This window comes from Cyclobacterium salsum (assembly GCF_010119245.1).
GTDB lineage: Bacteria > Bacteroidota > Bacteroidia > Cytophagales > Cyclobacteriaceae > Cyclobacterium > Cyclobacterium salsum.
In genome coordinates this window covers 1-57,671 of the sequence record NZ_WNKG01000010.1, presented here as the reverse complement: position 1 = coordinate 57,671, position 57,671 = coordinate 1, and the positions used below count along the sequence as shown (strand labels likewise).

52 protein-coding genes (1 of these 52 running past the window's edge) are annotated in these 57,671 nt (G+C 45.9%); 12 read left to right on the top strand and 40 right to left on the bottom strand.

Annotated elements, in window-relative coordinates:
- The 13 genes from GJS45_RS17770 to GJS45_RS17710 all read right to left on the bottom strand — a co-directional run.
- Positions 1-1,730 carry the 5' portion of a hypothetical protein gene (locus GJS45_RS17770; RefSeq protein WP_162343220.1) on the bottom strand. The gene continues 22 nt to the left of window position 1, outside the view, so the window shows 1,730 of its 1,752 coding nt (coding positions 1-1,730); the start codon lies at positions 1,728-1,730; its stop codon lies off the left edge, out of view.
- Positions 1,699-2,628, bottom strand: coding sequence for a hypothetical protein (locus GJS45_RS17765; protein WP_162343219.1), 930 nt, complete (start codon positions 2,626-2,628; stop codon positions 1,699-1,701). Before GJS45_RS17765 ends, GJS45_RS17770 begins: the two co-directional genes overlap by 32 nt.
- A 44-nt stretch (positions 2,629-2,672) precedes the next feature.
- Positions 2,673-2,909, bottom strand: coding sequence for a hypothetical protein (locus GJS45_RS17760; RefSeq protein ID WP_162343218.1), 237 nt, complete (start codon positions 2,907-2,909; stop codon positions 2,673-2,675).
- A 254-nt stretch (positions 2,910-3,163) separates the two neighbouring features.
- Positions 3,164-3,751, bottom strand: coding sequence for a phospholipase D-like domain-containing protein (locus GJS45_RS17755; RefSeq protein WP_162343217.1), 588 nt, complete (start codon positions 3,749-3,751; stop codon positions 3,164-3,166).
- A complete protein-coding gene (locus GJS45_RS17750) occupies positions 3,748-4,431 on the bottom strand; it encodes a hypothetical protein (RefSeq protein WP_162343216.1) in 684 nt (227 codons plus the stop codon). The genes GJS45_RS17755 and GJS45_RS17750 overlap by 4 nt, the downstream gene beginning before the upstream one ends.
- Positions 4,432-4,486: 55 nt before the next feature.
- Positions 4,487-5,434: a hypothetical protein gene (locus GJS45_RS17745; RefSeq protein WP_162343215.1), complete on the bottom strand. Its 948-nt coding sequence runs from the start codon at positions 5,432-5,434 to the stop codon at positions 4,487-4,489.
- 66 nt (positions 5,435-5,500) lie between these two features.
- Positions 5,501-6,064 (bottom strand): hypothetical protein, encoded by a 564-nt coding sequence (locus GJS45_RS17740; RefSeq protein WP_162343214.1) that lies wholly within the window; start codon positions 6,062-6,064, stop codon positions 5,501-5,503.
- A gap of 15 nt (positions 6,065-6,079) precedes the next feature.
- Positions 6,080-7,651 (bottom strand): hypothetical protein, encoded by a 1,572-nt coding sequence (locus tag GJS45_RS17735; RefSeq protein WP_162343213.1) that lies wholly within the window; start codon positions 7,649-7,651, stop codon positions 6,080-6,082.
- Positions 7,652-7,662: 11 nt separating this feature from the next.
- The gene (locus GJS45_RS17730) at positions 7,663-8,604 is read right to left on the bottom strand and encodes a S49 family peptidase (protein ID WP_162343212.1); all 942 of its coding nucleotides are present in this window, start codon (positions 8,602-8,604) and stop codon (positions 7,663-7,665) included.
- A gap of 104 nt (positions 8,605-8,708) precedes the next feature.
- Positions 8,709-10,667: a right-handed parallel beta-helix repeat-containing protein gene (locus tag GJS45_RS17725; protein ID WP_162343211.1), complete on the bottom strand. Its 1,959-nt coding sequence runs from the start codon at positions 10,665-10,667 to the stop codon at positions 8,709-8,711.
- 1 nt (position 10,668) lies between these two features.
- Entirely contained in the window at positions 10,669-12,522 is a 1,854-nt protein-coding gene (locus GJS45_RS17720) for a sialidase family protein (RefSeq protein ID WP_162343210.1), read from the bottom strand.
- Positions 12,523-12,524: 2 nt separating this feature from the next.
- Entirely contained in the window at positions 12,525-12,959 is a 435-nt protein-coding gene (locus GJS45_RS17715; protein WP_162343209.1) for a hypothetical protein, read from the bottom strand.
- Positions 12,960-13,014: 55 nt separating this feature from the next.
- On the bottom strand, positions 13,015-13,542 hold the full coding sequence (locus tag GJS45_RS17710) for a hypothetical protein (RefSeq protein ID WP_162343208.1): 528 nt from the start codon (positions 13,540-13,542) through the stop codon (positions 13,015-13,017).
- A 608-nt stretch (positions 13,543-14,150) separates the two neighbouring features.
- Between GJS45_RS17710 and GJS45_RS17705 the strand changes: the two genes are divergently transcribed.
- From GJS45_RS17705 to GJS45_RS17695, 3 genes are all read left to right on the top strand, one after another.
- A complete protein-coding gene (locus GJS45_RS17705; RefSeq protein WP_162343207.1) occupies positions 14,151-14,444 on the top strand; it encodes a hypothetical protein in 294 nt (97 codons plus the stop codon).
- 67 nt (positions 14,445-14,511) lie between these two features.
- Positions 14,512-17,730: a type ISP restriction/modification enzyme gene (locus GJS45_RS17700; protein ID WP_162343206.1), complete on the top strand. Its 3,219-nt coding sequence runs from the start codon at positions 14,512-14,514 to the stop codon at positions 17,728-17,730.
- A 33-nt stretch (positions 17,731-17,763) separates the two neighbouring features.
- Positions 17,764-18,330 carry a mobilome CxxCx(11)CxxC protein gene (locus tag GJS45_RS17695; RefSeq protein WP_162343205.1) on the top strand — a complete coding sequence of 189 codons (567 nt, stop codon included), beginning with the start codon at positions 17,764-17,766 and terminating at the stop codon, positions 18,328-18,330.
- Positions 18,331-18,686: 356 nt separating this feature from the next.
- Here GJS45_RS17695 and GJS45_RS17690 read toward each other — a convergent pair whose 3' ends face one another.
- From GJS45_RS17690 to GJS45_RS17630, 13 genes are all read right to left on the bottom strand, one after another.
- Positions 18,687-19,142 carry a hypothetical protein gene (locus GJS45_RS17690; protein WP_162343204.1) on the bottom strand — a complete coding sequence of 152 codons (456 nt, stop codon included), beginning with the start codon at positions 19,140-19,142 and terminating at the stop codon, positions 18,687-18,689.
- Positions 19,139-19,501 (bottom strand): hypothetical protein, encoded by a 363-nt coding sequence (locus GJS45_RS17685; RefSeq protein ID WP_162343203.1) that lies wholly within the window; start codon positions 19,499-19,501, stop codon positions 19,139-19,141. The genes GJS45_RS17690 and GJS45_RS17685 overlap by 4 nt, the downstream gene beginning before the upstream one ends.
- 32 nt (positions 19,502-19,533) lie before the next feature.
- Positions 19,534-19,755, bottom strand: coding sequence for a hypothetical protein (locus GJS45_RS17680; protein WP_162343202.1), 222 nt, complete (start codon positions 19,753-19,755; stop codon positions 19,534-19,536).
- 100 nt (positions 19,756-19,855) lie between these two features.
- A complete protein-coding gene (locus GJS45_RS17675; RefSeq protein WP_162343201.1) occupies positions 19,856-20,083 on the bottom strand; it encodes a hypothetical protein in 228 nt (75 codons plus the stop codon).
- A gap of 214 nt (positions 20,084-20,297) precedes the next feature.
- Positions 20,298-20,594: a hypothetical protein gene (locus GJS45_RS17670; protein ID WP_162343200.1), complete on the bottom strand. Its 297-nt coding sequence runs from the start codon at positions 20,592-20,594 to the stop codon at positions 20,298-20,300.
- Positions 20,587-20,805, bottom strand: a complete 219-nt coding sequence (locus GJS45_RS17665) for a hypothetical protein (RefSeq protein WP_162343199.1) — start codon at positions 20,803-20,805, stop codon at positions 20,587-20,589. The genes GJS45_RS17670 and GJS45_RS17665 overlap by 8 nt, the downstream gene beginning before the upstream one ends.
- Complete coding sequence (locus GJS45_RS17660) at positions 20,802-21,029, bottom strand: hypothetical protein (RefSeq protein ID WP_162343198.1); 228 nt, start codon at positions 21,027-21,029, stop codon at positions 20,802-20,804. Before GJS45_RS17660 ends, GJS45_RS17665 begins: the two co-directional genes overlap by 4 nt.
- Position 21,030: 1 nt before the next feature.
- The gene (locus GJS45_RS17655) at positions 21,031-23,913 is read right to left on the bottom strand and encodes a hypothetical protein (protein ID WP_162343197.1); all 2,883 of its coding nucleotides are present in this window, start codon (positions 23,911-23,913) and stop codon (positions 21,031-21,033) included.
- On the bottom strand, positions 23,913-24,257 hold the full coding sequence (locus GJS45_RS17650; RefSeq protein ID WP_162343196.1) for a hypothetical protein: 345 nt from the start codon (positions 24,255-24,257) through the stop codon (positions 23,913-23,915). The genes GJS45_RS17655 and GJS45_RS17650 overlap by 1 nt, the downstream gene beginning before the upstream one ends.
- An 8-nt stretch (positions 24,258-24,265) precedes the next feature.
- Positions 24,266-24,496 carry a PCRF domain-containing protein gene (locus tag GJS45_RS17645; RefSeq protein ID WP_162343195.1) on the bottom strand — a complete coding sequence of 77 codons (231 nt, stop codon included), beginning with the start codon at positions 24,494-24,496 and terminating at the stop codon, positions 24,266-24,268.
- Positions 24,474-24,710: a hypothetical protein gene (locus GJS45_RS17640; RefSeq protein WP_162343194.1), complete on the bottom strand. Its 237-nt coding sequence runs from the start codon at positions 24,708-24,710 to the stop codon at positions 24,474-24,476. Before GJS45_RS17640 ends, GJS45_RS17645 begins: the two co-directional genes overlap by 23 nt.
- A gap of 85 nt (positions 24,711-24,795) precedes the next feature.
- Positions 24,796-25,389 carry a response regulator transcription factor gene (locus GJS45_RS17635; RefSeq protein ID WP_162343193.1) on the bottom strand — a complete coding sequence of 198 codons (594 nt, stop codon included), beginning with the start codon at positions 25,387-25,389 and terminating at the stop codon, positions 24,796-24,798.
- A complete protein-coding gene (locus GJS45_RS17630) occupies positions 25,379-25,633 on the bottom strand; it encodes a hypothetical protein (protein WP_162343192.1) in 255 nt (84 codons plus the stop codon). The genes GJS45_RS17635 and GJS45_RS17630 overlap by 11 nt, the downstream gene beginning before the upstream one ends.
- 107 nt (positions 25,634-25,740) lie before the next feature.
- Between GJS45_RS17630 and GJS45_RS17625 the strand changes: the two genes are divergently transcribed.
- Entirely contained in the window at positions 25,741-26,112 is a 372-nt protein-coding gene (locus GJS45_RS17625; protein WP_162343191.1) for a hypothetical protein, read from the top strand.
- A gap of 240 nt (positions 26,113-26,352) precedes the next feature.
- Here the strand turns inward: GJS45_RS17625 and GJS45_RS17620 are convergent, their stop codons facing one another.
- From GJS45_RS17620 to GJS45_RS17595, 7 genes are all read right to left on the bottom strand, one after another.
- Entirely contained in the window at positions 26,353-30,579 is a 4,227-nt protein-coding gene (locus GJS45_RS17620) for a malectin domain-containing carbohydrate-binding protein (protein ID WP_162343190.1), read from the bottom strand.
- Positions 30,580-30,966: 387 nt separating this feature from the next.
- The gene (locus GJS45_RS17615; RefSeq protein WP_235954845.1) at positions 30,967-31,941 is read right to left on the bottom strand and encodes a hypothetical protein; all 975 of its coding nucleotides are present in this window, start codon (positions 31,939-31,941) and stop codon (positions 30,967-30,969) included.
- A gap of 9 nt (positions 31,942-31,950) precedes the next feature.
- The gene (locus tag GJS45_RS17610) at positions 31,951-32,157 is read right to left on the bottom strand and encodes a hypothetical protein (protein WP_162343189.1); all 207 of its coding nucleotides are present in this window, start codon (positions 32,155-32,157) and stop codon (positions 31,951-31,953) included.
- A 154-nt stretch (positions 32,158-32,311) separates the two neighbouring features.
- Entirely contained in the window at positions 32,312-32,656 is a 345-nt protein-coding gene (locus GJS45_RS23740) for a hypothetical protein (protein WP_202928118.1), read from the bottom strand.
- The gene (locus tag GJS45_RS23735; RefSeq protein WP_202928117.1) at positions 32,640-32,948 is read right to left on the bottom strand and encodes a hypothetical protein; all 309 of its coding nucleotides are present in this window, start codon (positions 32,946-32,948) and stop codon (positions 32,640-32,642) included. Before GJS45_RS23735 ends, GJS45_RS23740 begins: the two co-directional genes overlap by 17 nt.
- Positions 32,949-33,075: 127 nt before the next feature.
- The gene (locus tag GJS45_RS17600) at positions 33,076-34,317 is read right to left on the bottom strand and encodes an APC family permease (protein ID WP_162343188.1); all 1,242 of its coding nucleotides are present in this window, start codon (positions 34,315-34,317) and stop codon (positions 33,076-33,078) included.
- Between the two features lie 529 nt (positions 34,318-34,846).
- A complete protein-coding gene (locus GJS45_RS17595; RefSeq protein WP_235954843.1) occupies positions 34,847-35,686 on the bottom strand; it encodes a DUF5602 domain-containing protein in 840 nt (279 codons plus the stop codon).
- Positions 35,687-36,135: 449 nt separating this feature from the next.
- On the opposite strand from GJS45_RS17595, the gene GJS45_RS17590 reads away from it, so the two are divergent.
- From GJS45_RS17590 to GJS45_RS17580, 3 genes are read left to right on the top strand one after another with little or no spacing between them, the layout of a single operon-like run.
- The gene (locus tag GJS45_RS17590; protein ID WP_162343186.1) at positions 36,136-36,744 is read left to right on the top strand and encodes a c-type cytochrome; all 609 of its coding nucleotides are present in this window, start codon (positions 36,136-36,138) and stop codon (positions 36,742-36,744) included.
- Between the two features lie 21 nt (positions 36,745-36,765).
- Positions 36,766-37,461, top strand: coding sequence for a hypothetical protein (locus GJS45_RS17585; protein ID WP_162343185.1), 696 nt, complete (start codon positions 36,766-36,768; stop codon positions 37,459-37,461).
- A gap of 8 nt (positions 37,462-37,469) precedes the next feature.
- The gene (locus GJS45_RS17580) at positions 37,470-37,907 is read left to right on the top strand and encodes a DUF4345 domain-containing protein (RefSeq protein WP_162343184.1); all 438 of its coding nucleotides are present in this window, start codon (positions 37,470-37,472) and stop codon (positions 37,905-37,907) included.
- A gap of 327 nt (positions 37,908-38,234) precedes the next feature.
- On the opposite strand, the gene GJS45_RS17575 is transcribed toward GJS45_RS17580, so the two are convergent.
- Both GJS45_RS17575 and GJS45_RS17570 read right to left on the bottom strand, forming a co-directional pair.
- On the bottom strand, positions 38,235-39,740 hold the full coding sequence (locus tag GJS45_RS17575; protein WP_162343183.1) for a hypothetical protein: 1,506 nt from the start codon (positions 39,738-39,740) through the stop codon (positions 38,235-38,237).
- A 255-nt stretch (positions 39,741-39,995) separates the two neighbouring features.
- Positions 39,996-40,793, bottom strand: a complete 798-nt coding sequence (locus tag GJS45_RS17570) for a glucose 1-dehydrogenase (protein ID WP_162343182.1) — start codon at positions 40,791-40,793, stop codon at positions 39,996-39,998.
- A gap of 188 nt (positions 40,794-40,981) precedes the next feature.
- Here GJS45_RS17570 and GJS45_RS17565 point away from each other — a divergent pair, with 188 nt between their 5' ends.
- The 3 genes from GJS45_RS17565 (at position 40,982) to GJS45_RS17555 (ending at position 45,644) form a co-directional block, all read left to right on the top strand.
- Entirely contained in the window at positions 40,982-43,936 is a 2,955-nt protein-coding gene (locus tag GJS45_RS17565) for a sensor histidine kinase (protein ID WP_162343181.1), read from the top strand.
- A gap of 72 nt (positions 43,937-44,008) precedes the next feature.
- Positions 44,009-44,641, top strand: coding sequence for a response regulator (locus GJS45_RS17560; protein WP_162343180.1), 633 nt, complete (start codon positions 44,009-44,011; stop codon positions 44,639-44,641).
- Between the two features lie 421 nt (positions 44,642-45,062).
- A complete protein-coding gene (locus GJS45_RS17555) occupies positions 45,063-45,644 on the top strand; it encodes an RNA polymerase sigma factor (protein WP_162343179.1) in 582 nt (193 codons plus the stop codon).
- A 373-nt stretch (positions 45,645-46,017) separates the two neighbouring features.
- On the opposite strand, the gene GJS45_RS17550 is transcribed toward GJS45_RS17555, so the two are convergent.
- Positions 46,018-48,342, bottom strand: a complete 2,325-nt coding sequence (locus GJS45_RS17550) for a PKD domain-containing protein (protein WP_162343178.1) — start codon at positions 48,340-48,342, stop codon at positions 46,018-46,020.
- Between the two features lie 348 nt (positions 48,343-48,690).
- Here GJS45_RS17550 and GJS45_RS17545 point away from each other — a divergent pair, with 348 nt between their 5' ends.
- Positions 48,691-50,316, top strand: coding sequence for an arabinan endo-1,5-alpha-L-arabinosidase (locus GJS45_RS17545; protein WP_162343177.1), 1,626 nt, complete (start codon positions 48,691-48,693; stop codon positions 50,314-50,316).
- A 408-nt stretch (positions 50,317-50,724) separates the two neighbouring features.
- Positions 50,725-51,627, top strand: coding sequence for a sugar phosphate isomerase/epimerase family protein (locus GJS45_RS17540; protein ID WP_162343176.1), 903 nt, complete (start codon positions 50,725-50,727; stop codon positions 51,625-51,627).
- Positions 51,628-51,644: 17 nt separating this feature from the next.
- On the opposite strand, the gene GJS45_RS17535 is transcribed toward GJS45_RS17540, so the two are convergent.
- From GJS45_RS17535 to GJS45_RS17520, 4 genes are all read right to left on the bottom strand, one after another.
- Complete coding sequence (locus GJS45_RS17535) at positions 51,645-52,091, bottom strand: hypothetical protein (RefSeq protein ID WP_162343175.1); 447 nt, start codon at positions 52,089-52,091, stop codon at positions 51,645-51,647.
- A 772-nt stretch (positions 52,092-52,863) separates the two neighbouring features.
- Complete coding sequence (locus GJS45_RS17530; protein ID WP_162343174.1) at positions 52,864-54,579, bottom strand: right-handed parallel beta-helix repeat-containing protein; 1,716 nt, start codon at positions 54,577-54,579, stop codon at positions 52,864-52,866.
- Positions 54,580-54,834: 255 nt separating this feature from the next.
- A complete protein-coding gene (locus GJS45_RS17525) occupies positions 54,835-56,757 on the bottom strand; it encodes a helix-turn-helix domain-containing protein (RefSeq protein ID WP_162343173.1) in 1,923 nt (640 codons plus the stop codon).
- 360 nt (positions 56,758-57,117) lie between these two features.
- Positions 57,118-57,363 carry a GIY-YIG nuclease family protein gene (locus GJS45_RS17520; RefSeq protein WP_162343172.1) on the bottom strand — a complete coding sequence of 82 codons (246 nt, stop codon included), beginning with the start codon at positions 57,361-57,363 and terminating at the stop codon, positions 57,118-57,120.
- Positions 57,364-57,671: the final 308 nt, after the last annotated feature.

Sequence of the window (57,671 nt, the reverse complement as noted above, 5' to 3'; positions counted from 1 at the left end):
CCCACTTCCGGCTTCCTTGCTCCCCGTACATGCCGCCGCCAGGTCTTGCGCATCATCAGGTATTTGAAGCTGTCGGATGGATTGGTACTTTCCAGGGGCAGCCGGTGGATGGGGAGCTTTTCGGGGGTTTTGTCTTTGGCTACTATGTTACGGCCCCGATCCGTACGCTTTTTGGTTTTGGCCAGCTGCAGGGAGCAGCGCAGTGGTTTGCAGTGAAAATAATCGATCAGCACTCGTGGCAGCTTCCGGTTGTGCTCCTGGAAGAGCTCCTGCATAAAATTGTACTCCTCATTTTGACCAATATTCCCCTGGCCTTCGCTCATCAGGATCACTTTCCAGCCGGTGCGGTTTCCCTCTCCATCCACTTCCAGGGCTTTCTTTAGTTGGGTGGCCAGATCTTGACCGGCCTTTTTGTAGTTATTTGCCGCCCGATCGTAATACAGATGAATTGTCTTTTCCCGATGAGGCTTGTAGAAAGCCAGGAATTTATCGGCCAGTTCCCGGATCCATTCAGGAGACAGGGTGTAAATGAATTTGCTTACCCGGTAGTGCTTGCCGATTTCCTGCGCCAGGGTCATGGAATGCATGTTGCCAAAGTCCAAACCCATATCGATGGCTTTGCTCCGCTCATGGTATTTCAGGATCCGGCAGTCTTCTTCATCCTGCAGCCCAAAGCGCATTTCCCAGTCCGGGCTGGTGCCGTCCTGGTAAAAGTGCCGCTCCCCCAGGTTCGCATAGAAGAGCTCACCCGTCTCCGGGGACGGCTTTAGGCTGAGTACGGTGGTTTTGGCATCGATAAAGTCATCATTGAAAGCATCCTCAAACCATTCGGATGTCAGGATATCGACATTGACGTAGGAACTGGCGATGTAGAACATACTGTGGGCATCCTTCGCCAGGCGGGTAGCGGTCCAGCGTTCCACCCAGCGCTGCCAGGTGCGCTTCTTGCTGATAATTTCCTCCGTATTCCCTTCCTCACAGGCGGCATAGTATTCTCCGAGGGCTTCATTTGCCACAAAGGCCGTCCGCAATACCCGAAGCAGGGCGGCGGTGTTCATCCGGTTTCCGCGCTCGAGAACCCAATCATATTCGCCCACCTGGTCCACATTGGGCATATCGGTGGTGAAGGTATGGCCCCGGTAAAATACCGAATGCCCATACTTCACCCGCATGCCACGGATGGCCTTTTGCAGGTTAAGAATCCGCTCTTTGCGAAAGTACTTTACCTCATCGCCAAACACATGCACATAGTTACCACCCGCCAGGGAAGCGGGCCGGTCCAGGCTGCCAAAGGTGATGTTAAAGCCGGTGAAGAAAACGATGGTATGGCGATAGGAACCCACCTCATTATAGGGCTTCCAGAAATGTTCTTTTAGCTCCGGAGGCAGGTCGGGCCTTTCTTTCTGGGGGATCTCCGGGGGCCGCTTGCCGATCACGTAGTGAACGCCCTCGACCATGCCCTTAGCGGTCAATCCTTCCTTTACGGTCCGAAGCACGTTTTTCTGCAGGTTACTGTAGGTATCGGCCACCCAGGCCACCGGTGCACCTGGCAGGTCATAGACCATTTCCAGGAGGCGTTCCACCTGGATATCGGTAGTCTTTGCCGATCCACGGCCAGCCACCATATACAGCGACTTGGGAAGGATCATCATGCAGAGCTGGGAGAGCCAGTTGGCAAAGACTCGATCCAGTCCCGGGCTATTCTCCTTTGGCTTCTTTCTCCAGCTCATTGAATCGGTCTTCGAGTTTGATGTTTTCCAGGCTGGCTTCCTGCTTCAGTCGGGCCTTTTCCCGCTCAGGTATTTCCAAGGCCTCGATCTGATTGGCCAGCTCCTGCCGGTTGATAGTGGGCAGTCCCACGCTGGCAGGATCCAGGGAGTAGTAGCGCAGGGGCTTGAGGTAGATTTCCTTGTCCAGCTTTTCCGGATCGGGCTTGTCCAGTTCCCGCATCCGCGCGGCCTTATCAATCAGGTTGCCGTACACTTCCCAATCCTTACTTGATTCCGCATTGTCCCGGACGATGAGCGCCGCTTCGTCCAGCTGGTCAGCGTATAGATTGCGCAGGGCTTTCTTCTCTATATTCCGATCGGTGTAAAACAAGGTTACCGCCTCATCGTACATTTCCGATGCCCGCCGGTACTGCAGATTCCAGGGATCACGGGTGAAAAACTTGACAGTGTTTCGCCGGCCATACTTCCGGCTCATGGAGTTGATCAGGGTCAGGGCATCTAGGTAGATGGCTTCCTCTGTGCTCAGCTCATTGATGCTGCCGCCCTCAATATAGTCTTCCAGCTTTCTCAGTAACTTTTTGTCAATGGCACCGCCAAAGATATCCAATTTCGAAAGCTCCCAACTTCTGGATCTCCGGATTTTCCCCAACTGCTGGGAGGCAGTCACGTTGCCCTTTTCGGCATCTCCCAGCAGGGACATCTGTTCTTTGGCCACAGACATGAGCTGGCCCCGCTTGATATGATAATGGACATTGCTTTCTACGTCCAGGGCAGCCTGGACAAAAAAGAACTTGTCCACGTCAAAATAGACCGCCATTTCCTCCGGGCTATAGCCCAGAGCGGCCAGGCTTTCCAGTTCGGTAATTCGCTCTTCGTCCAGTGGAAACGTTAGGTTCATACCCAAAAATAAATGTCCTTCCCTGGCTTGGGAAGGACATCGGTTCAATAGGTTTGTTTTTGCATCAGCTCCGAACATTTCCGAAGCACTTCCATCAGAAGCAGAATCTGCTCAACTTCCTCCCGGCTAATGTGATCCTGAAGGAGGGGAAGCAGGTTTCGAAGTGCACATATTTTACCAAGAATGAGAAAGTATGGTGTAAAAGTATTCTCAAATTGGTAAAACAGTTCCAGTTGTTCGCCTAAGAGCAACAACCTTTTCTCTCTACATGTTTCTGTCATGATAAAAATAAGATGCAAGGCACCGAAACCTCAGCCCGCAGCAAAAATACAGGTAATCGGCTGCCTTTGGTTAAGTTTTATTCGTGACTACAGGCTGTTAATTAATCGAGCCAAAATTGAGTAATTAATTAGTTACAAACAACATTTTTAAGTATTTAATTTACTTTTTTTTGTATTTAACGTTATTAATAATTTTACACCTAATAAATTAACTTTTACCCTAATCTCATTTTTTCAAAGGAGAATTCTATCCATCAAATTTCCAGGGACATAAGGCAGTGATTTCTAAATTCAAAAAGCTGCTTATCATTGACGAAAACATATTGTTCGTGCATGGCATTTTCCGAAAAATTTCCGCTTCCCTCGATCACAAAATAATTTCCCTGGCTCCGGATCAGGGTCACCTTACTGTGATTCCAGCAATAGCAAACCTCGAAGTTGCGCTCTTTACGCTGTAGTTCTATCAGGTCAAAAACTTTTGGCATCCGGTGTTTGACTGATTCGGAAATGGACATGCGGATTTTTCGAATGCTCCCCTTATCGTACCAGCGAAGCAAACTGGAAAGAATCCGCTCGTTGATGGAATAGGTACTGAAGGTTAACTCCTCGATTTCCCCACAGTTTTTGATAATGTAAGTAATGAAGGTAAAGGCATTGAAGCTTTTCAGGGTATAGAGAAAAAAAGCCTCACCTGGTTCAGGAAGCTTCCCCATCAGATTTTTAAGTGAGGCAATTTTGGCGAGGTGCTTGCTTTCAAATTTTGCCCGGTGGATCTCCGCTTTATCCTCCTTGCCTGCTGACTCCCGTACAGGGGCTATTTCCTTCAGGTCAAACAGTTTCATTTCATCTCATCAATTAGCCGCTTTACTTCCTTCAGCTTCCGCCTTTTGATCCGGAGCCGCCGTTCTCTTTCCGCCTGCAGGTGGGGCTTTTTGTTTTTGCGCAACTCGTCCTCAATCCGCCAGATGTTGTGTTCCAGTCGTTCCTCCATTTTTATCAGGTCAATGGGGCCCAGTTTTCGCAGCTTCTCAAGCTCCTTCATTTCCCGGAATACCGGATGCTTTCCCAGCACATGGCCATGATCCCGGTAGTGAACAAATTCGGCGATGATGGCCCGGTTTTCTTTGTAGTTTTCCATCAGCATCTTTACAGTCGACCACTGTTCTTCCTTACTGCTGCAGTCAAAGAGCTGCTCATGCCCGCGCACATAGTTCCAGTAGGCGGTGATCTTATCGGCTGCCAACACCTTCAGCTCCGGAGGGCAGGATGGATCGGAGAGAAAGGGCCAGTTTTCCCGGAAGCTTCCCTTCTTTTGTCCGGCCCGGATCCGGCGCACCTCGGCCAGGCTGACCTTTGCCCTGGCGGCCAGCTCCCGGATCAGAATGGGATAGGCTATCTGGTGATTGTACCGAGCCAGGCGAACAAAGGGGTGATCCTCCCCGCTATCCTGTGCAAAAAGCCGGAGCCCCTCATCCAGAGGAGCCCCGGCCTTTAGCCAGGTGTATACCTTGACTTTATCCATAGGTAAATTGATTTGCGTGAAATGCTATTTAAATGGCGTTTTATGCAAATTAGATTTACTTCTCAAACCGGCACTTACCCGGAAAGAGGGATTTAAGTTTTGGCTCCAGGGCTTTCCATCCGGAATCATTGTTATTGATCCACTTGCGGCTGGCCAGGACCTTGTCCAGGATACGGATATCCGGATTGGACCGGTAGACAGAGGCAATAATGGAGCCCCTTCCGTCATTCTGCGTAATGATGGGCCGGTGATCCCTGAAAAACATATTGGCATATAAGGTATAGACCAAATGACCTTCCTTATCGCAGCCAAACTGTTCGATGATCTTTGCCAATCCCTGCTTTTCTACGATGACCGGCGTATGAGTAGCATAGTCATATGGTGCGGCGATTCCCTGCTTTTTCAGGGCTTCCAGCGTTCGTTTGGCATTTTCCTGATAGACTCCGTTCGCTTTACCCCGGTTGGCCAGCAGGCCGTGGCTTTTCAGAGTCATGATATCGGCAAGCTCTAACGGGCAGAGGGTAAAGATATCGTCATTGGTCCAGACAAACACATTCGGAACCAGGTCCGAAGCGATGGCTGCCATCATCTTATGCGCCACATCCACCTGGGGATTTTTGCTTTGGGGCTTGTGGAGGATATGTTCCAGGCCCTTCCCTGCCCAGGCGGGTTTATCCCCTACGATAACGATTCGAGTATCGGGAATACTCTTTTCCCAGGCTCGTACGGCATAACGCAATTCGTCTCCTTTGGCTTTAGCTGCCAGGTAGGGGATCACGATGCAGATGGGATCGGAGTTGTCCGAAACTTCCTCCTTTTCGGCTAGCTTGTCAGCGGTCCCCTTTTCTTTATCATCCGTAGCGGGTTTTTCCGGTTTCTCCGCTATATCGGCATCTTCCGCAGTTTCGGCAGCGGCCTTGTTGTTGCCTGACTTTTTTTTAGTGGAAGTTTCGATTTTCTGGACATCCTTCCCGGATTCCTGGGTTTTGGTTTCTTTTTTCATGATGGTATAATTAAAAAGCCCTCCGTCCGGAGATCCGGGCCGGAGGGCGGTTGAACATGGATTCGATTAGATACCTGATCCGGCAGATCCGCTGCCGATCACAGGCGGATCATAGACAGGGGGATCGTCGTCCCTGTAGTGGATCATCTTGTTAAAGGATCGCTGCCCGGAGACCATCGTGAGCGTGCTCATGATTCCCTCCTGGTTGTCCTGTGCTTCCACACTCATGAAGAGCGGATTACAGGGCGTTCCCTGCAGTCGGGTTCCCAGTGCGTCCCCACACTCTTTGGTGATGATCAGGAAGCCTTCATTCAGGTGCTCCTGCAGCCAGGCGGCGAAGTGCTCATCGTCACCTGGTCGCTGGCCTTCGAAGTTGCTGAGCCATCCTGCCATCTCTTCGCTGGCTTCTCCTTCGGAGGAGTCAAAGCGATTGATGGATTTGGGATTCATATACACCGCCATGGCTTTTTTCCCATCTTTAAGGACGATGGGAGAAGTAGACTTCACCCCATCTTTCGTCGGCATGCTTTCCACATCCTCAGAGAGAATGAAAATAACATTGGGCTCTTTAGGCTTGGGAGCACCTGCCCCCAGCCTAATTTTCGGTATGGATACTTTTACGTATGTCATGATTTACCTCCTTTTTTAGATACCGCCGCCGGCGCTACCGCTTCCAAAATCGGTCACTGACTTAGTGGCATCAGTGCCCTTAAACTGCTGGTAAGTGTCATGTGCACCATATACACTGGTGATCAGCGCATGCGGATCATAGTTGGCAGGGCAAAACGCAAATACAGCTTCCCCGTAATCAAAACCTGCACCTAACCAGTATTCACCAAAAAGTCTGGCTTCATAGTCCTGCTTCTGCACGTCGTTGATCACATTTGGGGCGGCATTGATGTGGCGCAGCTTCACCATATTGGCCTTTGGCGTAGCAAATAGAATCGGAGATCCATACATACCGTCCATCTCGGTAAGGACGTGCCGGCTGTAGTCAATTCGATTACTGCCAAACTCGTGGTTTTCCGTACCGGATCCGGTACCCCACTTGTTTTTGTAAGCCTCTCGGTACCTCATGCGCAGCTCGTAGGAGCAGCCCACATTCATGGGCATGGTGCGGAATACCGGTGCCATCCACTTGAAGAAATTGGCGAAAAAGTCCAATACCTCCTGATCCGTCGCAGTTTTGTAATCAAAACCCTCTCCGTCAAAAAAGCGGATATTGGCCGGATTGCCTCCGGTCCGATTGGTGGCAATGATGGTCTCCAGACCGTCCATGGATTTCTCCGGAGCCTGTCCGGCATCACCAGCATTCACATTAGACCAGTCCAGCTCCTCAAACTTTCCTTTCCAGATCATCCTCAGCTCGATATCCTGCATCAGCTGGGGATACATCAGTTTTTGCCAGATGTAGTAGAAGATCGGCATCTGATCGATGGCCAGGTTTTCCCGGTACATGTCAAAGATGTAGCTGGTCAGCACCTCCGAAGGCACGATGGGGAAGTTGATCTTGTGCCTTCTGTTCTGGATTTTCAGGGGCCTGAACTGGCTTTTGCCGCTTGGGGTCCACTTATTCACGTACTGCTGTGACACAGAGGTGATCAGTGCCTGAATGGCCCTTCTTTCGGTTACTGCCGGGGCTTCTGTAAAATAACTCGCAGAACTGAACCCCTGAAAGATGGTGTCCAGTATGGCAAAGTTATTTGGCCCCTGGCTCAGGTAGGTGCCGAATTCCTGCATTAGATCTGCGACATCGATGGTAGAACCTTCTGCCAGATAGCCGTTTTTCATGAATGCGGTCAAAGCCTTGTAATGAGGCTTGGAAGCATCCACTTTCAGAATCGTTTTTACACCCTCCCTTCGGGGCATACCTACCGCCTCAGGTTTTGGTTCAGGCTCGGGAGAGGAACTCAACTGGGCGATACTCGCCTGCAGCGTTTCCTTATCCTTTTTCGCCTGGTCCAGTTGTGCCTGTAGCTGTGTCAATTGCTCCTGGTTTTGCGAGGCATTGTGGGAAGTGATGGCGTCGATCAGCGGCTGCGGATCGGCACTGGCTTCCTTCATGGCCTCCTTGAACTTGTCAACGAACGGTTGACCGAGCACATCGGCTAGCTTTTCCCCTTCCTCTTCGGTGAGGGTAAGCTGGCCGGACTCGTCCTTGGAGAACTCCTTGAGTCCGAGAAGGCCGAGTACAATGGCTTGCATTTTTTTGAACATCGGATAAACGTTTATATGAATTGTTTTGCGTGAGACTTAGCTATAGCGATTTCCACCGCCGTACTGCCGGTGCCTACCCGGTCGATCAGGCCCATGGTCTGAGCTTCTTCGGCAAAGTAGGTTTTCCCGTTTAGGATACCCTTTGCCTGGCTATTGAGCTTACCGGCTCTATTGGCCTTCACTGCCTGCTGAAAGGTCCGTGCCAGTGGATCCAGTTCTTCCTCCCGGATCAGATCGTATTTCCCTTCCAGGGCAAGTTCAAAAGCCTTGTTTTTCTCGCTGCTTTCGCTGCTGTAGATCGTGTGAAACTTGATGCCCTTCTCTTCATGGTATCCTTTCACATCCACGAAGCTCATCATCACCCCGATGGATCCAATCTCTGCACTGATGCCGTTATCGGCCACGATGTAGTCCGCTTCCGAAGCCACCCAGTAGGCAGCCGAGCAGGCCATGTCTACCGAAGCCACCACAGGCTTACCGGCTGCTTTGGCCATGCGGATCACATCCACCAGGGGAGCCACGGCATCCACTGCCCCGCCTCCGGAGTCAGTGTCCAGTACGATGGCAGAAATATTCTTGTGCGCGACAGCATCCATCATAAAGGAGGCGATCTCCGTAGTTCCGTATTCGCACATAGTCCCGTATTTGAGCATGTTGCCCTTCACGGGGATGATGGCCACCGAACCTTCCGGAGCACCGTCATAGGGGGAGCCGGTATCGGCTTCGGCTTCGTCCTCTTCTTCGTCAAAAAGCAGGGAACTGCGGACCAGCCCGGAGGCAGATACAGACTGCAGCTTAAGCGATCTGCGCTGCCGGGTATGGCGATCCGTACGATTGATGATATCTGCCGCCTGGAATCCCAGCCCCAGGGCGATATCCGGACGTAGGAAGAACTTCCCCTTCAGGATCTGAGAAACAAGAAGAAACTGCCAGTTACCTGCGAGACGTGTCATAGTAGGTTGTTCTTTGATACAAGTTTACCATGTGCCCCGCAAGGGGAAAAGGACAGCATTTTCGAAAAACGTCGTATTACAATGGAGATTTTTTCAAGGAAAAATTAGGGTGTTTCCACAAAACGAATCCCCCTTACATAGCCAATCGGATAGCCCGGCCCCGGGAAATCACTCACCCGGAAAAGAAGTATAGAACTGTTTGGATTCAGGATGACTTCCCCTGTACTGTACTCGACCTGGTCCCAGTCTTCATAGATTCCATCGAGGGAGAAGCTTTTGGGCTGATCCGTGTCATTGGCAAAGTATACCGACCCTTCCGGATCATAGGGATCTGTAGTACTGGCAGCATCAAAACCATAGGTACTTCGCCAATCTGCCAGGTTAAAGTCCGTGTCGTAATTATTGGTTAGGTGTACATTAAATGGATTGGCATCCACTGCATCCAGCTGATTGTTATCAATCGCTCCGTATAAAAACGGATCATCTCCGGAAAAGTCCCCGAGCGTACGGGCAGCGATTAGTTTCTGTCCGGTAAGGGCTTTGAAAATATTGTCCTGCACGCTAATGTTTCGCACACGCAAGGTATTACCAACCCCTTGCACATTGTCGTCTGAGATATACAGGATCTTTCCGCCATCTATGCCAATATTGTTATGATAGCTGACATTTTGGTTGTTATGGATGTAGTAGCAGTACCCGCACTTTTCCGCATAGTTGAATCTAACGGTCACGTTTTGACAATTGTCATCCGTGTAAAATCCGCAGGTATCATATTGTGGCGTTCCGCCAATGCCATCAATGTTACCTATGCAGTCGAATGCAATGTTATACTCGCAAATGATATTGGTATAGGGGCTGGAAAAATTCCCGAAGCTATAAAAAGCCGCCGCATCCGAAACGGTCAATCCGCACTTTTCCGCATAGTTGTGCCCCACGTAGCAGTTATTACCCCGATAGTACACCCCACAGTTACCTACTTGAAAAAAGAAATTCCCATCGATCAAGGCATTGTGCTCGGTATTGTTGATATGAATACCATTTTGCTGATTGGAACCTCCCTGGCCCATGCCCGGAATGGCAGCAATTCGGAAAAAATTGCTTCCGATCACCGTCAGCCCTTCGCTGGCATCGCGGTTGTTGATCCCGTTATTGTTTACATCATACATATAGCTATCCACCCAGCTGGCATTTTCAGCCACGTAGGTTTGCAGTCCGTTCATGCCGGCCAGACGGGATACGCAGCTGGTAAAGTTCACATTGTGCGAATACTCCAAGTAGATATTATGTCCCCAACCACCTTCGAAGATCAGGTTATGGAAGGCATGGTAATCCGAGCCATCCACATGCAGGGCATGCTCATCGAAACTGATGGCTGTATCCAGGGCATTGGGATCTGAAGTACTATAGAAGTATACCGTATCGGTAGCTGCATCATAGCACCAGTCGCCCTGCTCCGCAAGGCAATTGATGTGATTCTGGACAAAATATCCGTTTCCTGCCTTATAGCTGACATCTGATCCGGTCACGGTCAGGGTACTGGATGTTTGCCCGGTTATAGGTGAGCGGTCGATGGTCCACTTGCGTTTCTTGCTTACCAATTCGCCCCCAACAAAATTTGGAGCTCCCGAAAGGTTGGTATTGTCGGTAATGGAGGTGTTTCCCGATGCTGAATCAATGGTATAGTACTCCGCTACCGGCCGTTTTGGCCAGCGGCCAATGGGCTGATTGGCTCCGGATGTGGCCAGGATATTCACCTGATCCAGGGATGCATTCTGATACGCCCAGATATTACCCCCCTGGTCCGACCAGCTGCCGGAAGGATCCACAAATGCCGAAATGATGGGATCCGTACCTATGCCGTAGGCATCCCAGGTATACGGGCTTCCGGCCGTACCATCTTTCCCATCTACATGAAGCGAGGGGTACTTGTAGCCCTTGGCTAGAAAGATGGTATCCCCCGGACTGGCCTCCATTATAGCTTTCCCGGTAGTAGCAAATGGACCGGCCTCCGTGCCTGGGTTGGTGTCGCTGCCTGCAGATGGATTTACGTACCAGTTGGCCATATCAGATATTGATTAGGACCCTTTCCCCATTTTCACCGGTACCGATGATCAGAAAGGGAATGTTATTGATAATGCCCCCGGTGATCAGGGTGATCTCGTTGGTCACCGGAGAACTGATTTCCTGCCAGGTCCCAGGAGCTCCGGTCCGGGAGCGAAAGAGACGGCCATCAGTAGCACCCACATACAGGTAATCCCCTACCGAAGCAATGGCCTTGACCGGTACATCATCAAAACCATTGGAAATGCCATCAAAATTGGCTCCCCGGTCCTGGCTGCGCAGCAGGCGGTTATGGGAACCGGAGGCATTGGAGGTGACAAACATGTCTCCCTTGTGCGCACAGCCAAAAGCAGTAAAATGTCCGGAATCATTGGTGAGAGTAGATGGCTGAAAGGTGGCTCCGCCATCGGTACTGTATTGTACCTTGTTGGTTCCCAGAGGAGCCAGTAATGCAAAGCCATCACCGGCGCAAATCACCACCATGTATTCGTTTTCATCAGGAACGGTGCTGACAGAGAAGGTAAGCCCATCGTCATCGCTGTACACTGCAAGCGGATGGCCTGATGTAGTTGTTCGGCAACAAATAACCCAATTTCCTTTTTTATCTGTGGCAATATCGTAGGGCAAAGAGTTGGCAGGAAGTGTAATGTTGTCCCAGGTCTTCCCCTGATCTGTACTGCGCTTGCACATGTAGGTACCGGCACCGGCATTCCTTCCGGCAATGATGATGGTACCATTCGCCTGGGCAATGGCGTAATTGTCATACCAGCCGGTGGTGAAATCGGTAAAATGGATTAGGTCCCTGGAAACAAAACCTTTGTCTCCGGAACCACCCCCCGATCCAATAATAATTACCGCATCCTCAGCGGCAATCCCCTTTCTCGGAGTAAAGTCATTGTCATACCTGGCTTCCCGGAAAGTAAGTTGATTCCAAAGTCCCATGGGGGCAGTTTCCAAGTAAGCCTTTATATCCCCGCTGCTAATCAGTTTTTTTGATCCCTCAGTGGGTTCCTCATCCGTTTTGACGTATAAAGCCCCTGTTTGTGGATCGATCCCTAACTGATCTCCATTGAAGGGCGAGCCCTTTATTGCCGTATTGGGTAGCTTGTCCGCTTCCTCGGTGATAGAGCTTAGCTTGGTGACGATATCAGCCGGGGTATCGGGAGAGCCTTGAAGGCTATCGATGAACTCTTGTTCGGTTCCCGAATTTCCTTCATTCAGCCATACCTCGTAGGCTGAGAGGCCGTCATCGCCAGCATCGCCCTGATCACCTTTGTCTCCTTTTATATCCAGGAGAAAGTCTGCTTCTGAGCCGGCATTCCCAGCATTGAGCCATACCTGGTATGCGGACAGCCCGTCATCCCCAGCATCGCCCTGGTCTCCTTTATCTCCTTTTAGGTCCAGAAGGAAGTCTGCCTCTGAGCCAGTATTTCCAGCATTGAGCCATACCTGATATGCGGACAGACCGTCATCACCAGCATCGCCTTGGTCACCTTTGTCTCCTTTTATGTCCAGGAGAAAGTCTGCCTCTGATCCGGTGTTTCCAGCATTGAGCCAAACCTGATAAGCGGACAGCCCATCATCGCCGGCATCGCCCTGATCACCTTTCAGGCTATTGATGAAATCCTGTTCCGTACCACTATTGCCCAAATCCAGCCAGGCCTGGTAGGCCGATGGTCCCGGATCTCCCTGGTCGCCTTTGTCACCTTTAGGAAGCGGGGAATCCTTATTCCATTTGTTCATGATGATGTCATTGAACATAGAGGCAATCATCTGGGGATCGATGGTGTTTTCCTCGGTCTGGCTGCCAATAACATTGGCTTTGGCTACTAACTGGCTGTCACTTAAGGCTGACATGGCTATGTGTATTGAGGTGTAAACGGTGGTGAAAAGATACCCTTACCTGCCAGGTCCACTATCCGAAAGGGATAGGCCCAGAAGCGATGGGTAAACTGTACATTCTTTTGCGTGAGGCTGTGGTCTTCGGTGAAGCGCACGGGATGATCCACCGAACCGATCAGCAATGGCGGCTGGCCATCATTGAAATCCAGGCGAACGATCACCGGATCCCGCACCAGGCGCCGCTCTCTGATCCAGGAGCGAAAGGAGGAAGTAAAGCTCCGCCCAGCTTTGCTGTAATCCTCGGCGATGGTCAGGCTGGGTGGTTTGCTGATCGGCAGCTCCTGCCAGGCAGCCGTCACCGCCACCCCTCCGGATGGACTGTATATCAAACGGCTGACTTCCGAAATGAAAGCGTAGCGCACACGGCAGATATGATTAATGGAGCGGATCATTCGCAGTTCGTAAATTTTTCCCCCGATTCCCTGATTTCACGAAATATTTTTCGGTTCAATTCACCAAAATATTTTGCATGCCTGATTCGATTTTCTCATGCCGGTAGTAGGCCTTTTTGGTCAGGCTCCGGCAGCGTACCTGGAGCAGGCGTAGGCCTTCCCGGTATTCCCGTTTCTTTAGGGTCTCATTGTCTTGAAGTAAGTTGGTCAGCTTTCGGCTCACTATGAAGGACTCGATGATGTCTTTCTGCATCATGCCCAGCTTACGGCCCTTCAGGTAAAAGCGGTCAAAGTCGATATGGAAGAAAACTTCCAGCAGGTCATTGATCCGAAGCAGGTCTTCCCGGGAAAAATACAGGTGGTAATTCGGCGCATTTTTAAGGCTGTCGGTTTTCGGTAGCAGCAGCTGTAGCGCCTGGGGATCCCGCTCTGGCTTTACTTCGGTATAGCGGACAAAGCTGCAGATGGCTTTGCCCAGGTCAGAATTTCGGTTGATCAGGTAGCGACCTTTTGCATCCAGGGGGAACAGGTGCCGGAAGTATTCCCGGAGCAGGTCTTTGTGAACGGTAAGCTGAATATCCATGCTGTTTTTTTATTCAATTTAATCAATTCGCATAATCATCGCAAGTATATCGCATAGCGAGAAATTTATTTTTCTACTTTCTTTTCAAAAAGCTATGTAACCCAATTCTTTTAATTCCCAAGAATGGTGTAACTCTGTAACTTTGTGTTTTTTTCGTGATAAAAACCTGAAAATCAATACCCTAAAAAGTTACTATACCAGGTCAGGAAACTGTGTCCAGGGTTACAGAATTTTGTAACCCAAAAAGGGGAGGGAAGTGGTTACAAAATTTTTTGTAACCAGGGTTATTTGGCTACGAAAAAATGGAGCGATTCGTAACTAATTTAACCTGCTGATTTTAAGGGGTATTCAAGTTGAATTCCTTTATTAGTTACAGAGTTACAAAAATTTCGTGTAAATTATGATTTGAAAGATGCAGGAACGATCGCATAAAGATCCGGCCCGGAATGGCCAGGACTGAAAGAAAGGAAAGCGGTGTCCCTCCCGGCCTGGATCAGGCGCAGTATTGTGACAATGTCCCCACTGAATAGCGGCAGCATGCCATAAGGCTTTGGGCGGAAGAGATGAGGTTTTTTGGAGTACGATTACAACTAATTGATAAAAATGAAATGGAACTAAATGAATTTATTTCTGAAACCATTAAACAGGTTACCGATGGTTTAATGGAAGGTCATGAATATGTTAAAGAAAAGTCGCCAGATTCAGGAGGTATTGAAACTGGTACCAGTAAAATTAATTTTGACATTGGCGTTCAATCTAATGAAGGGAATGTAAATGATGTTGGTGGTAAAATTACAGTTGCTCAAATATTTCAACTAAGAGGGAAATCCGAGTCGAATAGCTCAATACAAAATGTAAACAGAATTCAATTTGATGTAACTATGCATATCGACCATAAATAGGATAACCAAATAAAATGATTATTTGCTTAAACTTTTTTGAATACTCTTTCAGGAATTAGTAAAATAGATGACGGTAGAAAATTATTTGCAAAACCTCGATAAACGCTACCGCTTAGGCAATGCTACGGAGCATACATTTCGAGGAGATCTACAGCAACTCCTGGAAAGCCTGTCTCCTTCTATAAGCGCAACCAACGAACCCAAACGTCAAAAATGCGGTGCTCCTGACTATATCCTGACCAAAAAGGATATACCGGTGGGCTTTATCGAAGCAAAAGATATCGGAGATAAGGACCTTGACGGAGCCAAGAGAACAGGAAATAGGGAGCAATTTGACCGGTATAAGGCCTCACTGAATAACCTGATCTTCACAGATTACATTAACTTCCACCTTTACCGGGAGGGAGAGTTTACCACCAAAATAACCATTGGGGAAATCACCGAAAAGGGCATCAAACCACTTCCGGAGAACTTTGGGGCCTTTGAAAACCTGATTAAAGACTTTAGCAGTCACGTAGGCCAGACGATCAAGAGCAGCAAGAAACTGGCAGAAATGATGGCCGGAAAGGCCCGGCTACTCTCCGATATAATCGGTAATGCACTCACCTCTGACGAGGAAAATCAGGAAGACAGTACGCTAAAAGACCAGATGAAGGCTTTCAAGCAGATCCTGATCCACGACATTACACCACAGGGATTTGCGGATGTCTATGCCCAGACCATCGCCTATGGCATGTTTGCTGCCCGGCTGCATGACCCAACCCTCGGAACCTTTAGCCGGCAGGAGGCGGCAGAGCTGATCCCAAAATCAAACCCATTTTTGCGCAAGCTCTTTGGCTACATCGCCGGACCGGATATCGACGACCGGATCAAATGGATCGTGGATAGCCTGGCGGATATATTCCTGGCCTGCAACGTGGAAAACATCCTGAAGAACTACGGGAAATCTACAAAGATGGAGGACCCCATTATCCACTTCTATGAAACCTTCCTCAGTGAATACGATCCGAAATTGCGTAAATCCCGCGGGGTATGGTATACCCCGCAGCCGGTGGTGGACTTTATCGTCCGTGCGGTAGATGATATCTTGAAGACGGAATTTGATCTGCCCCAAGGACTAGCCGATACGAGTAAGACCACGATAAAAGTCAATACCCAAACCGAGGACCGCCGGTCAGCCACCGGATACAAACAGGTGGAACAGGAAGTGCACCGGGTGCAGATTCTAGATCCTGCCACCGGTACCGGTACCTTCCTGGCCGAAGTAGTGAAGCATATCCACAAGCAATTTGCCGGGCAGGAAGGCATCTGGAGCAACTACGTTGAGCGGCACCTGATCCCACGCCTGAATGGCTTTGAGCTGCTTATGGCCAGCTATGCCATGGCCCATCTGAAGCTGGATCTTCTGCTTACGGAAACTGGGTACAAACCAACCAGCAACCAACGCCTGCGCGTGTACCTGACCAATAGCTTGGAAGAACATCACCAGGACACTGGGACGCTTTTTGCCAGCTGGCTCAGCGCGGAGGCCAATGATGCCAACCATGTAAAAAGAGATACACCGGTGATGTGTGTGATTGGAAATCCGCCTTACGCTGTTAGCAGCACCAATAAAAATGATTGGATTCAGAATTTGATTGCTGATTTTAAGAAAGGTTTGAAGGAAAAAAAAATCAACTTGGATGATGATTATATCAAGTTCATCCGATATGGTCAACATTTTATTGATAAGAATGGAAGTGGTATTCTTGCCTATATTTCCAATAATAGTTTTATTGATGGAATTACTCATCGTCAAATGCGAAAGCATTTATTACAAAGTTTCGACAAAATTTTTGTATTCAACTTGCATGGTAATTCTAGAATAAATGAAACAACACCGGAAGGGCAAATTGACCAAAACGTTTTTGATATAATGCAAGGTGTCTCAATTAATATATTTATTAAAAATGGTAAAAAAAGTAAAACAAGTCTTGGAAAAATATACCATTCTAATTTATACGGTAAGCGCGAAGAGAAGTATGAATCTCTTTCTAAATTGAACTTTAAAAATAGTCTTTGGCAAGAAATCTCAGTAAAAGAACCATATTACTTTTTCGTTCCAAAGGATTTTAAAGATGTTCGGGTTTATAATGATGGGTTCCAGGTAACGGACTTATTTGAAGTTTATGGTTCCGGTTTTAAAACAGAACGAGATTCGGTTACCATACATTTTGCTAAAAATGAAATCGAAAAAGTAGTTAGCGATTTTAAAATTTTAGAAGAGAATCAAATTCGAAGTAAGTATAGTCTTAAAAAGGATGCCAGGGACTGGGGTATAATGCGAGCAAAGGCTGATTTACTGAAGAACGACAATGATAAATTTTATAAAAAGGTTGTTTATAGGCCATTTGATGAAAGGCACACCTATTTTACTGGGAAATCTAAGGGATTTATAGGCACGCCAGGAATGAAAGTCAACTCACTTTTATTAAATAATAACCTAGCGTTACTTTTTAAAAGGCAATGCAAACAAATATTTTCGTATGTGTTCGTAGTTGATAAACCAAGCGAATCTTGTACGTTTGAAAGTGCTTTTGCTAATAATATTTTATTTCCCCTTTACCTTTACCCTAGTCAAAAAAATCAACAAACTATCGAGCAAATAACGGAACGAATACCAAACCTAGATATTAAAATCGTTGAGAAATTTTCTGAATGCCTGAAAATTAAATTTGTTCCAGAGAGGGAAGTAGATGAAAATTTAAATTATGCTCGTGCTACAGAGGAGATTTCGGAGTGCCCTTCCAGTTTTTCCCCTATTGATATTTTAGATTATATTTATGCGGTACTCCATTCGCCAGCCTACAGGGAGAAATACAAGGAGTTCCTCAAAATAGACTTCCCGCGAGTGCCGTATCCAAAGAACTCGGAAACTTTCTGGCAGCTGGTAAAGCTGGGCGGAAAAATCCGGCAGATCCACCTGCTGGAAAGTCCTACCGTAAATCACTACATCACCCGATACCCAATGGATGGCAGCAATGAGGTGGTCAGGCCGAGGTACGTCTCAAATTCCGATGGCGATACAGGTAAAGTGTATATCAACGAGACGCAGTACTTTGATGGGGTGCCGCTGGTGGCCTGGGAATTCTACATCGGAGGCTATCAACCCGCTCAGAAATGGCTTAAAGATCGGAAGGGCCGAAGCCTGGAATTCGACGACATCCTGCACTATCAAAAAATCATCGTGGCCCTTACGGAAACGGATCGCCTGATGAAAGAGGTGGATGAGTTGGATTTTTTCTAAAAACCTATACTCGTGATTAAGTAATATAAGAAAATGGAAGATAGACAAAAAAAATTACGAACCGACTGTTGGGACAAAGCATTGGATTCATTTGGCTATTCTTACATATATTCCAAGAAGATTGAATCTCTAAATTTTCAGCTTAGATGGACAAAGGTATTAGGAATATTGATTCCAGTACTTTTAGGAGGGATTTTAACCTCCTACTATTCATATGAAATCATACTTGAATTAGCTATATATATAACAACACCTATAGCATTAATACAGCTATTACTTTCAGCCTATTTGACAATAATAGGAGCAGATGAAAAGGTAAATACATATTCAACCAAATCTGCAGAATACTCTTTACTCAATTCTGAATTTGAATATTTGGGAAAGTACCCACCTGAAAATGTGAGTCTTTTTCAAAATAAAATGGATATTTTATTGGAGCGGGAAAGAGGAATTAGCAAAGGGAATTTTGATATAGAAGATAAAGAACTTAGAATGGGCATGCGAGCTGGATTAAGAAATTATAGAAGAGGCTGTGCAGGTTGTGGTGAAACTCCTATTTCCATGACCCCAACGGATTGTGAAATATGTGGTAACTACTAAATTTATAATTAAAATGACAGAAAAGGTAAGTAAAATTTTAAGAGGATTTCTCGGGCTAACAAGTACTGAAAGAGATGAGTTTATTAAGGAATTAGAACGATATCAAAAATCCAGTTATTATGACAAATTGGAATTTGAAAGATATGTTAGGCAAAAATCCAGCCTAGGACCAAAAAATACTATCTGCGATTGCTGCGGACGTTAGTTTTTCCCTCTGTTATAATGAGAATAATTGGCTGTACCAATAATATCACTATACCGATAAATACGCTAATATCATAAGTAAAGGTATTAACGGTTAATAGAGTAATTATCGTTATAGTCGCCGAAATCGTATATCCTTTCATGTAAGTAGATTAATGCCTCACCCCCGTCCAATGCACAATCTGACCGCCAAAGATGGGGAAGAACCAATCAAAGAGCTCCTGCAGGGAATCGAAGCCGTCGTTTAAGGCCAGCTCCTGCATGGCTGCCTTGTCAAGTTCCTTCCAGGATCCGTCTGTGACGGTCTCGGAGGCTTCGGGGCGATCCTTTTCCCAGACAAGGATTCGTTGATCCCTGGCGTAAATCCAAATATCCTGGGTACCGGTGCAGTGCTCGAGCTGGGGGATGCCCTGGTTAAACTGGTGGTAATTTTTTGTCCGGATGCCGGTGGCCATGTGGATTCTCATCCCCTCCTTCCAGCGAAATCCCTTCCGGATGGTATGGATTTTAGGACGGAAGCGATCCTGGTTCCCAGTATAGGGAGCCAGAATCTTTTCTTTGAAATAGGTTGGTTTGCCGTGGATGTGGGTTTTGAATCCTAGAATCATTGGGTTACAAGATTATTTGCGTTTCTTTCCTCTATTTCCTTTCGCAGGGATTCATATTCCTCTATCCATTCAATAGGTATGGGTCGCATTTTATTTGCATATCTCATGATTGCGTCACGGATGTCCTTAAATCTCCTTTCCACCCATATGTATCTGGGTAACAATCCAATATCAGGGCTATTTTCTTGCTGGCTGTTTACATCTTTGATAATCCTTTCGATCCAGGATTTTATTTTAACATTTATAAGGTAAACTTTATTAATATCGGTCTTACCGGTCAGTTCGTACTCCCTGACGATTTGCTGTGTTATTAATGCTATTTCATCCTTTTCCTCTTTGTAATCTTCAAATTTTATCATTTGGAATATATGGTTACAAGGTTACAGGTTTATTAGTCGATTTTCCAGTTGGCAGAAAAGAGACCGAGCCAAAATATATCGGACGGCTTTATCAGGTCTTCTTTCGCATGGATTTTAACAATGGAGAAACCTACATCGTGATGGATATCTCCGAGCTCGTAGCTCCGCTGGCTGCACCTTTCGTCAAATTCACACTGCTTTTGGATCTGCTCAGCGGTTTCCCGGTTTGTGGTGATGGTAAAGTAGTTCTTCATGTTTTCGTTTTTTAGGTTGACTGATTTGGGGTTTTCCCTTCCTTTGGTCGGGGCGGGCTGTTGCGGGCTACACGTTCGTTTCGGTCCTCCTGGCGTCAGACTACCCCTTCGCATCCCTAAGCCAGATTCCCCTACGCCAATCACTGTCTCGGTCCGGTGGGAAATTCTGGCGATCGGGAGCTGGATCTGCTATGGCTGCTTTCATTCGATTTTTAAATCTGGGAGACAGGATGAGCATTTCTACTTCCTTTAGTTCCAGAGGAGAGCAGGCGTTGAGAAACTGCTCAACGCCTACCTCCAGGGTGTACACTTTGTTAATTCTGGGCATGGGTTTATTAAATTTGCGTGAATAATTACTTGATTTTTCGCCGGATCTGATGCCAGAGCCAGCCTTCCCGGATCTCCGGGGATATGTCATCCGGAGGCTCCTCCTTTGCCATCTCCCGGAGAAGCACCAGGATTGCGGACAGAAGAAAGAGCGATGCCAGCAAGCAAAACAGTGACAGGTACAGGTAGAAAAAGAGGGCGTGAACTGGGCCTGATCAGTCATGTCCCCTCCTTTTCCTGATGATGAGCTCGGCCTCGAGCTCTTGGTAATCTACCGGTCCCAAGCCTGGAAAATGAAACCATTCGTAGGCTTTGCCGGGCCTACTGGTCGCATCATCAAACTGGATCAGCAGGCGGTCTCCATCCCGGCCGATCACCTCGCCGGCAGGCACCAGGGCAGTGATCCCGGCAGTGCCGCAGGAGCTGGTGCAGGTACCCAGCAGCATCAGTACGCAGAAGACCGAAAAGAAGCCGCTTACCAGACAGCCGCTGTATGGTCTATCATTAGCCATTGCTCTCCTCCTTTCCATTCAGGTACTGATCCAGGCGGATATCCACCAGGGCTTCCAGCTGCCGGGAGCTGTCCAGGCAGTTTTTTCGCTGGGCCCATAACTTGGGCAGCTTTTTGGCTTTGGCTTCTTTGGTGAGTGCAAAGAAGCGTCGTTGTTCCTCGCGCATGTCTTTGACGGCGATCAGGAAACTGAGGTCTACGGTAATGTTCATGATGTTTCAGCAATGTTTGAGGTTTCTTGAATGAATAGTTTACCTTTTTTGATCATCCGCTGCAGCCAGATTTTATCTGTTTGCTCGGATACCACCCGGGTAATGAGTCCGGAACCTCCCTCCAGGACCTGGAAATAGACCAGGCCCATTTTGCGGGATTTCTTTTCCTTGTCCATGAAGTCCTCCAGGGACGAGGCTGGTTTGAGTTTTAGTAATATTTCCATATCAGAAATTGTCAAATGCATCTGTTTGGTTACCTGGTATCAGCTTGTCATTCCCCGAACTGATGGGGATCTGCTCCGGTGGCTCGGGGGTGGCCACCTGGGTATTGCGTACATAGATCATTTCCACGGAAGTGGGGTGGCCGTCCTCCTGGATCTTGCGGATGATCCGTCCGGAGCTGTTTTTAAATTCCTCCGGATCCAGCTCGTACCCGTAGTACCTGGCCCAGGCGCGCAGGGCTTTGGTGAATTTCTGAGAAGTCCATTTGGTATTGGTGCTGCGGATAAAATCATCCATGGCGTATTTTTTCACCACGTCCTGGTTCATCCTGTCGCTGAAGTAGGTGTCTGCCCACTCGTGGAAGGGTGCGCCCATTTCGCTCAGTAAATTGCGTTTCTCCACGTTTTCCATCGGTGGATCGATCTTGCCGTGATTGAGGTAAAACTGACAGCATTGGATCATGAAGTTGTAGAAGTCGTTCCAGTCCTCGTCCGTATAATCCGGCCCCAGGATGTTTTTGCCAAACTCCTCCCTGGGGTTTCTGCTCTCCCGGAAGTAGCCGTCTTTGTTTTCGTGGTAGTAGTCCGAAAACACGCAGTACAGCACCCGGCGCAGTACGGAGCTGTCTATATTTCGTAATGGGAAATTGGAACTGAAGGCAAACTTGGGAGACTCCTCGTAAGGGATTTCGTAGGATTTATTGTTCTTGGGATTCACGATCATATTGCCTGTGATATCACTGAAGAACACGTCGAATTTCAGGTACTGATTGGCATCGTCTACCAGGATGTAATCGGTGTGAATGGTGACACGGTCATACATATGCGGGTTTTCGGTCATCTTGGGATCCCTGCCCCGCAGGGTGACGGACTTCATAAAGCGACTGACAGCTCCCATGGCGATGGACTTACCGGAACCCCCGTGAGATTCGCCCTCATCACTTATCCGGTGGTCCATGGTCCAGATGGCCCAAGGGCGAGAGGGATCCTTGTACCGGTGCAGCAGGTAGCCCAGGACGTAGATCTTATTGACGAGCTGGTGCATCTGCTCCCGTTTCTCTTCCGGAGAGAGGTTCTCCCCGGCGATATCGAACAAGTGCTTTTTCTTGTAGGCTTTCTGCTCCTCCGGACTCAGCGCATCCAGGTTGTCTTCCAGCTCGGTGCGCCAGTGGGTGCGGCTGGTATTGATCAGGAAGTTCAGGAAGATGTTATCCTTTTTCAGGATATCGATGTGCCAGTGGTCATCCTCGTTTTTGCTGATTTTGAAATGCGGTTCCTGCTCTTTAAACCGGTGCTTGATCACTTCATCTTCCCAGACGTACCGCTTGATCTCACCCAGTTTGTGAACCTTGATTCCGGATTTGGTGACTTCCACCGTTTTGTTTTCGAAAAAGAAAAACTGCCGGTCCCGGTCGAAGTCGGAAAAGTCTACCTCCGTCATGGGCAGGTTGGACATGGAGGCTTCCTTTAGCTGGGTACTGCGAAAAAATACATCCCTCAGGTCTTCGTCCACATACTGTTCTTCCAGGAAGCGATGCACGTGGGTTTTTACTTCATTGACTTCAATCTCCCGGACGATGTTGTCTTTGATCTGGATGTAGATAAAGCCCTGTTTTTCGTTTTTGTTCTGCAGGCGGTAGAAGCCGTTTTTGGTTAGGAAATTATAGAGACGGGTATTCTTCACCTCAAACTTGGATCGCCAGTTTCCGGCCTTGTCTTCGTAGTAGATCTCATCCCAAAAACGATAAGGAAGCGCTGTTTTGACCAGCTGTTTGAAATCGTAATAGGTATGGTACTTTAGGTAATCCCGAACGTCTTTGGAGGGATTTCCCCGCTTGTCCGCACGCTCCCGGAGCTCTGCAGGCAGCATGATATTGTACAGGTCCAGGTGCTCCATGGCCAGGCGGTGCGCTTCCCGGAGACCGGTATGGTCAATGTCCGGCATGTTCATCACCTTATCGGCCAGCTTGGCCAGGCTCTTAAATTGCTTATCGGAGAGTTTGGCCGTCTCGCTATTGGGCCAAACCACCTGGTAGCCGATCATGGCCAGGTTCATGCCATCAGAACCACCGCTACAGTAAAGGATTTCCGGAAGCTTCTTTTTCTTTTTGGAGCGAACCTCTCCGGTCTCCTCGTCGGTGTCTTCCCCTTCCTGCAGTGATTCAAAAGCCATATGGCATTCGGCCAGGCCGTGAAGAAAATCCTTGTCCCGCTTGCCGTAATACATGAAGCGCCGGCCCTTATCCGGACTGAGGGGCTGGTAGATCTTTTTGAAGGATCCTTCATCCCACATAAAAATCGGATAGCGGTCCGTCGCTGCAATGGTGATGACCTTCCGGTTTTTGACAATGGAATAACTGTGCAGGGAATAAAAATGGTACCGCTTGAAGACCTTTTCGATTTTCTCCCAGTTGATGATTTTCTTTCCCTGTTCGTCCTTTTGATAAGGGATGGCCTTATCTGCCAGGACAGTCGTAACGTCCAGCTCGGTAAATCCTTCCCGCACCTCAAAGTACCATTCTCCTTCATTCTCCTCTGCCCTTGCCTCTCTGGTGGTAATCTCCGGCTTCAGGACCTCGGGCGGTTCCTGCCCGTCTATCCCGTATCGGGAGGCCAGAAGCTCCAGGGCTTCTTTGAATTCCACTCCCTCTTCCTCCATGCAAACCAGTATGCCGTTTTTGGGCTTCTGATCCCCGCCAAAGTCGGTCACCACCCAGTTGCCATCAGATAGTTGTTTCAGGGTAGCAGATGCGGTTTTTTCACTGGTCCGCAGTTTGAACTTGGTCCCTTTACGCTGCAGGGCTCTTTCTGCCTGAGGGTAGTAATGCAGGATAATTTTGAGACCGCCATCGGTCCCGTCCAATATTTTTTGCTGTTCGATGTACATCAGAAAAAAGTGAGTTCTTGCTGAAATCCGAGTTTAAGGAGCTGCCGGACGTAATACCTTTCCGGCGGGGGGATGTCATTTACGGAGGTGTAGGGGGTCTGAATGCTTCGCTTTTCCGTGTGGATCTGGTAGCCTATTTCGCGAAGCTTGCGGATAAAGTAATACCGTCGCTGGCGGATTTTCTGTTTTCTACCGGCACGAGACAAACTGGCCTCTGAATAATCCCCATTCCTCTCCGGAGCCATCCCGGACACGGATGTACATGTTTCCCTGGTGGATAATGGGGAGGGCTTTGTCCCGAAGGTGCTTTTCAAAGTGGTCGGATGTGCAAGGGATGTTTTCATGACGAACTTTAGGACTGATTTTCACTTTCTCGTAGGGCATTTTGTAGCACTTTAATTTTGACTTGATATCGGTCTACTGCCTTGATAAGCAGTTCAATTTCCTTTTCCAGTTTTTCCAATTGATCCGGATCGGCTTCCAGGTTTCGCATGCGTATCAGCTGTTGTTGGCTTTGGCGAAGCTCTTGCCTGGCAAATTCCAGCAGTTCCTCGTAGTCTCTAAGTTCTTTTCGTGGGCTCATAATTGAGATCTTTATAGAGTTGGTCATTTGAGATAAGCTCATCCATCACCTGGTAAAGGTTGGTCCGGATGGCTATTTCCCTCCGGATCCAGTTATGGGCATGCAGGTTATTGACTGGCTCGAAGATGCCTTTAAGGCCTTTGGCCCGTTCGGCATAATGTTTCTTTTTGACCCGGGCAATGTTGTGGTCGAGTAATAGTTTGAATGGGTTCATGGCTTTGTGTTTAAATTCCGGAACCGCTACCGGTACGGTTCCGGAATGGTTGTCGCTCAAACGTGGAATGAACTTTCCGGTAATGTCATATCAGGTTCTTTTCGAAAGCGAAGCGAACCAGTTCGGCTTTATTTTTATAGCCTGTTTTTTCTCTTAAATTTTTCATGTACACACCCACGGTAAGGACTGATATGCCCATTTTGTCTGCGATCTCTTTGTCCAGCAGTCCTTCAGGGATTAGCTTTAAAACTTCGATTTCTCTGGGTGTAAGAATCCCGTATCGGGCGGCCAGCAATTCGCACAGTCGACCTTCAAATGGGCAGGAGCCTCTCAGGCTGCAGTCGACGTATTCGGTATCCTGCAGTCGGCCTTCGATCATATCGGGTTGATTGTCCAAAGCCGAATACCGGCACTTGATGTATTGGACAACCATTTCTTCCTCCGTCACGAAATCAGCGTCTACCAGCGCCTGGACTGCAGAAGGATGCTTTTGCATATCTTGAAGAATCGACTCTTTCAGCCAGTTTGGCCATTCTGCAGGGGGGAGCATTTGGGATTGCACAATTGCGAAAACGCTTTCTCCTTTTGCGAAGAATTCGACGTTTTGATCGATGATTCCAGCAGGCAATTTCCCCGAAACACAGGTTTTCATTCTGGATATGAGTTCCTTATTTCTCATTTAAGATGGTTTTTTGTCGCGTTTTTATCTTGTTTATAGAAAGTTGGTATTCTTCAATCACATCAAGAGCTGCTTGATGAACTTCCAGGTTATAGCGGTGCTCTTTTTCTGAGAAGAAGTAGGAAATGGTTCTAGAGGATACTTTAACCCGCTTTTCTATCATGGAGAAGTAGCCATATGGCATCTTCTTTTTCAATTTTTTCAACTCCTTTTTGGATAGCATACTGGATTTTTGGTATTGCATGTTTTCTTAAAGTGCTATAACTATGCGGTAAATATGCGATATAAAATATAGCAATGCAATATTTTTCATCTCAAAATGAGAAAAAAATTATCCCGAACTTTGTTTACATGAAGTTTCACAGGGGAGAGATACTCAGAAAAAAGCTAGACGAGTATGCCAAAGAGCATGCGGTAAGCATATTGGCGATAGCAAAAAAGGCTTCCTATCACCCATCCAGCGCATACAGGCATTTTGAAAAGGATGACCTCAGTTTTAATATTATTCACAAATATGGCCGTGCGATAGGCCACGATTTTTCGAAGGAGTTTCCGGAAATGCTTACGGAGTACGGTTTTTCTCCGGAAGAAAGTGAAATCTACAGCAGCAGCGACCTGGCGAAATGCATCAAAGAAAAGGAGCTGTGGCAGAAAAAGTACATCGAACTGCTGGAAGAACACAACAAGCTTTTGATGGGAAAATTGGAGCAAAGTAAAGGGTGAAATTTCACCTCTAAGAAATTAGACACTGATAATCAATGATTTATTTAAAAAAATGTAGTCCCGCTCCTGGTACAAAATTTGGCAAAATAGAGCTTCTCAGACATGGGAAGCTCTTTTTCTCTCCATCGGCTATTGAATATTCAGACAGTAGCGTATAAAATGAATCGGTATTTACCAAAAATCCCCGTTAGCAGCCGCCTCTTTTTTTGCGGATGCTAGCGGGGATGCTTGAGATTATCCTTAATAAAGAATCACCCTAAGTACCCTGCTTTCTTCCCGTTCGCTTTCCATCCGCAGGTAATACGTTCCGGCACTAAATCGGTAAGCGGACAGGTCAAACTCCAGATGGTACCTGCCTTGTTCCAGGTTCAGCCGATCCAGGTAAGTGGTTACACCCAAGGAATTGACCAGCACAAAGCTCCATACCCCGGATTCTTTCGCTTCAAATTCCAGGTTAAGGTGGTTCCTGGCGGGGTTTGGATACAGGTTGATGGCTTCAATCTCCTCTTCGCTGTTTGGGTGCCCGAATTCTTGTTGTTCTCCCATTTGGGATTCCGTAGCCATTCTGGCCGAAGAAGCCAACGTGCCCTGACGGTACACTACGATGCCCGATAGTTTGGCCCGGTCTTTCACCGTGATCATTTCAAGGCTAAGGAATCCGTCGGTTACCTGAACATCGTGAATCGTACGGACGTAGGCATGATTGGCCCCTCCATAATCTTTGTACAGGTCAATGATTTCGCTTAAGGGTTCATTTTCCAGTTGGTAGCGGAACAGCCTGGCATTTTCCCGGGTCCAGTGGATCTCGGCAAAATGAAGTTCTACGGTATAGTATCCTCTTGCCGGAACCTTGATTTCGAAGGAAAAGTCGCCATTTCTTTCGGACTGGTAAATTGTATCCAGTTCGGTATTTGAAATGGCGGCATTGGTAGAATAGATGCGACCGGTTGGATGGCGCAAATTGCTTTGCCACTGTATGTCTTCTGATTCCAGCCAGAATCCTCCAGCATTGATCCGTCTTACGACTGTCAGCGGATTTACGGTGATTGAAAAATCTGTGTAGCCGGCCAACCCTTGCTGGTCGGTCACTTTGAGTGCGACCTCGTACCGGCCTGCCGAAGGAAAACTTCCGCTGATAGCACCGGTATCCGGATCCAGATTAATGTCATCAGGAAGACCTTCCGCAAAATACTGCAGCGTTTCTCCGGCCACTGGTGAGTACGCATCCACCTGATAGGTCCATTTCTGTCCTTCATTCAGGTTCAGGTCTTCCGGTTGCGTAATTACCGGAGCATTGGCATCAGGCTTCAATAGCGCCAGGCGTAACCCGGAGAGTTTCGCTTCATTCACCCTGGGGATAAATTCCAAATCCAATGCCCCGTCCATGACTTCCAAGGTTCCTCCTTGCAGCATGTACGCATGATTTGGTTCGCCTATAAGTTTAATCAAGTCCAGGTTTTCCAGTTTTGCTTGTCCGTTTTCCATCAGCACATCAAATACCCTTTCTCCTTCTTTTTCCCAAAAGATTTCTGCAAAGTGAAACACCAGAAAATACCTTCCGGCTTTTGGAACAGGGATGCGGTAGCTGAATTCTCCATACCGCTCGGAATGGTGCAATTCGTCCCTGTCACCGCTTATGGGATTGGTATCATCAAAATGGGTTTTCCCGCCCAGGTAATACCGATCAGACAACCACTCTTCTCCCAGGTAGTAAAGCGCATCGCCTCCGGCATTGATCCGGATATCTTCCGGAGTTTCCGTTTGGGTTTCTTTGAATAGGGCAATGCCTGAAATTTTAGCCCGGTCCCTTTGGGTGATCAGTTCCAGGCTCAGGTTGCCGTCTTTCACCTCCAGATTTTCTATACGGACAACGTTGGCCTTTTTCACGCCTATATCCTTAACCAAATCGATATTGGTTCTAAAAAGGTCATTTTCAACCTTGAGGTCAAATAAACGTGCTCCTGATTGTTCCCAATAAATTTCTGCGAAGTGCAGTTCCAATGTATACTGCCCCGTTTTCGGTACCGGTATTTCATAGCTGAAATCACCATTGCGCTCGGTTTGGTACAAGGCATCGTTTTCGGTATTGGAAATGGGAACCTGATTGGAATATTTATTTCCTCCTGAAAAACGGGTGTCGGGCAGCCATACCTCCTTTCCACGATAAAGGTAGGGACCACCGGCATTGATTCGAAATACATTTTCCAGTGCGGGGGGCTGATTCACTATATCCGGAATTTGTGCGATGCGGTAGGCATTTATACCTTCGAAAGAGGTGAACGAACCTCCCGCCAGGAGATTTCCCTTCGAATCAACCGTCATCGTCTGAATTTCACCATTAAAACTATAATCCAATTTGAGGGTAGGATCCACGCTCCCATCCGGCATCAATCGGGCCAATATGCTTGGTGGAAAGTATTTGCCCAGGCTGAGTAAAATTTTTCCATCAGGCTGGAGCAACATTGTACCCATGTCAAAAGTAGAAGGTATTCCTGCCTTAAACCCCGTGTCGAGGGAGCCATCCGCGTGGAGGCGGATCAGACGAGATTCGTTACCTGTTGGACCATCTGAACCGGCCACCAGGATTTTGCCGTCTCCTTGTACGAGAAGATTTTCAGGCCGGATGTCCAGTTCCATGTTGACATTAAAAGAGTTGTCCCGGCTGCCGTCGGGGTTCAGCCTAATCAGCAGGTTTACCGGATTGCCATTGAAGGAAGTAGAATTTCCCGCTGCCAGTATTTTGTTTCCGGGGGCGGCGGCGAGGCAGGATACTGACCGATCGAATCCTGATCCGATTTCGAAAGAAATATCCTTGGAGCCATCGGGGTTTAGACGGATCAAACCAGGAAATGGTTCTCCATTGAAAAGCGTTCCGGCTACAACAATTTTTCCATCCTTTTGTAGCAGCGCGGGTAGGTCGGAACCAGCTTTGAATCCAGTGCCCGGTTGAAAACTCGTGTCTTGGCGGCCATCTGGGAGTAGCCGGACAATTCCTCCGGCAGGGATGTCGTTATAAGCAATAAAGTTTCCGATAAGCAGAATTCGGTTATCGTGCTGCATTAAAATAGATAGCTGCGGGTTGTAAAAAGAATGATCCAGGCCTGTTCCCGCTTCAAAGGTCTCATCCAGGGTACCATCGGAATGAACGCGGGCCAGACCGTTAACGACCTTACCGTTATATCCTGTGAATTTACCTGCGGCTAGTGTTTTTCCATCAGGCTGTAGGGACAGGGTGTGAACTTCCTGGTTAAATTCAGGTGTAGGATTGTAGCTAAGGTCCCGTGATCCGTCACTATTGATCCGGAAAAGGCCGCTAATTTTTCCAATACTTCCGCTTACCAGGAATTTGCCGTTTTGCAGGGCCTCCAAAAAACTACCCGATAAATACACCTCTTCATCGCTTAAATCTTCCTGTGGCGGAAAGGTTTTATCCAGGGTCCCGTCTGGGAGCAGGCGCTGAATGGAGCGATCAAAACCTATCTGGCCTAAACCAACGGTGAACAATTCCCCATCTAGGTTTTTGGCCAGATTGCCTACTAGTTCGAAGCCTAATTCCTCTTCATAAAATTGGAATGACTTGTCAAGGGATCCATCAGGATTTAGGCGCAAAAAGGCAACGGATTCCTTCAGGTTCCTTCGCATATCTCCACGAAGCAGGATTTTGCCATCCTGTTCCATAAAAACGGAAAAAACATGGAAAGTATTAGTATACGTCCCGTAATCGGGATCATTAAATGTATTACCAAAGGGATCCGCTAGTTGAAAGCTGTTATCTGTGGTGCCATCTGGATCCAACCGGACGAAATTATCGCCGGCATTCACCAATATTTTTCCGTCTTCCTGAAGTGCAACTTCTCTTACGATACTTCCAGCTATTCCCTCAGCGTTAAAGGAACTATCTAGGGAGCCATCAGGATTAATCCGAACCAGGGAGGGAAGAGGGACATCCTGGTAGGAGGCGAAATAGCCACCAACCAAGATTTTCCCATCTGATTGAAGCGTTACTGATGTTACCCCCTTATCAAAGCCCCTACCGGTCTGAAAGGAGGGATCCCTGCTGCCATCCGGGTTTAAGCGTATCAACCTATTAGCCTCGCTGTCTTTATAGGCAATAAAACCTCCACCCACCAACAATTTTCCATCCGGCTGGACCTGAATGGAATTTACTGCATAATCACCACTGCTCTGAGTTTGAAAACCCGTACCAATAGAAAAGGATGGGTCTGCTTGGCCATCCGGAAGTAAACGGACCAGTCCATTAGCAGATTTGCCGTTGTAGCTGGTAAATCGGCCTCCAACCAGGTGCTTGCCGTTTTCCTGGATTAGCAAATCAGCCATGGTGCCATCAAATCCAATTCCTGCACCCCTGTCCAGGTAATGGAAGGTAGGGTCAATAGGAATCTCCTGCCCCAGGAGGGGGAATAACGCAACGATTATTCCGATCAGTGTGTGTAAAATTCGTTTCATGGTATGTCGGATTTAGTGGACAAGGGGGGGTATCCCAATATGGTAGGTGCCGACAAAGACCTTTCTACGGATTAAACACTTTTTCCAACCCAATTGAATAAAAAACTCCCGATGCCGGACGATGCCGGTAAAGTGATTGTGGAGATTTCCGGAGAAATCCTGGTACGGTGTAGTATTGGTTTATGTAGCGGGAAGTTTTCGTCGACGCTGGTTAGGTAGGTCTACGCTATTACTATTACACAATAAAGATAAGGGATTTATCGCCAATAAAAAAGATGATATTACGCATGAAAGAATGTGATAAGGTACAGGTAACCAATACCCTAAAAATAAAAGAATAAGGTTGGCGGATGAACCAAAAACACGTGTGCATGATCCCTGGTAAGGCTACCATAGCACGGACTCTTCGTTTTCAAGGAGCTTGATAAAATGGAACAGGCCGTGGAGATGGTCGACATGATCCGGCGCGGTATTTCCGGCAAAAGCCAGGACTTTAAAGTTTCCTTCTACTGATTCGCCGACTTGCTGCATTCCAAGTGGACCTTTTTTCAGTACCGGCCTGCGAGAGACGCCTGTTGATTCCAGAAGGGCATCGGCACACTCCGTAGTGCTAACAAAGGTACCGGGAAAAATGCTGCTATGCGTACATACAAATACTTTGGCTCCCGACACGGCATCCTCCGCCAGCTTCTTAAATACGGCAAGGTCTTTCTCGTCTATCTGCCCTCCCTGTGCAACAGGGGTCTGAGCCGGAATATAACTGGCGTGTAGTCCATCCAGCAAAAGGACGCTGTCAATTAGGTTGTAATTTATGGTTTTCAGGATGGAGCGAATGGCCCCGTACCCGGCGCTGAAGCCGGAAAGGTAGAGCTTCCTAATGGGCTGCTGCAGGTGTTGCCGGACGGCCTGAAGCAGGGAGTCAAAACGCTCGGTATCGGTCAGCGGTCCGCTATAGGCACTTGATCCATTCCCCAGGTTTACCGCCACGGCTACCCAACCTTCGTTTTCAGCCAGCGCATGGGCCACCACGCTTTCGTCCCCGTGAAAATGAATCAACAGGTTTACCGAATCCCGGGAAGTAGCATTTCCCATCAAAAGCAGCGGGTCTTTTTCAAAAATGCCCGGTAGGGAGATTTTCTTCCCTTCAAAGCCCGATCCGTCCACCCGCTCATGCGGGCGGATATGTTCCTCCATGGGAGAGGAATTTTGTGCCATCATGCTGTTTTTCTTGGCGACTTCACAGGAAAGGCAGAGCACAAGCGCAGAAAGCAATAGAAATCTAAACATGGTGTTTTTAGAAAAGTCCCCGGCAAAATAGCTAAAAAAATCCGCCAGTTGTTCAAGATCTGGCGGGTTTTTCATTCCTGGGATTTACTTTATTTTACCCCTATAATCTTTTTGGTATCTCTTTAATAATATCCTGATGATTACTGATACCATGGTGGCCTGTCCGATGCACAAATAAAATCCTACTTGTGAATAATCAAAGGTACCAAAAGGCATGAGTCCCATAAACATTATCGACATCCAAACGATGTCAAAGGGTAGGCTGAATACGATTTTTATAATCGATTTCATAATTTATTTTATTTATCTAAAACGACATCCCAATAGTTGCGCGCTGGTAGTGGTCAACGCATCCAATATAAATCCAATAGCCCCTCCCATTCATTTTCTTCTTTTTATTCTACGCTACAACATTAAATAATATCAAATGATCAATGAAAATACCTCAATCGGGGACCCAGTTGACGACATCGAAATTTTCCAGTGCCATCCCGAGGATAAAAAAGGCATAAAGCAATAACAGCATCCAACTTTCCCATTTTTTGAGATAGAGGCCCGTGCGTAAAAAAGCAAACAGCACGATGGTTGCCAGGGTGAGAAACAGCATCATCGGAACAGCTACCGAAAAATTCACCACAGAAGACCCGGCAATTAAAACGCCTGCAGGAATGGCTACCAGCCGGTCAAAAATATTGCTCCCCAGCACATTTCCAATACTCACATTGCCTTTGTCAAGCTTGGCAACCCGAACACTCACAAGCGCAACTGGTAAACTAGTTGCGGCTGCCACGACCGTTACCCCCCCAAATAAAGTTGGGTGTCTGAAAATAATCCCCAAAAAAAATGGCCGATCGTAATAAGCCCTCTACCCCGGCAACAATTAATTGAAATTTTGCCGGCCATGGCTCCGGAAAGACCGGGAATAAAGAGATATTGAAAATTGCGGAGCCCACGATGGCCGAAACACCGAGGTCAAACTCTCCGTGAATAAGTGTGGAAACTAAGGTCATGGAGAGTTCCGGAAAGCTGGAGCCCACGGCAGTAATGAGGGTGCCCTGTACCAAAGGGGGAGCTGATACCATGTGGATAACGACTGAGCGGATTTTTTCAATAAGCCGCTCGCATTCCACCCTACTGCAGAACCGAGCAGAACTATACCGAGCAGAACTATAATAACATAAAACAGAGGACGCTGCATCCTTCAAAAACTTATATTCCTGAAATCGATGACCAGGCTTGAAAAATTAAAATTCCCAAGCTGAAAATAGCCCCTAAAATAGGAATAGCTATAGGATAGGTTTTGATTCCTTCCGGATGAGGTACTTTTCTTTTGATGGCTATCAGGGCCAGGTTGATCAAAATAAAAACTAGGATCAAAATGTAGTTGGTGGCGATAGCTAAATTTTTAAGGTCAAAGGAAAGGCTGAGCAGCAGGATGAATACCGTAGCGAAAATAGTTGACCAAATAGGTGTATTGGTCGTCGAATTAACTTTACCAAAGAGGCTGGGAGCCATTTTCTTCTCTGCCATGCCGTACATGACGCGGGCGCTCATTACAATTTGCACCAGAACCCCATTAACAATCGCAATTAATCCGATAGCACTGATGATTTTGGGGTAATTTTCGCCTTCTTTGGCCAGGATATCTGCCAAAGGAGCTTCACTTTGATTCAATTCCTGTGGGGTTAATCCCAGGCCCGCGATCACTGCTACGATGATGTAAAGTACTGTTAAAACAACAAGTGAGACCATTATAGCGGTGGGCATGTCTTTTTTAGGATTTTTGGCTTCTTCGGCCACATTCACCATATCCTGGAAGCCGATAAACGTAAAGAATGCCAGAAAGGCCCCCAGCAAGATCTTTTCCCAGTCGGTGGTAGTGGCCGAGGGAATCAATTCCTCCCACCGGGCTGAAAAGGATACGAGGTTATCTCCCGCAATGAAGATCACCAAGAAAAGTCCCGCAATCTCGATAATGGTTATCACCGTAATCAAAAAGGCGGATTCCGAAATTCCTTTAGCCGCCACAGCACCTAACATGATGGTAATAGCTATCATAATGAGCCAATCAGGTAGTTCTATAAATACATGCACATAACCCACATATCCATTCACCACGGTAGCAGTAGAAACCATGGCTGATAATACAATTAACCAACCCATCGCCATGGACAGGAATTTTTTACCGAAGGCTTCATCCACATAATTTACCTCCCCGGCGCTTTTTGGGATACGGGATGCCAATTCCCCATAGGAAAGACCTGTAAACCCCGCCAATATTGCCGCCACTAAAAAGGCAAAGGGGGCTAACATGCCCGCCTCACCGCCAACCTTTCCTAAAAGCACATAAATGCCTAGGCCGAGAATTGTCCCAACGCCATAAAAAATTAGCAGGGGTAAATTGAGCGTCTTTTTGAGTTTTTCTGTCGCTTGAGGTTTAAGTTCTGACATGTTGGGTAGTTTTATGGCTGATCGTGAGTAGTAGAAACACCAAAGGATGGTTTAGCGAGCTTGAACTCCTTCCATTGGTAGTAAAGACGGTACCGGCAGTATTTTGAAAAAAAATCATTAATTGATTGCTGGTAAGCCTTAATTTACAAAACAAAAATTTAAAAAAACACTCAAAATGGAAATACTACGAGTTGTTATGGAGCGATTAAGAGTGAAAAATCATCTACTAAATTCGGCGATTAAGTAGTTCTCAGCACCAAGTTGGTTAAGTTGCCTTCGAGCTGTGTATTGTCAAGAACTTGAAATTTGATTTAAAAAAGGGGATCGAAATCGTATGCTTTTAAGTAAAAATCTTAATACCTATATGTCCACCCTTTTAAATATAATCTTTTTCGTTGATGTCGCCATCAATATTTTCATTTTACTCTTCTGAAATTTACATAGTCACTTAACTAATAGGGCCTGTTTCAACCGAAGAAAAAGTCCCCGGAATTTCTGGGGACTTTTTTATTTCCAATTAATACAAACTTTACTGATCAGCCATTTTAAAATTGAAATCACTGAACATGATCAGATATTCTTTTCTGACCGGATTATATTTCACCTCGTATTCGGAAGGATAAAAACCGTTTACCTGAAAATGGGTAGGAAGTTTCAGATCATTCACAGTGGTTGGTTTGCTTTTGATATAATCCAGGGTAATCATCGGCTCCATGAAGATTACTTTTTCCTTGAAAGACCCGTAGATAAAAGTTCTCGTAAAAGTTTCCCCCCCAAGCTCCGGGCTTGTTGGATCTGCCCAATGCACCCCCATATTTGGTACCCGTCCAGGTAATTGAATGTAAGGTACAGGCATGTATTTGGCCTCAGGTATTTCGGGATCCATGCCATCGAAGGGAGTAATCGTTAGTCTTTCTTCATTGGAAATCATGTAAAAATGAAAATCAAAATGCGGCAGATTATAGATTCCTTCAGGTTCATGGCCCTCTGGTGCCCAATCTATGGTCATAAATTTATAGGGCGTGATTTCGGCTTGTTTAGGAAACTGCAAAATAGTCTCAAATGAACGAGCATGGCTGACCCCGGGATGTGTGCCTTCATCACCAGACGGTAAATTTTCCAAGGCTTTTTCATTTAGTGCAACCCCCATAACAGTGGGGCTTCCTCCCTTATTGATGGCAATAAACGTTTGGGCTTTGCCATTGCCCATGGCTACTGCAGGTCCATAGTAGGTAGTTTCTGCTGTTTTTTTGTTTTTCACAATCAATGGGTCATCCTCTCTTAAAAGTTCGCAGGAACTTGCGACCATCATAATCATCAATGATTTGATTACAGTTAGTAATAAGGTTGTTTTTTCAAATGTTTTCATAGTAGAAATAGTATTTGTGTTTAATAATTTTTTTTAACACCAACAGGATGGAAAACATAAAGGATGGGTTGCATGGATAGAAATTTTTATTGAAAAAACAGGATTACCAGCTACTTTGTCAGAGGCGTGTTATAGAAGCAATATTTGTTGATCAGACCGCCATTCTCTGTGGTGTTTTCAGGTGAGTTTGGAGGAAAACTAGTCCGACTAGTTTTGAAAATTCCTTATAGAGATCACGCCATTTATTCTCAGGTACAATTGTGGACATTCACATGAAATCGAGCATGACGGAGGCGACACACAGAGGGATGATTATCAAGCATGCGAGATTCCATCTGACCGTTGAAAAAAAAAATATAAACAGATGAAATAATTCATACAAATAATTTTGCCAATGCAACCCTTCCTATCTTTTTCCCATCTATTGGAAAAATCAAATCCAAATTCAAATGAAAAATCAAATAATCTCTATTGCCGTAGCAGCATTGGTTGCTGCCCACCTATTTTCCTGTCAATCTAGTGCGGAGAATAAACTTACTTCAACTGAGGATCAATCGAGTGCTCCAGTGGATCTGGAGGCAAAGGTCGCCCTAGGGAAGCACTTAGTGGTCATTGCTGGCTGTCACGATTGCCATACTCCCAAAAAAATGGGTCCCATGGGGCCTGAAATGGACATGGAACGCGCGCTCTCCGGACATCCCGCTCAGCAGCCTATTCCAGATATGGATCGAAATGAGCTGGAATCAAAAGGAGTAGCAGCTACCCAAAGTCTTACTGCATGGCTAGGTCCCTGGGGGGTGTCTTTTTCCTCGAATCTCACTTCGGATGCTACAGGAATAGGCAATTGGACCGAGGAGCAGTTTTTCACAGCCCTTCGTGAAGGCAAGTCCAAAGGCATCGCCACAAATCGGCAGATACTTCCTCCCATGCCTTATGAAATGATTGGTCAGATGACAGATGGGGAGATCAGTGCCGTCTTCGCGTATCTTAAAAGTACCACTCCTATCGATAATGTGGTTCCTCAACCCATGCCTCCCCTTAGTTCTGGCAGAAATTAATTCCTATAAACCGGACCAACTATGAAACTTATATCTGGAATAACCTTATTCATCTTGGCTCTGACCTGCCAACTAAAAGGCCAACAGCTCCAGCAACCTCTGGAAGATATTCCTCTTTCCAATAAAGGATATGTATTGTCCAAGTCTGGGGAAGTAATCGAAGGTAAAATCAACAATTATGTCAGTACGCGTGGAATCATAAAAGTGAGCTTGGAAGACAAATCCGGGATAACACATGATCTTGAAGCAGAGGACATTTTTGAGTTTGCCATCGCTATGAATGGTGCGGTAAGACTCCAATATACAATGGAGCGAGGGTCTTCAGTTAAAAAGCTCTTGTCCAGAGATCAGCCAACTGGCAAGCCTCAAGACTTTATTATCTATCGGAATACAAGCATCAACGGTGAAAAAGAGCTACTGCTTCAGATTCTTAATCCCGGTTTTGATGAGATTTTTGAAGTATTTTATGATCCTTTTGCCAGAAAGACAACAGCCTTGGAGGGGAAACACATCACTTGGACGGGAGACAAGCACCGTGCTTATTTTATCTCTAAAAACGGTGGTACATTGGTAAAAGTGAAAAAGGGCAATTACAAGAAGATTTTTGAAAGCCTCTTTGGAGATTGTCCACTGGTGCTTTCAGAGATAAGAAAACCTAAAATTGAAGACCTCGGAAGCCATATTGCGCTTTATCTAAATTACTGTAACCTAAATTAAACAGGACCATGAAAAAGAATAGTAATAAATGGGTGCTGTTCACCCGGATTTACCTTGGTTTTTCCTTGTTTTCGCTGCTTGCCGTTAGTGTGATGGCACTTGTAAATCCGCAAACCATTATGGACATGGTGGGGGTTCAGCTCGGGAATACCGATGCACTCAGTTCGATTCGTGGGGTGTATGGAGGCGTAGGGATCACAATTTGTATGAGCATTTTTTATCTGATGATCAGGCATCCCGAAAAAGGTGCGGCTTTTTTGAGCATCTTTTGGGGAGCCTATGCCTTCTCCCGCCTGATTACACTGATTGCAGATGGGCCTTTAGGAGAGTTTGGAAGTCAATGGCTGCTAATAGAATCGGTAATGGCACTGATCGGATTTGGATTTTGGTTGGTCCTTAATTTCCGAAGAAGGCAGCAGAAATTTATTTTGAATGAGGGTTTGTAAGAGACATACCCAGTCTTCACTAACCGCTTTGTATATTATTTACAAAGCGGTTTTTCGTTTTATAAATCGGGAAAAAATCAATCCGACCGAGTCGATTTGAATATATTCCAAAGATCTTATCGATTCGCTTCGGTCTAATTTCCAGGAATAAATCAAATTATTTCCAAGAGAGGATTTTAAAGAGGATTCCACTTTTTCCCAAGGTAATCCAGGAATATTTCTGTTAAAAGGGTAGCTGTTTAAATCCATGGATAAGCCTCTGGTTTTTGAATTACAGATTCCAATGAGCCTTTTATTGCAATAGATTTTAGTGTCGCAAAGGTCAAATCATTTAAGGAATTGATGGGTGTATGAAAATTTAGAAAATGACTCCAAGACTTGTTCATTTTTTAAGGTTCTGGCGGAAGTCAAGGGTTTAGATTTGGAGTGAAACCTGCTGGATTTAAGGAAATAATCCTTGTTTTTCCCCTGGGAAAAATCGGCGATAAAATCAGAATAATTTTCCAGCAAGTCACTCTCTTCCAAGGTTACTGACCTCAAGGAAACGTCCTCAAGATTGATTATTTCGGAGGAGATTAGTGGGGCCTGGAGGCGGGTTTGATCAGGTTCTTGTACGCGGAAAATGAGCCAATCCGTTCCATTTGAATCCATTCCTGACCAGGTAGAAAACACCAGATCCACAGTTCCTTTGATGGTTAGCTTATCTTCATTTTGGATGGAAAAATCTGCATCAAAAATTTGCACGGAAGTAGGAAATCGGGCTGCTCTATATCTGGAAAACCCCTGAAAACCTTCCTCGGCATAGTTAAGTTGAAATTCTACTTTGGGGTAAAGGGTACCGTAATCCACCATATCGAGCTGTTGCAAATCATTTAGCGAACCCAAATCCAAAGGAATCTGGGTTTTGAGATCGGTGGCAGACTCAAATCCATATACGGAATAAGATCCGGAAATGGCTTTGGAAAAGCTGATGGTGTGAGGAGTCATCAAATCCATTGCTCCCAGATTTAAGTTCACTTGTGCCCCTGAAAAGGTGGCCTCCTCTGCAAATAACCTTGCATAAGTTTTTTGCCCTTGTTTTACCCGAATAAAAAACCGCGTTGGAATCACATCCAGAAACAGTGGCAGAGTACTGGGCAAAGTCTGTCCATGAGAAAAGCTTCCCCGACTTCCGATCCAGTATCCCTGATGAGCGGGAATCTGCTGGAACTTTAGCGTAGCAGTTCCGAAAGGAGGCAAGTCTTTATTTTCCACACTCAGGGGAAAATAATAACCAAGAGGAACTTGATCAAAGACCTGTCCCAAGCCCTGAGAAAAATTCTCGAATTCGGTAAATATTCCCATGGAGAAATGATCAGATTCATAGCTGCCTAATGCCACCCGATAATTTCCAGCCTGGGTCAGCTCTTCAACCCATATTGTTCGGCCAGCCTCATTCCAAACTATCAAATGATGCCTTACTCCATCTTCCATCAGGCTTGGGTCTACGGCCAGTTCAAGTAGAAAACCTGCTTTCTCGAAGTTGCTGATTTTACAATTTTTAGGATTGGACTTTTGCATTACCTTGAGCTGATGAGTGCCTGCCGGATATTCCTCTAAATGCAGAACCCATTTTCCGTATTCCGTTTTTTCAGGGAAAACTTCAAGATTTCCAATGAAAAAAGTCAGGTCGGATTTGGGGGTTTCGGGATCAGACAAAACCTCAAACCGAAGAAAGTTTCCAAAAACTTGACGGTCCATTTTGATTTCAAAAATCCGGAACGGCAACTCAATTTCATTTTTGCATCCGATAAAAAGGAGAGAAAGTAAGAAGTAAATCCAAGCAGTTTTCATAGTAACAGACATTAAAGTTAGGTAAGGCCAGAGAAATTGAATCTTCCGGCCTTGAAAGGATGGTGTTTCCCTTAAACTGGTTGCTTGGAAATCTGAAAAATCAACTCACATAAAAGGGTGATAAAAACTCTTTTAATTCTCCAAAACCACAATTGGAAAAAATGAAAAGGCCGTCTTAAAAAGTGTTATGGTGTCAGCCTTTAATAGGACAATCGGCTGTTATGAGAAAGCTACTTAGTATTGATTATAGAAACGTTATTCGGGTCGTGCTTCCGATCCTGCCAAAATCCCTCCGTCCACATTCAATTCAATTCCTGTCACATACCGGGATTCATCCGATGCCAAATACAAGGCAGCAAAGGCCACATCTTCTGGATTACCAAAATGGCCTAAAGGAATTCCAGCTTCTACATTTTTGATGATTTTTTTCCGGATTTCTCCATCTCCAAGCATCGCATCCCACATTGGCGTCATGATGGCGGCGGGATGGATGGAATTGCAGCGGATGTTGTAGCGTTTTTCGGCACAGAGAAGGGCAACGGATTTGGTATGATTTCTTACGGCTGCTTTGCTGGCTGCATATGCTGCCGCACCTGGAATACCAACCAGTCCACTGCGTGAAGAAATATTGATGATGCTGCCACTTCCCTTACGTTTCATCAGAGGGATTGCGTATTTGCAGCCCAGAACCGTCCCGTTGAGATTGACCCGTACCACTTCTTCGAAGGATTCCATATCGAGGTTTTCGGCATCAAAAGGGCCTTTGGTTTCCAGAAAGCCCGTGATTCCGGCATTATTCACCAAAATATCCAGTCCGCCAAATTCCAACAGAAGCTTTTCATAAACCAATTTCCACTCACCTTCATTTTTTACATCGAGATGGGTATAGCAGGCCATTTCTCCGAGTTCTCTGGCTAGCGTTTTTCCCATTTCATCACGGATATCTGAGAGGATTACCCTTGCCCCTTTTTGTAAAAAAATCCGGGCGATGCTTTCTCCAATTCCACGAGCCGCACCAGTGATCAAGGCTGTTTTATTATGTAGTCTTTTCATAAATCAGATATTTTGTTTTTGGTACCATTTTTTTTTAGATGCCATAACAGGCTTATGCGTTGCTTTCCTATCGCCCACATAAACATGTGATTTGGGGTAAAAGTAAGCGGGATATTTTTTCAAATCACCTATATTTAGTCGTCCATATGAAAAAATCGTTTTTCATACTTCTCTTTTTATTCAACTGCATGAATATTCAGGCAGAGGCCAAACGATTTTTTATCAGTCGGTTTGGGCTGGCCGAAGGACTTTCAGCCAATCAGATTTTGACCATCCATCAGGACCGAAACCAATTTCTTTGGATCGGTACACCCAATGGATTGCAGCGATTTGACGGGCGCACATTCATGACCTATGAAGTAAAAAAGGACGGTGTGAGGCAGCCCAGTCTTCCTGTCTATGAAATACAGGAGGATCAGGCAGGCAATATGTGGTTGCGAATCGGAAATGAATATGGGTACTATATACCTGAAAAGGAGCAGTTTACACCATTTCCGTTTGAAAAAAAACAGGTTCGGTCCAGTTGGGAATTCCTTTGGATGGACCAAAGGGGAAATCTCTTTATTATTTTCAAAGAAAACAAAATTTTATGGTTTGATCCGCTAAAGGGACATATAACGGATCAAAATCTGCCGATAAAACTTCCTGACGGCTGGAGGCCAAATTCGATTTTTGAAGATCGGCAAGGAAAGTACTGGTTGAGTTGTGTGGAGGGAATCGCTGTATATGACCCGGCAAAAGATCAAGTGTACACTGCCTTTCACAATCCTGAGAACCTGCCTTTATTACAACGGACAGATTTTCATCATGTCATCAATGTCTATCAAGATCAAGAAGACATCTACTGGATAAATTATTGGGATCCCGATGAAATTTTACTTTCCTACGAGTCCAAAACCAACCAATGGAAAGACCACAAGGAGGAGTTGCGGAATGGGAATGATAATTATCAGGAAGTCTACGGGATACTGGAGTTGCCGGATGGTCAGTTTTGGCGATATGGGGTTCAGACTTTAGCAGACTATGATCGGCAAAGTCAACAGTTCACAAGGGTAGTACAGGATGATATCCTGTTTGACAAAATAACCAAAGCGATTTGGGACCCTTCTAAAGGTATTTGGCTGGGAACTGATCAAGGGCTGTATTTCCTGCATTTGGATACTCCGGATATTAATTTTTTCAATCTTGACAACAAGAATGGGAACAACGAACTTCAAACTGTCGAAGAAGTCATCTACCAGGGAGATACCACTTTATGGATGGGTAGTTGGGGAAAAGGTATAAAAATCTACAAACCGATTTATGGGGAGCAAGATTCGGATTGGTCTCGAAAAAACCTACCTTCGGGCCCAGAATTTAAGCAAGTCTGGGATCTTTTTCACGACAAAAAAAGAGAGCTGGTATGGGTGGCTCTTCAAAAAGGAAATCTTCAAGTCATTGATTTGGATACCCGAAAATCCTTTCTTCTAAGTCCAGATGTGTTTGGGGGTTCGACTATCCGGGCCATTGCCCAGGATGCCAAAGGTGACTTGTGGTTTGGAACTCAAAATGGTGCAGTGATTCATTACACAGGAGAAGGGATTCAAGAGAGTGGATTTCGCAGATTTCGTAAAGTGGGCGGTACCATCCCGAAGTTGCTGGTGAGTAAAGACCAGAAAATCTGGGTTGCAACCATCAATGAAGGTGTTTATGTGTTTGACCCTGGCGACGGAAAAATCATCCAGCATCTCGATGACCGTGTTCTTAGCTCCAACAAAATCGAGAAAATTCATCAACTCAATGACAGTATTTTTCTCATGGGCTATGAATTGCTCAATAAATTCAATGCGCTGACCGGAAAAAACCAGGTTTTTTCCTACTCCGATGGTATGGTAAGTAATGTTATTTCCCACATTGAATCAGACCTGACCGGACTTGCCTGGATCTACACACCCAACGGTATGACGCAATTTGATGTAAATAATAATACCTTTTCGTCTTTTGGAAAGAATCACTTTTTCTCTCAGCTACCGACTGACGGATACTCAGGAACCCGATTATCAAATGGAGCATTGGCATTTGTGAGCAATAATGCCTTGCTGATTTTTGATCCGTTGCAGTTTGAGCGAAATCTCCCACCTCTCCGGCCTACCGTCACCAGTGTGAGTCTTTTCGGTATCTATGTTGGGGATGGGACAGTAGAAAACTCCCAACGAGTATTTTCTTCTCATCAAAACAACCTGACCTTTGATTTCAATATATTGAATTTCCTTTTGCAAGACCGATTTGGGTACTACTACCGATTGGTAGGGGCAGGTCAGGATTGGGAAAAGGCCAGGGGCGATTTTAAGGCGGTCTATTCCCTTTTGCCGCCAGGAACCTATCGGTTTGAGGTGAAGACCGCCAATGAACTTGGAGTTTTCTCGGAAGCCGCTGCTTATGCTTTCGAAATCAAGCCAGGTTTGGTTCAGACCTGGTGGTTCAAAGCATTGTTGGGAATGCTTTTCCTGGGAATTGTGGTATTGATTTACCGCATGAATATAAACCGGATCATGGCCGTGGTCAAACTTCGTAGCCAATTGGCGAGAGATCTGCACGATGATATGGGATCTACACTCAGTACAATAAATATCCTGAGCTCCATGGCAAAAACCAAATTGGGAACCGATCCTGCCAAAACCAGCGACTACATTTCCAAAATCTCTGAGAACAGTCAGCGGATGATGGAATCCATGGACGACATCGTGTGGAGCATCAAGCCTCAAAATGACTCCATGGAAAAGCTCATCGCCCGCATGCGTGAATTTGCCAATCAGGTGCTTGAAAGTAAAGATATGGTATTTTCCATGGAGGTACACCAACGGATTCTGGGCCTGAAACTCAGTATGGATGCGCGAAGAGATTTGTTTCTGATCTTCAAAGAAGGAGTTAACAATGCCGCAAAATACTCCGGTGCATCAAGGGTGTTTATTGATTTTGGGTTGGATGGAGCACTATTTACCATGCGAATTAAGGATGATGGAAAAGGATTTAATATGGATGACTTGGAGGAAGGTAACGGCCTGGAAAACATGAAAAAAAGAGCATCAAACCTTGGTGGAAATATGGAAATCGACACCAATCCAGGAAAAGGAACGGAATTGATTCTGAAAGTCCTGCTTTGAAAAACAACCTCAATATGTGATTGATAACCATTATAGGCAAAGCTATTTTTGTGTTGCTAAACTCCCGAAATTATGATCAAGCTCCTAATTTATGAAGACAACCCCCAACTCCGAGAAGGACTTACCATGCTGATCGACGGCAGCGAGGGATTCAGCGTGTTGGCTTCTTTTAAAAACTGTTCCAACGTGGCTCATGAGATCAAGGTCTTTCGGCCGGATGTGGTCCTGATGGACATCGATATGCCGGGAGTAAATGGTCTGGAAGGATTGAAAATTATTCGCAAAGCCGATGAACAAATCAAAGTGCTGATGCTGACTGTTTTTGATGACCATCAAAATATTTTCGAAGCATTAAAAAGTGGGGCTAATGGCTACATCCTGAAAAAAACACCTCCTGCTAAACTATTGGAATACATTCAAGAGGCCTCGACAGGTGGGGCCCCGATGACTTCGTCTGTTGCGGCCCAGGTGCTGAAAATGTTTTCCCAAATTCAGCCTGCTGTAGAAAACGATTATAACCTTACCGATCGTGAAAAAGAAGTGCTGCAATGGCTGGTCAAGGGTTATTCCTATAAGATGATCGCGGCTGAGATGTTTATAGCCATAGATACGGTGCGATCCCACATCAAAAAGATCTACGAGAAGCTTCACGTCAATTCGAAGAGCGAGGCTGTGGCAAAAGCATTTCGGGATAAGATTGTTTGAGCAATTTCTGAGTTTGCTCCATACCTTTCCGGTTTTCAAGACCAGAAAGGTATTTTTTTTTTACCCTAATCCGACTCACATCTTTTGAGCTTTTAGCGCCTTTAAGCCTCTTGATTCCACCCCTTTATGTGATTTAATAGCATTTCTTTTTGAAGCAATTTTGTCTTGTACTAATTGATAATCAAAATGATGAAGACTTTTTGGAAAATCATCTTCCTCCTGTGGGCGATGACTATTTGCCTCGGTGAAGAGAAAGTTGGGCCTTCATTTTCAGCTGAAGTTGCAGTTGAAAGTATGGCCCAAGGTAACCACACATTCATGTGCTGTCATAATAATATCCCCTACCGGTGAAATCTAGTGATAGTACCATCAACCCATGTCCCTTTTTGAGAATTAAACCAACTTTTGAAAATAATCCAATATGAAACCTACATTGTTCAACCCATCCTCGGAAGTCTCGGCTTGTGGACTCCCAATCGAGCAGCTTTATCTGGGCTGCCTTGCCCAAAATCCCCGCACACAGCGTGAGCTGTTCAATCGGCTTTACACTAAAATGTGCGGCATTTGTTTCAGGTATATCAAAGATTCCGCTGCTGCCGAGGATGTGCTTTTGGTAGCTTTTCAAAAGGTCTTTGATCGGATCGGACAATTTAAACAAACCGGGAGCTTTGAAGGCTGGATCCGGCGTATTGTGGTCAATGAATGTCTGATGCATTTGGAAAAAGCTTCTCAATGGCGAAAGGAGGCTGACCTGGAGCGAATTAATCTAACGGCAAATCAGGATGGTCCGGATACCTCACTCCATTGGGATGATTTAATCCACACTGTCGAGCGGCTCCCGAGGGGTTATCGAAAGGTTTTTGAGTTGTTTGTTTTTGAAGGTTTGAGTCATGAGGAAATAGGCAAGCAACTTTCCATTTCCGAAAGCACCTCCAAATCTCAGTTGAGCCGTGCAAGAATCCATCTGCAGCGACTCTTACAAATCGAACCAAGGAATAATTGAAATGCATGGAATGCCGCCGGTGGTTCCGAAGGAGAATTTTTTATTTGAATGGCTATAAAAAAAGAAATCCAATCCACTATGTCCTTTGCAAATGGAAAGAAAGCGCTAAGGTGGGGGTTTTTGACTTCCCACCGATTGGTTGGTGGTTCACGAATAATCCGCTGAAATAGGGGTCAATTAAAAAAGTCAGCCCCCCCATTTCAATTTGATTGTGGCTTTTCTTAAATGTAAGGTTTCCATAAACTTATTTTTTTATAAGTGAGGTGAAAAAAAGGTCCTTAGGGTAGAATTAAAGCTCAAATTGGGACTTGATTTTATAAATAATCCCCCGCCAACTACCGGCGGGGGACTCTCAAAACAAAAATCCAAATAATTACTCCCATGCAGAAATATCGCTGCCAGTGATTCCTTCAAACGTTAGATCGGACGTGCGCAAAAAGTCTGAAAACTGCTTAGCGACTGCGATTCCGTGTTGCCCTGAGTAGGCGATCCTTGAGTTTTGAATGAGCAAGGATCCTTGTGGGACATTGTCCACGGTGATTGCGGCAGAGAAATTATTTGCCAACAACTTTCCAGCATGTAAGATTTCAGCGTATTGAATGTGATTTTGTGCGTGATTAGTTGAATAGGTAATCCCATGCCATGAGCCAGCCTCCTCACCAACACTGCGAATAATCACGGGATTGCCTGCATTTCCCTCGATTCTTAAATAGCCTAGTCTTCCATTTGCGTCCTGTACGTCTATACGCGAGTTTGGCTGCATTTTGATAACTACCCCCTCTTTGAGGCGCATTCCTGATTGGATGACCAGGTCCTTGCTCAATCCTTTGATCACATAGGGGACACGCTGTTGGAAACCTTTCCAGACGATTTCTCCCCCATCTTTTGCCAATGGATGAAATCCATCTACGAGGACTTCATTTTCTCCATTGTTTTCTAGCCTATTGAAAAAACCCAGGTGTTCTACTACTTGGGCAGAAACAGAAAGCGGGTTTTTCAGGTGGTTTATGATGGTGTTTTGGCTGAACTCTATATTAAGATTGGTAGCGGAAGCTTCTAACCCATGGCCTTTGCCTTCATCAAGGGTGGTTTTGAACATTTTTAGTCCTGCCCCATTGCCCAGTTTGATGGTAGCCGGATCCTGTCCTGCGATGGGATGGCTACCAGCATGTCTAATGGTGGCAAACAGGATACTGCTAACTGCGCCTTGGGAGTCATTGATATAGATACCTCTCCAAGCACCTTTCGTTTTGGTTTTTCCTTCGATGACTACCGGAGAAGTCTCAGCACCGAGGATCCGGAGTTTTCCACCAGAAATCACACGGATCCCCTGATCATTACCCATATTTAGGTGAGCGCCATTTGAAAGCACCAAAGTGGAACCGTTGTAAATGACCAATTCATCCAGTACATCATATTCCACCTGAAAGGTCGGCCAATAATTGTCTACCCCGCTTAGGATTTTGCCCTCTACGATCTGTATGGCTCCATCCTGAAACTGATTGTCAACAGATACCTGTGTCATCAAACCGGCAGGGATCTGCAGTGGAGCGCCGGTGTTTTCTTTGATCTTGTTATGCTTGAATTCCGCTATCTGTGAGCTGATTAGGAAATCAAGGCCTATTCCATCATTCAGGTGAATGGTGGAGTTTGAAAGGAATAATTTTGCTCCTGGACCGACTTGAATCCCGTATCCAAGCTTTCCGGCATCTCTCACTTCTATACCGGCCAGATATTCAGGTGGGTTTTGGGAAAGTATTTTGATCCCGTCCCAATATCCCTTTTGGGCTTCTTTTCCCTGAAAAATGATAGGTAAGGTCTCAGTCAGCATGGTGTAGGCCTTTAGGGATGCGTTTTCCGCAATGACCAACCCCGCGCCATCTTCAAAACCTACACGTACCCCGGGTTCGATGGTCAATTTTGCCCCCCTTACTGCCACATCAGTAGTGACCAAATAGTCCAATTTGTCAGGATCCGATACAAAAACATTTACCAATGTTTTATCTTCCAAGATATCCGATTGGATAATAATTGGACCTTGATTGGATGTGCTTTCCTGAACGGTAATTTTCACCATATCCTGGGATTTTAGTTCCCCAAAAGTCAGGGTCAGCTTAAAAGCATATTCACCTGCTCTATTTGGGCTAAAAGTAGTTTCAAGGAAAGTAGGGTTTTGGATGGTAACTGTGCTGTTTTCGGGCTTGGATACATTTTCCCAAAGGATTTGAACTCCCTCTCCTCCCAAAATGGAAGCAGAACCGTTGAGGGCCAAAGCTTCACCGATTTCCTGGATCCGGTCTTCACCTGCCACTGCCAAAAGGCTTGGTTCGGGATCATCGCTCAGGGTTATGGTCACATTGTCCGTATCCTGCCAATTCAAATAGGAAATGGTGAGTTTGACTACATACTCCCCGGAAATGCTTCCATAAAAACTGGCCAACACTTCATCCTGATCTTCGATGGTGAATTCGGAACCGGTAGGTTTGGAACTTATCTCCCAATTATATGTGAAGGGCTTTCCGGCAGCGTTGGTTGATAGGCTGCCATCAAGTAGCGTCGAGTGCCCCACAAATCCGGAAGTTGGGTCACCTGCATCAGCATTTAGTGGATTGATGGGATTTAAGTCTTCTTCTTCGCAACCCGAAAAAGCGAAAAGAGCAAATAGCAGAAATGCTGCCTGAATTATTGACGATTTCATTGTGTAAGTTTCATAAGTAAGTGAATAATGTGTATCGCCTATAGGATGGGAAAATATAGAATCGAGTTGCGTAAAGGGGTAAGATTTTATTTTTGATGGTAAAAAAAGTCTCCCGCTTTCTTCACTGCATTCCCCAAGGAAAACCTGCCCTGTAAAAAAAACAGGGCAGGCACTGCGGCTTACTAACAGGCTATACCAACTTGCCTGCAAGGGACTTGCACCCGCTGGAATATTCTGGTATCTTCGATACTAGATGCCCATGCTGGGCACACACTTCACCTTGCATACAGCCTGCCTTCCGCAGGCGGGCAGAACCGAATAAATATAAAAATCAGTATCTTTAGGAATGTGAAAAGCCTCAAGACCTTATACCCTGTTTTCATTCTTTTAACAACTCTTGGCATTTTAACCGGTTGCGATTTCAATAGTCCCGGTCCGGATGACCATGAAGAACAACAGAACGAACCCTATGAAGGGTTGATCCCGGATTTTCAGGGTCCGACCTATTCTGACGATTATACCCCTATTTCGTCATGGAGTGATCGTTTCATCTGGAACCTGGCAAATGTTCATGACCCAACCGTGATAAAGGATGACGACTATTTTTATATGTATCAAACAAATGCCTCCTATGGAAATGTTCATGAGGCTGGTGGGAATTATCTCGTCCGGCGTTCCACAGATCTGGTTAATTGGGAGTATCTTGGTGCTGTCTTTGATTCCGATCCTGCCTGGGTAAAAAATGCCCTGAATACCATCAGGGCTACTATGGACCCGCCATTACCACCCCTTGAGAATCCGGAATACGGGTTTTGGGCTCCGCACATCACAAAAGTTGGAAATACCTTCAGGCTGTACTACTGTGTAGTGGTTCTTAACCCGATTTTGGGAAATGACGGAAATGAATATTGGACAGAACGTGCCTTTATCGGCCTTGCCGAATCTACCGATCTCTCTAGCAATAATTGGGAGGATAAAGGAATGGTGATCCACTCGGTGGCTGATGGTGAAGAAACGTATGCGCGTGATGGGGGTTCCGACTGGAGCGGGTATTTTAAGTTCAATGCGATCGATCCCTCCTACGTAGTTACTCCGGAAGGTGAACACTGGCTCATTTACGGTTCCTGGCATTCAGGGTTGGCAGCAGTAGAGGTGGACCCTGTCACGGGCAAGCCCAAGGAGCTGAATACCCTTCCCGATTTTGGCGTCCGAATAGCCGGCCGAGGTCGTGTACATTCTAACAGGTGGCAGGCACTTGAAGCGCCTGAAATCATCTATAATGAGGATACAGGGTATTATTACCTGTTTCTGTCCTACGATGAGTTAGCAGAGGCGTATAATACACGCGTGGCCCGGTCAGAAAATATAACCGGCCCTTATTTTGGTTTGGATGGCGGAAATGTCACAGAGGGAGCGGAAGCCTATCCTATACTCACACATCCCTATAAATTTGCAGGCAGTTATGGATGGGTTGGAATTTCACACCCCTCCATTTTTCAGGATCCGGATTCTGGAAAATGGTTCTATTCATCGCAAGGGCGTTTACCCCCGGATATTGCAGGAATTAATGTTTCTAATGCCGTTATGATGGGGCATGTGCGGGAAATATACTGGACGGAAGATGGCTGGCCTGTGGTTGCTCCCGAACGTTATGCGGATGTTCCGGATGTTACCATAACGGAAGCGGATCTCATAGGTAAATGGGAAGAAATTACCCTCCGATATGAATACCAGGTTATGCAGCTTTCTAAAAATATCACTTTACATGAAGATTATTCAGTAGAGGGGTACCCGAATGGAACCTGGTCTTTTGATGAGGGCTCCCAAACACTCACGTTAAATGGCACGGAACTATTGGTGGACAGTGCCTGGGACTGGGAAGCTTCTCCGAGACGTACAACGGTTACGTATGCAGGCATCTCATCGGCAGGTTTTTCGATCTGGGGTAAGAAAGTTGGAAACGACGAGAAATAAATGGTGAATGGTAAAATAATCTGAATGAAGGGGAAGCTGGTGCAATTGCATTGTCCATGGATACTAAAAATCCGATCCCTATGGAAAGGCATTGCCACTTGCTTGGCTACCGGACAGGCTACCCCGATAGCATCAGGGTTATCCCCGCGCTTAGGGATTCCGAAAGAAATCGGCAAAATGCTTCGGCACAGGTTTCACCCGTTGGAACGGTCAAGTTTTTGACCTATATTCACCATACAAGGCGCGCACATTGAATATAAGAAATAGGCAAATATCCGTAAATCGAAGTGTCTTAGCTCGTATCAAACGCTGTGCTTAACAGAAGGTTTGGTGCTTCCCAATCGCTTAATTTCGTATACTAATCGTTAGCGGAAATGTTTGCTTAGCACCCTAAAAGGAACCGTAAATATGAATAAGAAAAGAAGAAATTTACTACGTAGCGCGGCATTTGCACCGATTTTAGTAGGTTCTCGCAGCCTTTTCGCAAGCCCATTAATTAAAACCTTAGCCCCGTCCAGATTACAATATAGCATCAATGCTTATACGTTCAATTCCTTGCTAAGAAGTGGTGAAATGACCTTTTTTGATATGATGGAGTTTGCCGCTACGCTCGGTTTAAATGCAGTTGACTTAACAGGCTATTATTTTACTGATTATCCTGAAATACCAGACGATAAAACATTGTTTCAGTTAAAGAAGAAAGCATTACAATTAGGATTAAATATTTCATGGACCGGGGTAAGGAATAACTTTGTAAATCCAGATAAAGCTTCAAGAGCATCTGATATTGAATTGATAAATAATTGGTTGCAGGTATCATCAAAACTTGGAGCTTCCATTATGCGCATTTTTGCCGGAAATGGAAAACACGAAGGATATTCCAGAGAAGAGGTTAAAGAATGGATGGTGTCAGACTTTAAAGCCTGTGCCAGATATGCTGAAGAAACAGGCGTTCTGGTAGGCATGCAACACCATAATGATTTTTTATACGAAGCGGATGAAATTATCGATATTTTAAAAAGAGTAGACTCGGATTGGTTTGGATTAATTTTGGATATTGGTAGTTTAAGAAGAGGCGATCCGTATAAAGAAATTCAAAAATTGGCACCGTATGCAAATTACTGGTTTATTAAAGAATTGGTTTATGTGGATGGGATTGCGGAACCTGTTAATATGGAAAAAATTGCAAAAATATTAAAAGAAGTAAACTATACGGGTTACATTTCTTTTGAAAGCTTGACCGACGGCGACCCCAAACATATTGTAACTTCTATGTATAATGATTTTAGAACAGCGTATGAAAAGTGCTGAAATGAAACTAATCACCACTAATAGAAATATACCGCTAATGGTGTAGACGGCCCGGCCAGATTCTTCTGACGGGGAGCGCCTGATATACCATTGGGGTTTGGGCCTCGTAGCTGGCGGTCCATCAAGCAAAGGACTACTGCACATTGCCAAGCCGTTTGACCTAATTGAGTATAGAAAAGAAAATAATCCCCAAAAAAGATGGTCGATCGCAATAAGCCTTCTACCCCAGCAACAATTAATACCAAACTAACAAGCAATTTTATCCATTCTGTGCGTATGCGTTTTGGATCTCCAGAATGGTCCGCTATTTCTTTTTGGTCCTGTTGAAACTCTTTGGTGTCTTGCTGTTGGAGAAACACGTATAAAAAATACAGCACGGGAGGACAATTCCCCATAAGACCTGCCCGTGTAAAACCTGCCAAAATTGCTGCAACTAAAAACGCAAAAGGGGCTAGCATGCCCACCTAACCGCCTACTTTACCAAAGAGTACATAAATACCTAAGCCGAGAATTGTCCCGCCCCAAAAAAATCAGTAAGGATAAACTGAGCGTCTTTTTGAGTTTTTTTGTCTCTTGAGGTTTACGCTCTGACATTTTGGGTTGTTTTTTATGGCTGATTGTGAGTAGTAGAAACACCAAAAGATGGTTGAGGGAGCTTGAACCCTTTCCATCGGTAGTAAAAACGATACCGGTAGTACCTTGAAAAAATATCATCAATTGTCTGCTACTAAGGTTTAATTTACAAAACAAATATTAATGTTAATACTCAAAATGGAAATACGATAAGTTGATATAGAGCGAATAAGAGTGAAAAATTGTGTATTAAATTCGGCGATTAGGTCGTTCTCAGCACCAAGTTGGTTCAGCTCAAGTAGGAAATGGTAAGCTTGATGGTATATTCCCCGGGAAGACTTCCATAAAACCGGCCCAATTCAAAGTTTAAAATTGATTAACGGAAATAACAATCCGATGAAAAGGGATCGAAACATGAAAAACTAGTTTAATCCAATAGTCTGTATAAACAGCCGAAATAGAGAAGTGAAAAAAGGGAAGAGAAGTGAAAAAAGGGAAAGAGATACCCCCCTTCCCTAATTGGAATAGACCTTAGAACTTCAGTAAGTAAATTAATTACCCTTCCCGAAATACCTGTAAAATTAAGCTATTCTTTAATTAATCCGATAAAGCCAGGTTTTAGTTTCGCCGGGACGTTTCCGTTTGTATCGATATTAGGACAACTCACCGGAAAGAATAACCACTATGATCTATCAACCACTTCCGCAATGGCTCCCAAACCAGATCGGGTGCATTTGTGGCCATAAAAACGTCGGCATGGCCGTAGTCGATGATGCGGTTTTCTGCTGCTTGCAGGCTTACGGTATAATTGGTAATGTCAGTGCTAGATGTTAAACTGCTGGTGTAATCACCGAACTCACCAAAACCACCTCCTGCTCCTATATACAAGATGGGCACCGAAATCTGATCCAGATGGTCATCAATCTTTACATTTTCTTCATCGCACTGGCATACCCTATACTCGTACGGGGTTCGCTGAGGCATGTAGGGAGCCAGGGTAGTAAGTAAATAAAACCATCGGGAAGGTGCTGTATAAAGTAATCCCATGGGAATATTATCCTCATTGAGATCGCCTCCTACGAAATGCCAGAAGGGAGCCGGAGGACTGGCACCCGGAATGGCACCCGCAAATAGTGCTGCCTGATAATTACTGAGTCCTGGGATGATGGGAGATAGGTCGTTGGGGGCTGCAATGGCCAGGTTACCAAAGGGTTTTATATCAAGACCAAGCCTGCTTTCATAAGTACCGCCATCGATCAACGCCTTCATACCAGCAGCCACCTCGCACATTGAATTTCGAAATTCTTCCTGCACAGGATCACTTTTATCGTATTTCATGCCTCCTTCTACTGGGATGATGCCCTTGATATCGCGCAATATCGGGTGTTGCTGGGTTTCCTGTCCTGCCGCTGCGTAGGCAACGCCCACCCCATAGCTGAAACCGAGCAGATTCAGACGGCCAAAGCCCTGTCCGGTTAGGCCTCTGATCAGACGGGCGAGGGACATGGCAGCTAAGGTATGATCTACATCACGCTTCACCCCCCAGTCTTTCATAAAATTAAAATCGCTTGTTTCCGCCGGTACCAATGTCCAGGCCAGGTCAATCCCCCATACGTCTATCCCTTTAGATGCTAAAAAGGCAGGTGAGGATGTTTGCGGATTGATATTATTTACGGCACCAGCCGTTAAGAATATATCATCAAAATCCTGGGAGGCTCCATGCACCATGAAGACTTCACCGTGGGTACGGATAGGGCGATAGGGCCGGTACTCCCGAACAACCCGGTGGATACGCACTACGTCGAATTCTCGTTTGCCTAAACGAATCTCAAATTGGTAGTGGGCTATCTTGTTATCGAGTTGGGTCCGTGTCATTTTGAAGAACCGGTTGTGTCTTGCATTTTTCTTGGTTGGCAGCGTGGAAATAGGGGGACTATTGTTGGTGAAATGCTGCATTTGTATGTTGAGCACTTCAACGCCAGTGGCCTGCTTGGTTAGGTTTATACCTCTTTCTTTTCCACCAGGATTGTCCAGTATTACTTTTTCACCGTTGCCCCCTTCTATACCCACCAGCTTGATGTCTGATTTGTCTATGGTGATGGCCTCTTTGTAAATACCCGGCTCGATGTAGATTGCGTCTCCGGGCATGGCTACATTCACTGCGTCCTGAATAGAACCGGGATGCCGTACAATCATACTCGATTCAAAAACCAGGTCTTCCAATACATCCTGCCATTCCTCAATGCCCTGGTATTCGTCAGGGAATCTAACAGTTAAATCATCCTGAAGCGGGTCTTGACAACTTATGGTCAGTAAAAAGAACAGGCTTATTAATATTTTGCTCAGAGATGAAGGGAATAATAAATTTGAAGTTTTCATGATTGTAAAATTTTTTGGGGTTTATAATATCAATGTGGACTCGGAGAGTCAGAATGTTAATGGCTCTTCGGTTAATAGGCAGCAGTGGCCACTGTCTGCGTAGAAAGCTTTGTATAAAGGTGAGCTAAAAAAGAAAGGGTGACTTAGTATATATGTTGCAAAAAAGTGTAAGTTTTTGCTAAGGAATGTTGCACACCGAACGCATGTTGCAAAAAAAGGAACTAACGAGCGTGGATATACAATACTGTTTTAATTTTACAGATTGGCAAGGGGGTATTCTTCAAGGGGCAAATTCATCTTTTCCAATAAACGTTGAAAGCGAGGTTCATCCCGGAGAATGTCAAAAATCGGGTCCACCCCAATATAGGGCATATTAGAATCATGGGCATCATAGGCTTTTTCCAACCAGGTGAGGGCCTCCTCTTTCCGGTTGGCTCGCGTATAAAGGGTGCCTATTTGCCAGGGGGTAACATAGGTAGTATCCGAACGGGCGATTAACAACTCAGCCAGATTCTCCAAAGCATCCTGGTAGCCGCCTTGCTGTTCCCCCCGCTGTAAAGCCTCAATGGCCTGATGATCTTCCTTGGCTGCGTAAGACGTTTTCCATATTTCCAGGGCTTCCGGATACCTGCCTTTCATATGGTAGGCTGTACGCAGGGTGGACAAGGCTACCGGATCGGTAGGAGCCGTCTTCAGCGTGTTTCCAAGCAGATCAATAGCCCTATCGAACTGACGGGCGTACATCAGATCCATGCCATACAAGGCCTGGTATAAGGGATTAAACGGGTCTAATTTCAGGGCCATCTCTATCTGCGCCATGGCTTCCTCCGGTTGATGCAGTATGTTTAACACATGGGATAAATAGGCGCGGGCTTTTGAATAGTTAGGGTTGAGGGCGATGGCTTTTCTGAATGCTATTTCGGATTTCTGATAGCGCCAATCTACCCAACAGTAAGATGCGCCTAACATATAATGGACTTCTGATAGCGTACTGTCCAGCTCCAGGGCTTTGAGTGCTGCCGATTTCAATTTAGGCCCGCCTTCAGCATAGGAAGTCAATCCCTGTTGGAGCCGGCCTACCCAGACCAAAGATACGCCAGCATAGGACAAGGCATAATCCGGGTCTATTTCAATGGCTAATTCAAAGTACTGCATGGCAGTGTTAAGATCATCTTCGGTGAGCTTATCCCAGTGAAACATTCCCTTGAGGTAGGCCTTGTAAGCATCGGGATTAATAGTAGGAGTTTTGGCCAGTAATGTTTCTTCCTGTGGGGTCAATGTCACATGGATCTCCCGGGCGATGTTCCGTACCACCTCGCTTTGAAGCACGAGTATATTCCGAAAGTCTTGGTGGTACTCTTTGGCCCAGAGGTGGCGTTCGTCGGGAAATGCTTCTATTAGTTGTAACTGAATGCGCACCTGATCTCCCGAACCCAATACCGATCCCTCTACCACAACATCCACCCCTAATTCCCGGGCAATTTCCTGCAGCGTGGACCTATTATCCTTCTGATAGCGCAGGGTTGAGGTTCTGGATATTACTCTTAGGGAAGAAATTTGACCCAATGCTCCAATAAGGGCATCATGCCAACCCTTGACAAAATATTCCTGTTCAGGATCACCTGTAAAATTATGTAGAGGCAATACCGCTATAGAGGTGTGGGTTTGCTTGCCAGGGGAAAAGTAGTATCCTACCAAAAGGACTGCGAGGAGGGCGATACCAACGATCCACCCCGCTTTTTGGGTGTATAGGCCTGTTCGGAAGGAGTGAGGGGTTAGCATTTTTCTTGAAACGGCAGGGGTTTTATCCTGCAGATTTTGTTCCTCATCCACCGATTTTATTTTTACTTGCCCCGGCGGGTATCCGTAACGATTATGAAAACATTTATTGAAATACGAAGGGCTACTGAAACCTACCTGGTAAGCAATTTCGGAGGTAGTAGCCACATCCTTGCGAAGTAGCTCCATGGCTTTTGCCAACCGTACTTCCCTGATAAACTGGCTGACCGATTTACCTTTTAGGGACTTCAGCCTGCGATGCAATTGAGATCGGCTCATCCCGATCTGTTCTGATAATTCTTCCACGCTGAACTGCTCATTATCCAGGTTATTGAGTACCACCTGCGTGATTTTTTGAAGCAGGGCATCGTTCTGGCTTAGATTATCAGCGGGTTTCATGGCATTAAAAGGATTGTTTTGGAGGTTGTTGCCTTCATTAAAGATACAAACATCCCTTCTGAATATCAATGAGCAGAAACTATATCATCAGAATAGTAGATCGGTCAAAAAGAGGGGGTTATTTCATTTCTACCTTTCAAGAAGAAAAGATGTTTCATTAAATCAATGTTTGCGTTTAACGGCTAGGACTAACCACCTATCTCGGCTTATTGGTTGAAAAGTGTAATTTTGAACGGCCAAAAAGCCAGCAGGCCTTATCCACTGGCTTCACTCTCCTCGGAGTGCCCTGACTTGGGGCAGGGTCCGCTCTATTTGAACATCTGACCTCAGTCAGGATACGCTACCGAACTTTTTGGGATCTTAAGGTTTTCCGATTGTCTGAACGTACCGTTTACTACCCAGGTTTTTTACTTGTTTTTCTTTGGCTACTGCTGCTACACGATCGGCAACTTTTCCAAAATGGACCATTATCCAAGGGATACCTGCTTTGGTGGACTTGTTCCGGCCGAAATTATGACGCTGAAGGTGCGCTTCAAGGTCCTGGGTCTGGCCTACGTAGAAATGATCCAGTGAAGCGGAGTACAGTATGTATACAAAATTTTCCATAAAAAAAGCCAGGCTGGGAATCCAGCCTGGCTCAACACTCGTCGGGGAGGCGGGATTTGAACCCACGACCCTCCCGACCTCAGTCGGGATACGCTACCTGGCTGTTGGTATGGAATAAAAAAAGCCAGACTGGGAAACCAGCCTGGCTCAACACTCGTCGGGGAGGCGGGATTTGAACCCACGACCCTCCCGACCTCAGTCGGGATACGCTACCTGGCTGTTGGTATGGAATAAAAAAAGCCAGACTGGGAAACCAGCCTGGCTCAACACTCGTCGGGGAGGCGGGATTTGAACCCACGACCCTCCCG

Bases quoted from the DNA above. Each gene is read 5' to 3' on its own strand.
- GJS45_RS17765 (WP_162343219.1), bottom strand. From the start codon at position 2,628: ATGAACCTAACGTTTCCACTGGACGAAGAGCGAATTACCGAACTGGAA.
- GJS45_RS17760 (WP_162343218.1), bottom strand. From the start codon at position 2,909: ATGACAGAAACATGTAGAGAGAAAAGGTTGTTGCTCTTAGGCGAACAA.
- GJS45_RS17755 (WP_162343217.1), bottom strand. From the start codon at position 3,751: ATGAAACTGTTTGACCTGAAGGAAATAGCCCCTGTACGGGAGTCAGCA.
- GJS45_RS17750 (WP_162343216.1), bottom strand. From the start codon at position 4,431: ATGGATAAAGTCAAGGTATACACCTGGCTAAAGGCCGGGGCTCCTCTG.
- GJS45_RS17745 (WP_162343215.1), bottom strand. From the start codon at position 5,434: ATGAAAAAAGAAACCAAAACCCAGGAATCCGGGAAGGATGTCCAGAAA.
- GJS45_RS17740 (WP_162343214.1), bottom strand. From the start codon at position 6,064: ATGACATACGTAAAAGTATCCATACCGAAAATTAGGCTGGGGGCAGGT.
- GJS45_RS17735 (WP_162343213.1), bottom strand. From the start codon at position 7,651: ATGTTCAAAAAAATGCAAGCCATTGTACTCGGCCTTCTCGGACTCAAG.
- GJS45_RS17730 (WP_162343212.1), bottom strand. From the start codon at position 8,604: ATGACACGTCTCGCAGGTAACTGGCAGTTTCTTCTTGTTTCTCAGATC.
- GJS45_RS17725 (WP_162343211.1), bottom strand. From the start codon at position 10,667: ATGGCCAACTGGTACGTAAATCCATCTGCAGGCAGCGACACCAACCCA.
- GJS45_RS17720 (WP_162343210.1), bottom strand. From the start codon at position 12,522: ATGTCAGCCTTAAGTGACAGCCAGTTAGTAGCCAAAGCCAATGTTATT.
- GJS45_RS17715 (WP_162343209.1), bottom strand. From the start codon at position 12,959: ATGATCCGCTCCATTAATCATATCTGCCGTGTGCGCTACGCTTTCATT.
- GJS45_RS17710 (WP_162343208.1), bottom strand. From the start codon at position 13,542: ATGGATATTCAGCTTACCGTTCACAAAGACCTGCTCCGGGAATACTTC.
- GJS45_RS17705 (WP_162343207.1), top strand. From the start codon at position 14,151: ATGGAACTAAATGAATTTATTTCTGAAACCATTAAACAGGTTACCGAT.
- GJS45_RS17700 (WP_162343206.1), top strand. From the start codon at position 14,512: ATGACGGTAGAAAATTATTTGCAAAACCTCGATAAACGCTACCGCTTA.
- GJS45_RS17695 (WP_162343205.1), top strand. From the start codon at position 17,764: ATGGAAGATAGACAAAAAAAATTACGAACCGACTGTTGGGACAAAGCA.
- GJS45_RS17690 (WP_162343204.1), bottom strand. From the start codon at position 19,142: ATGATTCTAGGATTCAAAACCCACATCCACGGCAAACCAACCTATTTC.
- GJS45_RS17685 (WP_162343203.1), bottom strand. From the start codon at position 19,501: ATGATAAAATTTGAAGATTACAAAGAGGAAAAGGATGAAATAGCATTA.
- GJS45_RS17680 (WP_162343202.1), bottom strand. From the start codon at position 19,755: ATGAAGAACTACTTTACCATCACCACAAACCGGGAAACCGCTGAGCAG.
- GJS45_RS17675 (WP_162343201.1), bottom strand. From the start codon at position 20,083: ATGCCCAGAATTAACAAAGTGTACACCCTGGAGGTAGGCGTTGAGCAG.
- GJS45_RS17670 (WP_162343200.1), bottom strand. From the start codon at position 20,594: ATGGCTAATGATAGACCATACAGCGGCTGTCTGGTAAGCGGCTTCTTT.
- GJS45_RS17665 (WP_162343199.1), bottom strand. From the start codon at position 20,805: ATGAACATTACCGTAGACCTCAGTTTCCTGATCGCCGTCAAAGACATG.
- GJS45_RS17660 (WP_162343198.1), bottom strand. From the start codon at position 21,029: ATGGAAATATTACTAAAACTCAAACCAGCCTCGTCCCTGGAGGACTTC.
- GJS45_RS17655 (WP_162343197.1), bottom strand. From the start codon at position 23,913: ATGTACATCGAACAGCAAAAAATATTGGACGGGACCGATGGCGGTCTC.
- GJS45_RS17650 (WP_162343196.1), bottom strand. From the start codon at position 24,257: ATGAAAACATCCCTTGCACATCCGACCACTTTGAAAAGCACCTTCGGG.
- GJS45_RS17645 (WP_162343195.1), bottom strand. From the start codon at position 24,496: ATGAGCCCACGAAAAGAACTTAGAGACTACGAGGAACTGCTGGAATTT.
- GJS45_RS17640 (WP_162343194.1), bottom strand. From the start codon at position 24,710: ATGAACCCATTCAAACTATTACTCGACCACAACATTGCCCGGGTCAAA.
- GJS45_RS17635 (WP_162343193.1), bottom strand. From the start codon at position 25,389: ATGAGAAATAAGGAACTCATATCCAGAATGAAAACCTGTGTTTCGGGG.
- GJS45_RS17630 (WP_162343192.1), bottom strand. From the start codon at position 25,633: ATGCAATACCAAAAATCCAGTATGCTATCCAAAAAGGAGTTGAAAAAA.
- GJS45_RS17625 (WP_162343191.1), top strand. From the start codon at position 25,741: ATGAAGTTTCACAGGGGAGAGATACTCAGAAAAAAGCTAGACGAGTAT.
- GJS45_RS17620 (WP_162343190.1), bottom strand. From the start codon at position 30,579: ATGAAACGAATTTTACACACACTGATCGGAATAATCGTTGCGTTATTC.
- GJS45_RS17615 (WP_235954845.1), bottom strand. From the start codon at position 31,941: ATGAAAAACCCGCCAGATCTTGAACAACTGGCGGATTTTTTTAGCTAT.
- GJS45_RS17610 (WP_162343189.1), bottom strand. From the start codon at position 32,157: ATGAAATCGATTATAAAAATCGTATTCAGCCTACCCTTTGACATCGTT.
- GJS45_RS23735 (WP_202928117.1), bottom strand. From the start codon at position 32,948: ATGGTATCAGCTCCCCCTTTGGTACAGGGCACCCTCATTACTGCCGTG.
- GJS45_RS17600 (WP_162343188.1), bottom strand. From the start codon at position 34,317: ATGTCAGAACTTAAACCTCAAGCGACAGAAAAACTCAAAAAGACGCTC.
- GJS45_RS17595 (WP_235954843.1), bottom strand. From the start codon at position 35,686: ATGAAAACATTTGAAAAAACAACCTTATTACTAACTGTAATCAAATCA.
- GJS45_RS17590 (WP_162343186.1), top strand. From the start codon at position 36,136: ATGAAAAATCAAATAATCTCTATTGCCGTAGCAGCATTGGTTGCTGCC.
- GJS45_RS17585 (WP_162343185.1), top strand. From the start codon at position 36,766: ATGAAACTTATATCTGGAATAACCTTATTCATCTTGGCTCTGACCTGC.
- GJS45_RS17580 (WP_162343184.1), top strand. From the start codon at position 37,470: ATGAAAAAGAATAGTAATAAATGGGTGCTGTTCACCCGGATTTACCTT.
- GJS45_RS17575 (WP_162343183.1), bottom strand. From the start codon at position 39,740: ATGAAAACTGCTTGGATTTACTTCTTACTTTCTCTCCTTTTTATCGGA.
- GJS45_RS17570 (WP_162343182.1), bottom strand. From the start codon at position 40,793: ATGAAAAGACTACATAATAAAACAGCCTTGATCACTGGTGCGGCTCGT.
- GJS45_RS17565 (WP_162343181.1), top strand. From the start codon at position 40,982: ATGAATATTCAGGCAGAGGCCAAACGATTTTTTATCAGTCGGTTTGGG.
- GJS45_RS17560 (WP_162343180.1), top strand. From the start codon at position 44,009: ATGATCAAGCTCCTAATTTATGAAGACAACCCCCAACTCCGAGAAGGA.
- GJS45_RS17555 (WP_162343179.1), top strand. From the start codon at position 45,063: ATGAAACCTACATTGTTCAACCCATCCTCGGAAGTCTCGGCTTGTGGA.
- GJS45_RS17550 (WP_162343178.1), bottom strand. From the start codon at position 48,342: ATGAAATCGTCAATAATTCAGGCAGCATTTCTGCTATTTGCTCTTTTC.
- GJS45_RS17540 (WP_162343176.1), top strand. From the start codon at position 50,725: ATGAATAAGAAAAGAAGAAATTTACTACGTAGCGCGGCATTTGCACCG.
- GJS45_RS17530 (WP_162343174.1), bottom strand. From the start codon at position 54,579: ATGAAAACTTCAAATTTATTATTCCCTTCATCTCTGAGCAAAATATTA.
- GJS45_RS17525 (WP_162343173.1), bottom strand. From the start codon at position 56,757: ATGAAACCCGCTGATAATCTAAGCCAGAACGATGCCCTGCTTCAAAAA.
- GJS45_RS17520 (WP_162343172.1), bottom strand. From the start codon at position 57,363: ATGGAAAATTTTGTATACATACTGTACTCCGCTTCACTGGATCATTTC.